Origin of the sequence: Variovorax sp. 679, assembly GCF_003952185.1 — a bacterium.
GTDB lineage: Bacteria > Pseudomonadota > Gammaproteobacteria > Burkholderiales > Burkholderiaceae_C > Variovorax.
On record NZ_RXFS01000021.1, the window covers coordinates 1 to 57,152 of the forward strand.

Annotated in this window: 49 protein-coding genes (1 of these 49 running past the window's edge); 24 read left to right on the forward strand and 25 right to left on the reverse strand. The window is 68.9% G+C overall.

Features of this window, described 5'->3' with window-relative positions:
* The 4 genes from bcsA to EJO71_RS32570 form a co-directional block, all read left to right on the forward strand.
* Positions 1–2,088, forward strand: a 2,088-nt coding sequence (gene bcsA, locus EJO71_RS32555) for a UDP-forming cellulose synthase catalytic subunit (RefSeq protein WP_125952774.1), incomplete at its 5' end; no start/stop codon positions are given.
* The gene (gene bcsB, locus EJO71_RS32560; protein ID WP_125952775.1) at positions 2,088–4,388 is read left to right on the forward strand and encodes a cellulose biosynthesis cyclic di-GMP-binding regulatory protein BcsB; all 2,301 of its coding nucleotides are present in this window, start codon (positions 2,088–2,090) and stop codon (positions 4,386–4,388) included. The genes bcsA and bcsB, both read left to right, overlap by 1 nt.
* 25 nt (positions 4,389–4,413) lie before the next feature.
* The gene (gene bcsZ / locus EJO71_RS32565; RefSeq protein WP_164546963.1) at positions 4,414–5,619 is read left to right on the forward strand and encodes a cellulose synthase complex periplasmic endoglucanase BcsZ; all 1,206 of its coding nucleotides are present in this window, start codon (positions 4,414–4,416) and stop codon (positions 5,617–5,619) included.
* Complete coding sequence (locus tag EJO71_RS32570) at positions 5,595–9,986, forward strand: cellulose biosynthesis protein BcsC (RefSeq protein WP_125952777.1); 4,392 nt, start codon at positions 5,595–5,597, stop codon at positions 9,984–9,986. Before bcsZ ends, EJO71_RS32570 begins: the two co-directional genes overlap by 25 nt.
* A gap of 24 nt (positions 9,987–10,010) precedes the next feature.
* Here EJO71_RS32570 and EJO71_RS32575 read toward each other — a convergent pair whose 3' ends face one another.
* Entirely contained in the window at positions 10,011–11,381 is a 1,371-nt protein-coding gene (locus EJO71_RS32575) for a bifunctional diguanylate cyclase/phosphodiesterase (protein ID WP_125952778.1), read from the reverse strand.
* Positions 11,382–11,508: 127 nt separating this feature from the next.
* Complete coding sequence (locus tag EJO71_RS32580; RefSeq protein WP_240651593.1) at positions 11,509–11,817, reverse strand: hypothetical protein; 309 nt, start codon at positions 11,815–11,817, stop codon at positions 11,509–11,511.
* Positions 11,818–12,048: 231 nt separating this feature from the next.
* Here EJO71_RS32580 and EJO71_RS32585 point away from each other — a divergent pair, with 231 nt between their 5' ends.
* The 3 genes from EJO71_RS32585 to EJO71_RS32595 are packed head-to-tail and all read left to right on the forward strand — an operon-like array spanning position 12,049 to position 14,783.
* Entirely contained in the window at positions 12,049–12,726 is a 678-nt protein-coding gene (locus EJO71_RS32585) for an HAD family hydrolase (RefSeq protein ID WP_125952780.1), read from the forward strand.
* On the forward strand, positions 12,723–14,378 hold the full coding sequence (gene pgm, locus EJO71_RS32590; protein WP_125952781.1) for a phosphoglucomutase (alpha-D-glucose-1,6-bisphosphate-dependent): 1,656 nt from the start codon (positions 12,723–12,725) through the stop codon (positions 14,376–14,378). Before EJO71_RS32585 ends, pgm begins: the two co-directional genes overlap by 4 nt.
* A 6-nt stretch (positions 14,379–14,384) precedes the next feature.
* On the forward strand, positions 14,385–14,783 hold the full coding sequence (locus tag EJO71_RS32595; protein WP_125952782.1) for a PPC domain-containing DNA-binding protein: 399 nt from the start codon (positions 14,385–14,387) through the stop codon (positions 14,781–14,783).
* Positions 14,784–14,786: 3 nt separating this feature from the next.
* On the opposite strand, the gene EJO71_RS32600 is transcribed toward EJO71_RS32595, so the two are convergent.
* From EJO71_RS32600 to EJO71_RS32615, 4 genes are all read right to left on the reverse strand, one after another.
* Positions 14,787–16,148 carry a homoserine dehydrogenase gene (locus EJO71_RS32600; RefSeq protein ID WP_125952783.1) on the reverse strand — a complete coding sequence of 454 codons (1,362 nt, stop codon included), beginning with the start codon at positions 16,146–16,148 and terminating at the stop codon, positions 14,787–14,789.
* Positions 16,149–16,417: 269 nt separating this feature from the next.
* The gene (locus EJO71_RS32605; protein ID WP_125952784.1) at positions 16,418–17,473 is read right to left on the reverse strand and encodes an amino acid ABC transporter permease; all 1,056 of its coding nucleotides are present in this window, start codon (positions 17,471–17,473) and stop codon (positions 16,418–16,420) included.
* Complete coding sequence (locus EJO71_RS32610; RefSeq protein ID WP_125952828.1) at positions 17,470–18,450, reverse strand: ABC transporter permease subunit; 981 nt, start codon at positions 18,448–18,450, stop codon at positions 17,470–17,472. The genes EJO71_RS32605 and EJO71_RS32610 overlap by 4 nt, the downstream gene beginning before the upstream one ends.
* A 148-nt stretch (positions 18,451–18,598) precedes the next feature.
* The gene (locus tag EJO71_RS32615; RefSeq protein WP_125952829.1) at positions 18,599–19,633 is read right to left on the reverse strand and encodes an amino acid ABC transporter substrate-binding protein; all 1,035 of its coding nucleotides are present in this window, start codon (positions 19,631–19,633) and stop codon (positions 18,599–18,601) included.
* A 167-nt stretch (positions 19,634–19,800) separates the two neighbouring features.
* Between EJO71_RS32615 and EJO71_RS32620 the strand changes: the two genes are divergently transcribed.
* Positions 19,801–20,196, forward strand: a complete 396-nt coding sequence (locus tag EJO71_RS32620) for a DoxX family protein (RefSeq protein ID WP_125952785.1) — start codon at positions 19,801–19,803, stop codon at positions 20,194–20,196.
* Positions 20,197–20,202: 6 nt separating this feature from the next.
* On the opposite strand, the gene def is transcribed toward EJO71_RS32620, so the two are convergent.
* From def to smc, 5 genes are all read right to left on the reverse strand, one after another.
* A complete protein-coding gene (gene def, locus EJO71_RS32625) occupies positions 20,203–20,742 on the reverse strand; it encodes a peptide deformylase (protein WP_125952786.1) in 540 nt (179 codons plus the stop codon).
* A 47-nt stretch (positions 20,743–20,789) separates the two neighbouring features.
* Positions 20,790–21,221 carry a hypothetical protein gene (locus EJO71_RS32630; protein ID WP_125952787.1) on the reverse strand — a complete coding sequence of 144 codons (432 nt, stop codon included), beginning with the start codon at positions 21,219–21,221 and terminating at the stop codon, positions 20,790–20,792.
* Positions 21,222–21,339: 118 nt separating this feature from the next.
* Positions 21,340–23,427 carry an NAD-dependent DNA ligase LigA gene (ligA, locus tag EJO71_RS32635; protein WP_125952788.1) on the reverse strand — a complete coding sequence of 696 codons (2,088 nt, stop codon included), beginning with the start codon at positions 23,425–23,427 and terminating at the stop codon, positions 21,340–21,342.
* 22 nt (positions 23,428–23,449) lie between these two features.
* Positions 23,450–24,553: a cell division protein ZipA C-terminal FtsZ-binding domain-containing protein gene (locus EJO71_RS32640; protein ID WP_125952789.1), complete on the reverse strand. Its 1,104-nt coding sequence runs from the start codon at positions 24,551–24,553 to the stop codon at positions 23,450–23,452.
* Positions 24,554–24,568: 15 nt separating this feature from the next.
* Positions 24,569–28,084 carry a chromosome segregation protein SMC gene (smc, locus tag EJO71_RS32645; RefSeq protein WP_125952790.1) on the reverse strand — a complete coding sequence of 1,172 codons (3,516 nt, stop codon included), beginning with the start codon at positions 28,082–28,084 and terminating at the stop codon, positions 24,569–24,571.
* 114 nt (positions 28,085–28,198) lie between these two features.
* Between smc and EJO71_RS32650 the strand changes: the two genes are divergently transcribed.
* The 3 genes from EJO71_RS32650 (at position 28,199) to EJO71_RS32660 (ending at position 30,582) form a co-directional block, all read left to right on the forward strand.
* Positions 28,199–28,969, forward strand: coding sequence for a hypothetical protein (locus tag EJO71_RS32650; RefSeq protein WP_125952791.1), 771 nt, complete (start codon positions 28,199–28,201; stop codon positions 28,967–28,969).
* Between the two features lie 133 nt (positions 28,970–29,102).
* Positions 29,103–29,795 carry a mobilization protein gene (locus EJO71_RS32655; protein WP_125952792.1) on the forward strand — a complete coding sequence of 231 codons (693 nt, stop codon included), beginning with the start codon at positions 29,103–29,105 and terminating at the stop codon, positions 29,793–29,795.
* Positions 29,796–29,874: 79 nt separating this feature from the next.
* Positions 29,875–30,582 carry a DUF4339 domain-containing protein gene (locus tag EJO71_RS32660; RefSeq protein WP_164546964.1) on the forward strand — a complete coding sequence of 236 codons (708 nt, stop codon included), beginning with the start codon at positions 29,875–29,877 and terminating at the stop codon, positions 30,580–30,582.
* A gap of 40 nt (positions 30,583–30,622) precedes the next feature.
* Here the strand turns inward: EJO71_RS32660 and fabG are convergent, their stop codons facing one another.
* Genes fabG through EJO71_RS32710 form a run of 10 tightly spaced genes read right to left on the reverse strand, consistent with a single transcriptional unit; the run spans position 30,623 to position 40,135 of the window.
* A complete protein-coding gene (gene fabG / locus EJO71_RS32665) occupies positions 30,623–31,354 on the reverse strand; it encodes a 3-oxoacyl-ACP reductase FabG (protein ID WP_125952794.1) in 732 nt (243 codons plus the stop codon).
* Positions 31,351–31,833, reverse strand: a complete 483-nt coding sequence (locus tag EJO71_RS32670; RefSeq protein WP_125952795.1) for a hydroxymyristoyl-ACP dehydratase — start codon at positions 31,831–31,833, stop codon at positions 31,351–31,353. Before EJO71_RS32670 ends, fabG begins: the two co-directional genes overlap by 4 nt.
* Positions 31,830–32,591: a class I SAM-dependent methyltransferase gene (locus EJO71_RS32675; protein WP_125952796.1), complete on the reverse strand. Its 762-nt coding sequence runs from the start codon at positions 32,589–32,591 to the stop codon at positions 31,830–31,832. Before EJO71_RS32675 ends, EJO71_RS32670 begins: the two co-directional genes overlap by 4 nt.
* Positions 32,588–33,409 carry a polysaccharide deacetylase family protein gene (locus EJO71_RS32680; protein ID WP_171022478.1) on the reverse strand — a complete coding sequence of 274 codons (822 nt, stop codon included), beginning with the start codon at positions 33,407–33,409 and terminating at the stop codon, positions 32,588–32,590. Before EJO71_RS32680 ends, EJO71_RS32675 begins: the two co-directional genes overlap by 4 nt.
* A gap of 17 nt (positions 33,410–33,426) precedes the next feature.
* Positions 33,427–35,823, reverse strand: coding sequence for a transporter (locus tag EJO71_RS32685; protein WP_125952798.1), 2,397 nt, complete (start codon positions 35,821–35,823; stop codon positions 33,427–33,429).
* Positions 35,820–36,458 carry a LolA-related protein gene (locus EJO71_RS32690; protein WP_125952799.1) on the reverse strand — a complete coding sequence of 213 codons (639 nt, stop codon included), beginning with the start codon at positions 36,456–36,458 and terminating at the stop codon, positions 35,820–35,822. Before EJO71_RS32690 ends, EJO71_RS32685 begins: the two co-directional genes overlap by 4 nt.
* Positions 36,430–37,443: an acyl-CoA synthetase gene (locus EJO71_RS32695; protein ID WP_125952800.1), complete on the reverse strand. Its 1,014-nt coding sequence runs from the start codon at positions 37,441–37,443 to the stop codon at positions 36,430–36,432. Before EJO71_RS32695 ends, EJO71_RS32690 begins: the two co-directional genes overlap by 29 nt.
* Entirely contained in the window at positions 37,443–39,158 is a 1,716-nt protein-coding gene (locus EJO71_RS32700) for an AMP-binding protein (protein ID WP_171022479.1), read from the reverse strand. The genes EJO71_RS32695 and EJO71_RS32700 overlap by 1 nt, the downstream gene beginning before the upstream one ends.
* A 16-nt stretch (positions 39,159–39,174) precedes the next feature.
* Complete coding sequence (locus tag EJO71_RS32705; protein WP_125952801.1) at positions 39,175–39,819, reverse strand: hypothetical protein; 645 nt, start codon at positions 39,817–39,819, stop codon at positions 39,175–39,177.
* Positions 39,820–39,823: 4 nt separating this feature from the next.
* The gene (locus tag EJO71_RS32710; protein ID WP_125952802.1) at positions 39,824–40,135 is read right to left on the reverse strand and encodes a phosphopantetheine-binding protein; all 312 of its coding nucleotides are present in this window, start codon (positions 40,133–40,135) and stop codon (positions 39,824–39,826) included.
* 101 nt (positions 40,136–40,236) lie between these two features.
* Between EJO71_RS32710 and EJO71_RS32715 the strand changes: the two genes are divergently transcribed.
* A complete protein-coding gene (locus EJO71_RS32715; RefSeq protein ID WP_125952803.1) occupies positions 40,237–41,754 on the forward strand; it encodes a helicase HerA-like domain-containing protein in 1,518 nt (505 codons plus the stop codon).
* Positions 41,755–41,783: 29 nt separating this feature from the next.
* Here the strand turns inward: EJO71_RS32715 and EJO71_RS32720 are convergent, their stop codons facing one another.
* The 3 genes from EJO71_RS32720 to EJO71_RS32730 form a co-directional block, all read right to left on the reverse strand.
* On the reverse strand, positions 41,784–42,425 hold the full coding sequence (locus EJO71_RS32720) for a DUF1109 domain-containing protein (protein ID WP_125952804.1): 642 nt from the start codon (positions 42,423–42,425) through the stop codon (positions 41,784–41,786).
* Positions 42,422–43,012 carry a sigma-70 family RNA polymerase sigma factor gene (locus EJO71_RS32725; RefSeq protein ID WP_125952805.1) on the reverse strand — a complete coding sequence of 197 codons (591 nt, stop codon included), beginning with the start codon at positions 43,010–43,012 and terminating at the stop codon, positions 42,422–42,424. The genes EJO71_RS32720 and EJO71_RS32725 overlap by 4 nt, the downstream gene beginning before the upstream one ends.
* Positions 43,013–43,096: 84 nt before the next feature.
* The gene (locus EJO71_RS32730) at positions 43,097–43,441 is read right to left on the reverse strand and encodes a hypothetical protein (protein ID WP_125952806.1); all 345 of its coding nucleotides are present in this window, start codon (positions 43,439–43,441) and stop codon (positions 43,097–43,099) included.
* A 105-nt stretch (positions 43,442–43,546) separates the two neighbouring features.
* Here EJO71_RS32730 and EJO71_RS32735 point away from each other — a divergent pair, with 105 nt between their 5' ends.
* From EJO71_RS32735 to EJO71_RS32785, 11 genes are all read left to right on the forward strand, one after another.
* Positions 43,547–44,857: a GTP cyclohydrolase II gene (locus tag EJO71_RS32735; RefSeq protein ID WP_125952807.1), complete on the forward strand. Its 1,311-nt coding sequence runs from the start codon at positions 43,547–43,549 to the stop codon at positions 44,855–44,857.
* Positions 44,854–46,194: a URC4/urg3 family protein gene (locus EJO71_RS32740; protein ID WP_125952808.1), complete on the forward strand. Its 1,341-nt coding sequence runs from the start codon at positions 44,854–44,856 to the stop codon at positions 46,192–46,194. The genes EJO71_RS32735 and EJO71_RS32740 overlap by 4 nt, the downstream gene beginning before the upstream one ends.
* 36 nt (positions 46,195–46,230) lie before the next feature.
* Complete coding sequence (gene upp, locus EJO71_RS32745) at positions 46,231–46,860, forward strand: uracil phosphoribosyltransferase (RefSeq protein ID WP_007837874.1); 630 nt, start codon at positions 46,231–46,233, stop codon at positions 46,858–46,860.
* 190 nt (positions 46,861–47,050) lie between these two features.
* Complete coding sequence (locus EJO71_RS32750; RefSeq protein WP_125952809.1) at positions 47,051–48,055, forward strand: BMP family protein; 1,005 nt, start codon at positions 47,051–47,053, stop codon at positions 48,053–48,055.
* A gap of 8 nt (positions 48,056–48,063) precedes the next feature.
* Positions 48,064–49,017, forward strand: coding sequence for a 5'-methylthioadenosine/S-adenosylhomocysteine nucleosidase (locus EJO71_RS32755; protein ID WP_125952810.1), 954 nt, complete (start codon positions 48,064–48,066; stop codon positions 49,015–49,017).
* The gene (locus tag EJO71_RS32760; protein WP_240651594.1) at positions 49,014–50,651 is read left to right on the forward strand and encodes an ABC transporter ATP-binding protein; all 1,638 of its coding nucleotides are present in this window, start codon (positions 49,014–49,016) and stop codon (positions 50,649–50,651) included. Before EJO71_RS32755 ends, EJO71_RS32760 begins: the two co-directional genes overlap by 4 nt.
* Positions 50,651–51,715, forward strand: coding sequence for an ABC transporter permease (locus tag EJO71_RS32765; protein WP_171022482.1), 1,065 nt, complete (start codon positions 50,651–50,653; stop codon positions 51,713–51,715). Before EJO71_RS32760 ends, EJO71_RS32765 begins: the two co-directional genes overlap by 1 nt.
* Positions 51,712–52,635, forward strand: coding sequence for an ABC transporter permease (locus EJO71_RS32770; RefSeq protein WP_125952813.1), 924 nt, complete (start codon positions 51,712–51,714; stop codon positions 52,633–52,635). The genes EJO71_RS32765 and EJO71_RS32770 overlap by 4 nt, the downstream gene beginning before the upstream one ends.
* Before the next feature lie 2 nt (positions 52,636–52,637).
* Positions 52,638–53,099 (forward strand): hypothetical protein, encoded by a 462-nt coding sequence (locus EJO71_RS32775; RefSeq protein WP_125952814.1) that lies wholly within the window; start codon positions 52,638–52,640, stop codon positions 53,097–53,099.
* A gap of 70 nt (positions 53,100–53,169) precedes the next feature.
* Positions 53,170–54,456 carry an amidohydrolase family protein gene (locus EJO71_RS32780; protein ID WP_125952815.1) on the forward strand — a complete coding sequence of 429 codons (1,287 nt, stop codon included), beginning with the start codon at positions 53,170–53,172 and terminating at the stop codon, positions 54,454–54,456.
* A 74-nt stretch (positions 54,457–54,530) separates the two neighbouring features.
* On the forward strand, positions 54,531–55,418 hold the full coding sequence (locus tag EJO71_RS32785) for an alpha/beta hydrolase (RefSeq protein WP_125952816.1): 888 nt from the start codon (positions 54,531–54,533) through the stop codon (positions 55,416–55,418).
* Here the strand turns inward: EJO71_RS32785 and EJO71_RS32790 are convergent.
* Positions 55,415–56,272 (reverse strand): NAD-dependent protein deacetylase, encoded by an 858-nt coding sequence (locus EJO71_RS32790; protein WP_125952817.1) that lies wholly within the window; start codon positions 56,270–56,272, stop codon positions 55,415–55,417. The two genes, EJO71_RS32785 and EJO71_RS32790, sit on opposite strands and share 4 nt — an antisense overlap.
* Before the next feature lie 69 nt (positions 56,273–56,341).
* Between EJO71_RS32790 and EJO71_RS32795 the strand changes: the two genes are divergently transcribed.
* A protein-coding gene (locus EJO71_RS32795) for a tripartite tricarboxylate transporter substrate-binding protein (protein ID WP_125952818.1) crosses the window boundary here: on the forward strand, positions 56,342–57,152 show its 5' portion. 167 nt of this gene lie beyond the right edge of the window; 811 of the gene's 978 nt are visible here — the first part of the coding sequence; its start codon is at positions 56,342–56,344; its stop codon lies off the right edge, out of view.

The following is a 57,152-nucleotide window of genomic DNA, read 5'->3' on the forward strand; positions in this document are numbered from 1 at the left end:
ATCCTCGGCTGGATCGCCGTGCTGACGGCGCTGCCCGCGCTGGTCATCGCGCCCATGAGCTTCGAGCAGCAGATCGCGCTGTCGGTCGGCATATTCCTGGCCGCGCTCGTCACCAACCGGTTTCGCGGTCGTTTCGCCAGCCTGGTGCTGATCTTCCTGTCGGTCGTCGTGTCCTCGCGCTACACCTACTGGCGCGTGACCGAGACCATGTTCATGGACAACCCGGTCGACTTCGTGCTGGGCGTGGGCCTGCTGATGGCCGAGCTCTACGCCTTCGTGGTGCTGCTGCTGGGCTACGTGCAGACCGCCTGGCCGCTGGAGCGCAAGCCGGTGCCGTTGCCGGAGGATCCGGCCGAGTGGCCCACGGTCGACCTGTTCATTCCGACCTACAACGAGTCGCTGTCGGTGGTGCGCCAGACCGTGCTGGCCGCGCAGCTGATCGACTGGCCGCGCGAAAAGCTCAAGATCTTCGTGCTCGACGACGGCCGCCGCGACGAGTTCCGCGTGTTCTGCGAGGAGGTCGGCGTGACCCACGTCACGCGCGACAACAACCGGCACGCCAAGGCAGGCAACATCAATGCCGCGCTGAAGCACACCACGGGCGAGTTCGTCGCGATCTTCGATTGCGACCACATCCCCACGCGCTCGTTCATGCAGATCGCCATGGGCTGGTTCGGGCGCGACCCGAAGCTCGGCATGGTCCAGCTGCCCCACTATTTCTTCTCGGCCGACCCCTTCGAGCGCAACCTCGACACCTTCGGCACGGTGCCCAACGAGGGCGAGCTGTTCTACGGCCTGATCCAGGACGGCAACGACCTGTGGAACGCTACCTTCTTCTGCGGCTCCTGCGCGGTGCTGCGCCGGACCATCGTCGAGGAAGTGGGCGGCATCGCGGTGGAGACCGTGACCGAAGACGCCCACACCGCGCTGAAGATGCACCGCCTGGGCTACACCACCGCCTACCTGGCGCTGCCGCAGGCGGCCGGCCTCGCCACCGAAAGCCTCTCGGGCCACGTGGGCCAGCGCATCCGCTGGGCGCGCGGCATGGCGCAGATCTTCCGCATCGACAACCCGCTGTTCGGCCGTGGCCTGCACTGGGCGCAGCGCCTTTGCTACGTGAACGCGATGCTGCACTTCTTGTACGGCCTGCCGCGTCTCATCTACCTGACGGCGCCGCTGGCCTACCTGTACTTCGGCGCGAGCGTGATCCACGCATCCGCCTCAATGATCTTCGCCTTCGCGCTGCCGCACATCCTGCACGCCAACCTGACCAACAGCCGCATCCAGGGGCGCTTCCGCTACCTGCTGTGGAACGAGGTGTACGAGGCGGTGCTAGCCTGGTACATCTTCCGCCCGACGCTGGTGGCGCTCATCAACCCCAAGCTGGGGAGCTTCAACGTGACGGCCAAGGGCGGCCTGATCGAGAAGGAGTACTTCGACAGCAGCATCGCCAAGGCCAGCCTGGTGCTGCTGGCGCTGAACTTCGTCGGCGTGTGCCTGGGGCTGTGGCGCCTGAGCTGGGTCGACCCGCAGAACATCGCCACCGTCTGGCTCAACCTCGCCTGGACGGTCTACAACATGATGATCCTGGGCGCCTGCGTGGCGGCGGCCAACGAGTCGCGCCAACTTCGCAGTTCGCACCGCGTGGAACTCAGCCTGCCGGCCACGCTGTACTTTGCCGACGGCCGCTCGCTCCGCTGCAACACCTTCGACTTTTCCAGCGGCGGACTCGGCGTGGAGCTGCCGCAGGACATGAAGCTCGACCCCGAGACCCCGGTCGACATCGCGCTCTACCGCAACGACCAGGAGTCGCGGTTCGCGGCCACGGTGCGTTTCAGCGGCGGCAAGCGGCTGGGCCTGAGCTTCGTGCCGATGAGCTTCGCGCAGGAGCGCGCGCTGGTGCAGTGCACGACCGCGCGCGCCGACATCTGGGCCGCGCGCTGGGGCAATCACCCGCGCGTGCCTATCCACCGCGTGCTCGGCCACCTGATCCGCATCAGCGGCACGGGCTTCCGCGACATGTTCAGCCACTACTACCGCGCCACCGCCGCGCGGTTGCGCCCCGCCAAAGCAAAGGAATCCACGTGATGTTCACCCCGCGCGCGCGTCGCCCCGACGCGCCCCTCGTCCGAGCATCCTCGCTCCGCGCCAGTACCGTGCTGCTCGCGGTGGCCCTTGCCTGCGCCACGAGCGCAGTGGCGCAGCCGAATCCGGCCGGCACGCCGGCGGCAGGCGGCGCCGTGGCGGGCGCCAGCGTGCGCGAGCTCAACCTCACGCAGCTGGGCATCGACTACGCAGTGCAGCTGCGCGGCATCAGCGGCACGATCGGCATCCCGTTCAACGTGCGCGCCGACGAGCTGGTCACAGCCGCCTCGTTCAGGCTGAACTACGCGTACTCGCCCTCGCTGATCCCGGAGCTGTCACACCTGAAGGTCACGGTCAACGACGTGCTGGTGGCCACGCTGCCGGTGAACCGCGCCGATGCGGGCAAGCCGCAGACGGCCGAGATCCCGATCGACCGGCGCCTGATCACCGAGTTCAACCGCATCAACGTGCAGCTCGTGGGCCACTACACGCGCGAATGCGAAGACCCGGCCCACACCAGCCTGTGGGCGCACATCGACGCGTCCAGCGCACTGAAGCTGACGGTGACGCCGCTGAAGCTCGCGAACGACCTCGCGAAGCTGCCCTTGCCCTTCTTCGATCGCCGCGACGTGCAGCGCGCGCGCATTCCCTTCGTCTTCGGCACCGCCGCGGCGGGCCCGGTGCTCGAGGCGGCCGGCGTCGTGTCGTCATGGTTCGGCGCGCTGGCCGACTACCGCGGCGCGACCTTCCCGGTGTCCGGCGGCGAGCTGCCCACGGGCCACGCGGTGGTGTTCGTCACGCCGGAGTCGAGCGTTCCGGGCCTCGCGCTGCCCGCGATCCAGGGGCCGGGCCTCGCAGTGGTCGACAACCCGCGCGACGCCTCCGGCAAGCTGCTGCTGGTGATGGGCCGCACGCCGGCCGACCTGCGCACCGCCGCCGCCGCGCTGACGCTCAACAGCAAGGCCTTCGCGGGCGCCGCAGCCGCGGTCACCGCCTTCCAGGAGCCGCCGGCGCGCAAACCCTACGATTCGCCGCGCTGGGTTCCGAGCGACCGGGCGCTGCAGCTCGGCGAGCTGGCGACGGCCGCCGACCTCTCGGTGACGGGCTACAACCCCGACGTGGTCCGCGTCAACCTGCAGCTGCCGCCCGATCTCTTCACCTGGCGCAGCCGCGGCATTCCGCTCGACCTGCGCTACCGCTACACGCCGCGCGTGCGGCCCGACCAGTCGACGCTGAACGTCAACGTCAACGACAACTTCGTGGGCGGGCTGCCGCTGCGCTCGGCCAACCCGGCCGGCGACCGCTGGTGGAACCCGCTGGCCGTGAAGCTGATGCCCGACGGCACGCTGGCCGAGCGCAAGGAAGTGATCCTGCCGCCGCTGGCCATGGGCCCGCGCAGCCAGCTGCGCCTGCACTACTACTTCGAGCCCGTGGGCGGACGCTGCGTGCCGCAGCTGGACAACGTGCGCGGCGCGATCGACCCGACCTCCACCATCGACGTGTCGGGCTTCCCGCACTTCATCGCGATGCCCGAGCTCGCGGCCTACGCCAACGGCGGCTTCCCGTTCTCGCGCATGGCCGACCTGTCGGAAACCGCGGTGATCCTGCCCCCGCAGCCCGACAGCGCCGACACCGAGACCTATCTCGGCCTGCTCGGCCAGATCGGCCGCTCCACCGGCTACCCTGCGCTGCGCGTGAAGGTGGGCACGCCTTCCGAGGCCACGCAGCTGGCCGACAAGGACCTGCTGGTGATCGGCAACCTGCAGAGCCAGCCGCTCTTCGCGCAGTGGGCCGACAAGATGCCGCTCAAGCGCAACGGCACCGCGCCCGAGATCAAGCTCGGCAGCTGGATCGACACCACCATCGACTTCGTGATCGGCGCGCGCACGCGCGAAGACCTGCCCGGCTCGATGCAGATCGCCATCAGCGGCGACGGCCGCGACGCCGTGCTCGCGGGCTTCGAGTCGCCGCTGCACGCCGGTCGCAGCGTGGTCGCGGCCATCACCGGCCCCGACTCGAAGGAAGCGCTGCTCAACACGCTGATGACGCCCGAACTGCTCAAGCGCGTGCAGGGCAGCATGACGATCATGCGCGACACGCAGGTCAACAGCGTGCTCGGCGGCGACACCTACTACGTCGGCCGCCTGCCGCCCATCGCCTGGGTGCAATGGAACCTGTCCCGCAGCCCGCTGATGCTGGCCGGGCTGGTGCTCGTGCTGGCGCTGCTGGGCGCGGCCGTGTCGTATGCAGGGCTGCAGCTGCGGGCGCGGCGTCGCCTGTCGGTCGGCAAGAAGAGCAAGTAGCCGATCCATGCGACGACCGACGACCATGTCCGCACACCGGCGCGCCCTGCTGGGCGCAGCCGGGCTCGCGCTGGCGCTGCCGAAGCTCGCGGCGGCAGCGCCGCCTTCGACGCCTGCGCCCTCGCCGGCGCCCCCCGCCACCTGCCACCCGGCCACCGACTGGGTCGCCTTCGCCGCGCGCCACATCCAGGCCGACGGCCGGGTGATCGACTTCAACACGCCGCAGCAGCAGTCGACCTCCGAAGGCCAGTCCTACGGCATGTTCTTCGCGCTGGTGCACAACGACCGCCCCGCGTTCGCCCGCATGCTGGCCTGGACCGAGGCCAATCTTGCCGGCGGCAGCCTCGCGAAGAAGCTGCCCGCCTGGCAATGGGGCCGCAAGCCCGAAGGGGGCTGGGGCGTGCTCGACCCCAATGCCGCATCGGATGCCGACCTCTGGATCGCCTATGCGCTGATGGAAGGCGGCCGGCTGTGGAACGACGCCGGCTACCGCGCGCTCGGCCGCAGCCTGCTGGCGCTGGCCGTGCGCGAGGAAGTGGTGGCGCTGCCCGGCCTCGGCCGCATGCTGCTGCCCTGGCCCAAGTCGGTGGCCAGCGGAACGGCGTGGCGGCTCAACCCCAGCTACATGCCGCTGCAGCTGCTGCGCTACTTCCAGCAGGCCGACCCCACGGGTCCGTGGGGCGAGGTCACCGACAACACGCTGCGCATGTTCGGCGCGATCACGCCCAAGGGCTTCGCGCCCGACTGGTGCGCCTGGTCGGCGGACGAACGCGCCTTCGTGGCCGATCCGCAGAAAGGCGTTACCGGCAGCTACGACGCCATCCGCGCCTACCTCTGGGCGGGCATGCTTTCCGACAAGGATCCGGCCCGCAAGATGCTGCTGCTGAACCTGCGCGGCCCCGGGCAACTGCTGGCCGAGCGCCAACCGCTGCCCGAGTACGTCGACACCGTGACCGGTGCCGCCCGGGGCATGGCGCCGCTCGGCTTCGCGGGCGCGATGCTGCCCTACCTCAAGGCGATCGGCGCCGACGACGCGCTGGCCACGCAGGTCGCGCGCGTGCCGGGCGGCCGCGCCGCGCCGGCCGCCCCCGGCACGGCGCCCTTGCCCTACTACGAACAATGCCTGCTGCTTTTCGGTCAGGCCTGGCTCGACGGCCGATACGAATTCGGCCGCAACGGCCAGCTGCAAACCTCATGGAGAACGCTATGCCGTCCCAATCGACCGGCCTGAAGCCAGGACGTCACCTTTCTCTTGCCCGAGCCTCCGTGGCCGCGCGGCCCTTTGCGCTGTCGCCGCAGTCGCGGCAGTGGATGGCCTGCTTCGGCATGCTCGCGGCGCTGTGCGCGGGCAACCCCGCGCAGGCGCAGGTCGATGCCGGTGCGGCGCTGACCGAACAGGGCAACTACTGGCAGGCCCAGGGCCGCGCCGAGCTCGCCGAGGAAAGCTGGAAGAAGCTGCTGAGCATCCAGCCCCAGTCGACCGACGCGATGTACGGCATGGCGCAGGTCGAACTGTCACGCGGCAACACCGAAGCGGCGCGCGGCTGGATCGCGCGGCTGCGCAGCGCAAGCCCGAACGACGCCCGCCTGGCGCGCCTGCAGCAGCAGGCGCAGCAACCCGGCGGCGGGCAAAGCACGCTGCAGCGCGCCCGCGCCGCCGCGCGTGCCGGCCGCGCCGCCGAGGCGGTGGAGCTGTACCGCAGCCAGTTCGACAACCGTCCGCCGCCGGAAGCGCTGGCGCTGGAGTTCTACCAGGTGCTGGCCAGCACGCCCCAGGGCGCGGACGAGGGCCGCCGCGGCCTCGAGCAACTGGTAAAGGACCATCCGGACAACGCGAACTACAGGCTCGCGCTCGCGCAGCAGAAGACCTACAGCGAGTCCACCCGCCGCGCGGGCATCCGCGAACTGGTCGAGCTGACGAAGCAACCCGCCGTGGCCACGGCCGCGCGCGCCGCCTGGCGCCAGGCGCTGATCTGGCTCGACGCACGGCAGCCCGATGTCGCGCTCTACCAGGAATACCTGGGCAGCAACCAGAACGATGCCGCAGTGGCCGCACGGCTGGACACGCTGACCAAGGCGAAGACGGCTGCGGCGAACACGCCCGGCGTGCCCGTGGGCGAAGGCTTCCAGGCCCTCGACCGGGGCGACCCGGCCACCGCCGAACAGCGCTTCCAGCAGGCCCTGCGGACCAAGCCGGACGACAGCGAAGCCCTGGGCGGCCTCGGCCTCGTGCGGCTGCGCCAGGAACGCTTTGCCGAGGCGCAGGAGTTGCTGGAACGCGCGGCGCGCGGTGGCGGCAGCAAATGGAATTCGGCGCTGCAGAGCGCCACCTACTGGACTCTCGTTGGCCAGGCCCGCGCCGCGCAGTCGAAGAACGATGCGCGCGGCGCGCAGTCGCTCTACGAGCGCGCCGTGCGCATCGACCCGCGCGAGCCCGTGGGCCAGAACGCGCTGGCCGACCTGCGCGCGGCCGCCGGCGACTACGCCCAGGCCGAGCAGGGCTACAAGCGCGTGCTCGAGAGCAAGCCGCAGAACACGCAGGCGCTGAACGGCCTGATCTCGCTGTACGGCGCCACCGGCCGCCCCGACGAGGCGCTGGCGCTGTCGCGCCGCCTCACGCCAGAGCAGGCCACGCAGCTCGGCGGCCTGCGCAACCTGCAGGTCGACCAGGCCCGCAACCGCGCCCGACAGCAGGCCGATGCCGGCGACGCGGCCGGCGCGCAACGCACGCTCGAGGACGCGATGCTTGCGGCACCCGACAGCCCGTGGGTGCGCCTCGACCTGGCCAACATCTACCGCAAGCAGGGCCTGGTGTCCGAGGCGCGCGGCGTGATGGAAGGGCTGCTGATGTCGCAGCCCGACATGCCCGATGCGCTCTACGCCAGCGCCCTGCTCGCCTCCGAGACCGGCGACGCGGCCGCGGGCATCCAGTACCTCGAACGCATTCCCGCTGGCTCGCGCACGCGCGACATGGCGGCGCTTCAACGCCGCCTGTGGGCGCAGTCGCAGGCCGCTCGCGCGCTCGCGCTGGCCCGCCAGGGCCAGGCCGATGCGGCGCGCGGCGTGCTCGCGCAGGCCGAGGCCACGCTGGGCGCCGACATGCCGGCCGAGCTGTGGGGCCAGCTCGCGGGCGCCTATGCCGAGATCGGCGATGCGCCGCGCGCCCTCGCCATGAGCCGCCAGCTGCTGGCGCGCACGCCGGTGCCGAGCACCGGCGACCGGTTGCTCTATGCGTCGGTGCTGCTCAAGACGAAGCAGGACATCGAACTGTCGGCCGTGCTGCGCCAGCTCGCAGGCACCAGCATGACCGCCTCCCAGCGCAACGACTTCGACAGCCTGCGCATAGCTTTCGCGCTTCGCCAGACCGACGCGCTGCGCGAAGCCGGCAACCTCGAGGCCGCCTACAACGCGATGGCGCCGGTGCTCGCCGAGCGCCCGGAAGACCCGCAGGTGCTGGCCGCGCTGGCGCGCCTGTATTCGGCAGCACGCGACGAAGGACAGGCGCTGGGGCTGTACCAGCGCATCCTGCAGCGCAGCCCGACCGACCTCGATACCTTGCTCGCCGCCGCCGCGAGCGCCAGCGCGCAGCGCGAACACAGCCAGGCCGAGAACTACGTGATGGCCGCGCTGAAGCAGGCGCCCGACCAGTCGCGCGTGCTGGCTGCCGCCGGGCGCGTGTATCGCAACGCGGGCGAAAGCCGCAAGGCCGAGCAGTACCTGCGCGCGGCACTGGAGGCCGAACGGCAGGTGGCTTCCGGCGGCTTCGCGCCGGGCGGCGTGCCCATGCAGCAGATGCCTTCGGCCAATCCGTTCGCAGGCATGACGGGCGGCGCCCCGGGTGCGGCCGTGCCCGCCGGAGCCCTGCCCGCCAACGGCAATCCGTTCGCGCAGGTGCGCATGCAGCCGGCGGTCTATCCGGCGGCTGCGGGTGCTGCAACCTATCCAGCGGGCTACCCGGCCGCATCGGCCTACCCGGCGGCGCAGCAGCAGGCCTATCCGGGCTACCCGGTTGCCGCCGCGCCGGCCGCGTATCCGCCCGGTGCGTTGCCCTGGGGTTCCACGGCACCGGCCGCCTCGGGCGCCAAGGGCCGCCAGCCGACCGCGAAGACATCGACGCGTACCGCGCGCAACAACGCGACCGGCAACGTGCCGCAGACCTCGGCCTACATCGCGCCGTCGATGCAACCCGTGCCGCAATACCCGGTGCCGGGGAGCGGCCAGGTCGCGCCGGTCTACATCCCGCAGGCCGCGGCGCCCGCCGGCTATCCGGCCTATCCGCAGGCCAATGCCGCCTACGCGCAGGCCAACACCGCGCGCCCCGAGCCGAGCTGGAATGCGCCGCTGCGCAGCGCGCCCGCCAGCTCGCTGGCCTCGGAGGTGCAGGAACTCGAATCGCAGCGCGCGATAAGCCTCACCGCAGGCACGGTCTACCGCAACCGCGCGGGCGAGGCCGGCCTGAGCAGGCTCTCCGACTTCCAGCTGCCGGTGCAGGCGCGCTTTCCGGTCGGCGAAGGCAAGATCGTCGTGGGCGTGACGCCCACGGTGCTCGATGCCGGCACGCCCGCGAGCGACTACCCCACCGGCAGCCGCTTCGGCGGCGGCCCGGCGGCAGCCCTCAATGCGCTGAGCACCGGCGCCTCGGCCGGCCAGCAGAACGCGTCCGGCGTCGGCCTGAACGTGGGCTACGAGGGCAAGAACTTCGAGGCCGGCATCGGCACCACGCCGCTGGGCTTTCCCACGACCAACGTGGTCGGCAACGTCACCTTCAAGGGCAGCTTCGGCGACTCCTGGAACTACAAGGCCGACGTCTCCCGCCGCGCCGTGACCGACAGCGTGCTGTCGTTCGCCGGCGCGAAGGACGAGCGCACCAACGAGCGCTGGGGCGGCGTGGTCGCCACCGGCGTGCGCGGCGACATCGGCTACGACGACGGCACCTACGGCGTGTACAGCTACCTGGCGGCGCACGGCATCACCGGCAAGAACGTGGCGAGCAACTCGCGCGTGGAGACCGGCGGCGGCGCCTACCTGCACCTGCTGAACAACCCGAACTCCAAGCTGACGCTGGGCATGAACATCGGGCTCATGGGCTACGAGAAGAACCTGAGCTACTACACCTTCGGGCAAGGTGGCTACTTCAGCCCGCAGAGCTTCGTGAGCGTGGCCTTCCCGGTGGACTGGAGCGGGCGCAGCGACCGGCTCTCGTGGCGCCTGAACGCCTCGCTGGGCGTGCAGTCGTTCAACCAGAAGGCGTCGCCCTACTTCCCGACGGATGCGTCGCGCAACAGCGCGGCATCGACCGCCGCCTACCAGGCGCTGGCGTTGGGCCTCAGCAGCTCGGCCTACAACAACATGTACGCAGGCAGCTCCAAGACCGGCCTGGCCTACAACTTGGCCGCGGTGCTGGAGTACCAGCTGGCGCCGAAGATGTTCCTCGGCGGTGCGCTGGGCTTCAACAACGCGCAGAACTACCGGCAATTCACCGGCAGCGTCTACCTGCGCTACGTGTTCGGCGGTTCGAACAGCATCGGCGTGCCCGGATACGACGGCGGTGGCGCCACGCTGAGGCCGATGACTTCGCCCTACACGCCGTTGCTCTGACGGCCCGAAGGCCCGCTGCCGCAGTCAGGCGGCGCCGGGCTTCACCGCAGCGCCGGGGCCTGGCGATCCGTCCTTGCCCCACAGCGGCGCCTGCTCGTATTTGGCGACCCATCCCGCGATGTCCTTTGCCGCCATCGGCATTGCGATGCCGTAGCCCTGGGCCAGCGTGCAGCCGAGGGCGAGCAGTGCCTCGCCCTGCTTTGCTGTTTCGACACCCTCGGCCACGGCCGTGAGCCCGAGCGCGTGAAGCAGCGCGATGATGCCCTGCACGATGGCCCGGTCCTGGCTGTTGTCGAGCATGCCGCGCACGAAGGACTGGTCGATCTTCACGGTCGACACCGGCAGCTGACGCAGGTAGGTGAGCGATGAATATCCGGTGCCGAAGTCGTCGATGGTGACGCCCACGCCCAGCATCTTGCAGGCCTCCACGAACAGCGCGACGTTCGCGAACTGGCTGATCGCCGTGGTCTCGAGGATCTCGAGCTCCAGCATGCCCTCGCCCTGCTTCGGAAACTGCGCCAGGTGCCGCGCGAGCCGCTCGACGAAGTCCCAGCGCATCATGTGGCGCGGGGCCACGTTCACGCTCACCGAAATCTGCAGGCCCGCGAGGCGCCACTGGTGCGCCTGCCACAGGGCCGTGGCGATGGCCCAGTCGCCGACCTGCTCGACCAGCTGGTCGTCCTCGATCAGCGGGACGAACTGCGCGGGCGGCAGCAGGCCGCGTTCAGGGTGCTGCCAGCGGATCAGCGCCTCGACGCCGACCACCACGCCGCGCCGCATGTCGACCTTGGGCTGGTAGACCAGGAAGAACTCGCCCTGCAGCAGTCCTTCCTGGATGCGCTGGCGCTCGCGCACCACCTGCTCGTCGGCGCGGGCGCGCGGAGCGTCGAAGTAGTGCACCTTGCCATCGGCCGCGCGCTTGGCGAAGAAGGCCGCGTGCTGCGCCTGGCGCAGTGCGGTCTCGGGGGGCGGGCCGTTGCTGTCGAGCAGCATGGCACCGATGCTCGCGTCGATGCTGGCTGTCTGGTCGCGCCAGATCCAGGGCTCGGCCAGCGAGGTCTGGATGCGTTCGAGCACCTGCGCGCACTGCGAGGCCCCGAGGCCGGCGAACAGGGCTGCGAACTCGTCGCCGCCCACCCGGGCCATCACGCTCTCGCGCGGCAGCTCGGCCTTGATGCGCTGGGCCACCTCCTCGAGGGCGGCATTGCCCGCGACCATGCCCATGCGCTCGTTCAACTGGGCAAAGCGGTCGACGTCGACGTAGCAGACCGCGGCCAGGCGCTTGCCGGCGCGGGCCCAGTCGGCCATCAGCGGACGCAGCACCTCGTCCGGCGGAAGTCGGGCCGATCCGTCGTAGTACGAAGGCAATGAGACGGGTGGTTGCTGGTTCGACAAAAGACTGGGGCTCCGGAAGTCGCGGACTATTGTTCTCCCAATTCGATCTGATCCGCGCCTGATGACGAAAATTTGTTACAGGCGCTGTGTGAACACCACAACACTTGCGAAAAAAAGCTGTGCCGGCCTAACCGCAATACGCGCCCACCACTCGGCCGGTGGGCTCGACCTGCACATTGAGCCGCATCATGTCCTGCGCCGGGTCCGCGGGCTCGGTGGCCAGCACGGTGCGGGCCATGCGGGCACCGGCGCGCTGGCGCATTTCTTCCAGCAGTTGCTGGCTGATGCGCAACCCCAGGCCGAAGCGCACGGACGCCGCCTGGCAGGTTTCCGGCGGCGTGACGAAGCTCGGCGGCTCGGGGACTTCCGATGTCAGGGGCCGGTCGGCGGGGGGTGCCTGGCAGCCGGCCAGCACAAGGCCCAGAACCAGGGCCACGGCTGGCAGACCAGGCCGGTATCGACCGTTCGTGATGCGCATCTTTCTTGCTCCTTCTTCAAGCTGCTTCAAGCTGGGCGGAAGCTTATTCAACTCCGGGGACGGTCCTGTGGCACAGGTTAAGCCAGCGAGCAGCGAAGCATCAACTAAATCACGCGAGCTCCCATCGGCGTCGCACCCCGCGCGTATGCTGAAGGCGGCTCCCAGTCAAAGCCCGTGGATCTCGAAACCATGACATCACCCTCTTCCACCGTTTTCCTGATCGACGTCGACAACACGCTGCTCGACAACGACCGCGTCATCGCCGATCTTGGCACCCGCCTCGAACAGGCCCTCGGTGCCGACAGCGCCGGCCGCTACTGGACGGCCCTCGAGCAATTGCGCGACGAACTCGGCTACGTCGACTACCTCGGCGCCCTGCAGCGCTACCGCGCCGGGGAAAGCAGCCTCGGCATGAGCGACCCGCGGCTGCTGCAGATGTCGAACTTCCTCATCGACTACCCGTTCGCCGACAGGCTCTACCCCGGCGCGCTGGAAACGCTGGAACACCTGCGCCGGCACGGGCCCACGGTGATCCTGTCGGATGGCGACGTGGTGTTCCAGCCGCGCAAGGTGCAGCGCTCGGGCCTCTGGGAGGCCACCGGGGGCCGCGTGCTGATCTACGTGCACAAGGAAGAGATGCTCGACGCCGTCGAGCAGAGCCACCCCGCCCGGCACTACGTAATGATCGACGACAAGCTGCGCATCCTGTCGGCCATGAAGGCCATCTGGGGACCGCGTCTTACAACGGTCTTCGTGCGGCAAGGGCACTATGCGCTCGACACGCAGGCCATCGCGGCCTACGCTCCCGCCGACATCACCGTCGAGCGCATCTCGGATCTCATCAACTTCGACTTCCCATCGACATGAGCCAGGCAACCAATCCTCTCGCGGGCAAGCCCGCCCCCCTCGAACTGCTGGTCGACGTGCCACGCCTCGTCTCGGCCTACTACACCGGTCGGCCCGATCCGTCGGTGCCCTCGCAGCGCGTGGCCTTCGGTACCTCGGGGCATCGCGGCTCCTCGTTCGACGACGCGTTCAACGAATGGCACGTGCTGGCGATCAGCCAGGCCATCTGCGACTACCGCAGGCAGAAAGGCATCGACGGGCCGCTGTTCCTGGGCATCGACACGCATGCGCTGTCGACGCCGGCCTTCGGCAGCGCGGTCGAGGTGCTCGCGGCCAACGGCGTGGAGCTGATGATCTCGAAAGACGACGAGTACACGCCGACGCCGGCCGTGTCGCACGCCATCCTGGTCTACAACCGCGGCCGCACGAGCGGCCTGGCCGACGGCATCGTCATCACGCCCTCGCACAACCCGCCCGAGAGCGGCGGCTTCAAGTACAACCCGCCCAACGGCGGACCGGCAGGCACCGACATCACCTCGGCCGTCGAGGCGGCGGCCAACAGGATGCTGGCGAACGGGCTCGAAGGCGTGAAGCGCATGCCGCTCGCGCAGGCGCTGCGCGCATCCACCACGCACCGGCACGACTACCTGAACACCTACGTCGAAGACCTGGCCCAGGTGCTCGACATGGACGCGATCCGCGACGTGAACCTCGACCTCGGCGTCGATCCGCTGGGCGGTGCCGGCGTGCGCTACTGGCCCGCGATCGCCGAGCGCTACAAGCTCACTCGGCTGAACGTGCTGAGCCGCGAAGTCGACCCGACCTTCCGCTTCATGTCGCTCGACTGGGATGGCCGCATCCGCATGGACCCGTCGTCGCCCGACGCCATGCACAAGCTGATCGAACTCAAGGACCGCTTCGGCATCGCCTTCGCCTGCGACACCGACCACGACCGCCACGGCATCGTCTCGGGCAGCACCGGGCTGATGCAGCCCAACAGCTACCTCGCGGTGATGATCGACTACCTCTACACGCACCGCCCGCACTGGCCGGCGCAGGCAGCCGTCGGGAAGACGGTGGTCAGCAGCCAGATGATCGACCGGGTCGCGACCCGGCTCGGACGCAGGCTGCACGAGGTGCCGGTGGGCTTCAAGTGGTTCGTCGACGGACTGGTCGATGCCTCGCTGGCCTTCGGCGGCGAGGAAAGCGCGGGCGCGACCTTCCTGCGCAAGGACGGTTCGGTATGGACCACCGACAAGGACGGCCTGGTGCCCGCCCTGCTCTCGGCCGAGATCGCCGCGCGCACCGGGCGCGACCCGGGCGAGCGCTATGTCGAGCTGACGCAGGCGCTGGGCAAGCCGGTGTCCGACCGGGTGGACGCGCCTGCCACTGTCGAGCAGAAGAAGCGCCTGTCGAGCCTGTCGCCGGAGCAGATCCGCTCGACCGAGCTTGCGGGCGACAGGATCGTCGAGGTGCTGAGCCATGCGCCGGGCAACGGCGCGGCCATCGGCGGCGTGAAGGTGGTGACGGCGAACGGCTGGTTCGCTGCGCGGCCCTCGGGCACCGAGAACATCTACAAGATCTACGGCGAGAGCTTCAAGGGCAAGGAACACCTGGCGCGCATCCTCGAAGAAGCGCAGCACGTGGTGGACGGGGCGTTGTCGGGGAGCTGAAGCCGCATGCGGACACTGGTGCTGCGGCTGAACCCGGGCGACGACCTGCGCGCGTCGCTCGACTCGGCGCTGAAGCAAAGTGGCGACGAGGCGGCCTTCGTCGTCTCCGGCATCGGCAGCCTGAGCGGGGCGAGCATCCGGTTCGCGGGCGCCGAGACCCCGGCGCATATCGAAGGCGACCTGGAAATCCTCACGCTGGCGGGCAGCCTGTCGCCGGACGGCTCGCACCTTCACATCAGCGTGTCGGACTCGGCTGGACGGGTCTTCGGCGGTCATGCCGCGCCCGGCTGCACGGTGCGCACCACGGCGGAGATCCTGATCGCCGTGCTGCCCGACTGGCAGTTCGCGCGCGAGCACGATCCGCTCACCGGCCATGCAGAACTGAGCCCGCGCCGGAAGCCCTGAAGCTCAGCCTTCCAGCGCCTCCACTCGCAGCATCGTGATCGTGCCCGCTACTTCGGCACGCGCCTGCAGCGCATGCACGGCGAGATCGAGCGCGCCTTGCTCCACCGGCCCGGTCAGCACCAGCACCTGCGGACCCGCGCCGGACCGCTCGGCCGCCAGCGCGACCTGGCGCACAGGCACCCTCTGATCCGCGAGGCTGGCCGCGACCGCCTGGATCTGGCCGACCGCATGCACCGGCACGCGCAGGTAGTGCGAGGTGTGCACGGCGGCGCGCGGCAGCACGGCGAGCGCGTTGGTCGCGTGGGCGTGAACGCCGAGGTGCGGCACATGCTGCGCGGCGGCCACCCCGTCGAGCCGTGCCACGTCCACGAGGTCGGCAATCACGGCCGATGCCGTCTGCTCCGAACCTGCGCCCGCGCCGTAGTACATCGTGAGGCCCGCTGCGTCGCTCTTGACCATGACGGCGTTCATCGAGCCCTTCACCTGCGCCATCAGGTGGTCCGCGGGCACGAGCGCGGGCTGCACGCGCAGCTCGACGCCGGATGCCTGCCGGCGCGCCACGCCCAGCAGCTTGATGCGGTAGCCGAGCTGCTCGGCGCAGGCCACGTCCACGCCCTGCAGCGCGGTGATGCCCTCGACCTGAGCGTCGGCGAAGCGCAGCGGCATGCCGAAGGCGTTGGCGGCGAGCAGGGTCAGCTTGTGGGCGGCGTCGATGCCTTCGATGTCGAAGGTCGGGTCGGCTTCCGCATAGCCCAGCGCCTGGGCCTGTGCGAGCGCGGCGTCGAAGTCCAGCCCCTCGTCGCGCATCTTGCTCAGGATGAAGTTGGTGGTGCCGTTGATGATGCCGGCCACCCATTCGATGCGGTTGGCCGCCAGGCCCTCGCGCAGCGCCTTGATGATGGGGATGCTCACGGCCACCGCGCCTTCGTAGGCCACGATCACGCCCTTTTCGCGCGCGGCCGCGAAGATCTCGGCGCCGTGCACGGCCAGCAGGGCCTTGTTGGCCGTCACCACGTGCTTGCCGTGCGCGATGGCCGCCAGCACCCAGTCGCGCGCCGGGCCGGTGCCGCCGGCCACTTCCACCACCACGTCGACATCGGGGTGGGTCGCAACCTGCATTGCGTCGGCCGTGAGCACGACGCCCTCTCCCACGATGCCGGCGGCCCGCTGCAGGTTGCGCGCGGCAACCATCACCAGCTCGATCGACCGGCCGGCCCGCGCCGCGATGTCGGCCCGGTTGCGCGCCAGCACGCGGAAGGTGCCCGAGCCCACGGTACCGATGCCGATCATCCCCACGCGCAGGGTACGGATGGCTGCCGGGCGGTGGTGCAGGGGCTCTAAGGATTCAACGGGATCGCGGTACATGGACATCTCCAGACGAAAAACAAAACCCAGCTGCCAGAGCTGGGTTCATTCGTTCGGGGAGAGAGCGATACACCAGGTGGCTGCCGGAACGGCCACCTGCGCGTGTCAGGTGACCGCGGTGGTAATGGTGGTAATCATTCGAGCAACAACCATCGCCTGCGCGGAGGCAGGCGGCATCATGCGAGCCATCAGGGCTGCGTTGGATGCGGGGTGGAGGTTGGGGCGCGACATGAAGGCTTGGAGTGTACAGGAGCCGCGCGGCGACCGGCTCAGGGCGCCGCCGACAGCCGCTTTTCGAGCCACACGCTGTAGCGCGAGAGCCCGAAGCACAGCACCCAGTACACCGCAGCGACGAAGAGATAGCCTTCGAGGTAGAACGGCCGCCACGTAGGGTCGCCGCCCAGCGCCAGACCCAGTGCGCCGGTCAGCTCGAACAGGCCGACCACGGTGACGAGCGAGGTGTCCTTCAGCGTGCCGACCACGTTGTTGGTGAGCGCGGGCACGACGAGGCGCAGCGCCTGCGGCAGCACGATGTCGCGCTGCACCGGCCAGCGGCCGAAGCCCAGCGCCATGGCCACCTCGGTCTGTCCGCGAGGCACGGCTTGCAGGCCGCCGCGGATGATTTCCGCCAGATAAGCCGCCACGAACAGCGCAAGGCCCGCGAGCACCCGCACGAGCACGTCGGGCTGCCATCCGGCCGGCCACAGCAGCGGCAGCAGGAACGAGGCCATGAACAGCACCGAAATCAACGGCACGCCGCGCACGAGTTCGATGTAGCTCGCGCTCAAGGTGCGTACCACGGGCCAGCCCGACCGGCGCCCCAGCGCGAGCAACAAAGCCAGCGGAAAGGCCAGCGCCAGTCCCACCACCGCGAGCCCGATGGTCAGCGGCAGGCCACCCCAGCGGCCGGTCGGCACATGGATCAGGCCCGGCACGCCACCGCGCATCAGCAGCACGAACAGCAGCAGCGCGACGATCCACAGCGGAACCAGCCACCAGCGCCAGCTGCGCGGCCAGGCGCTGAGCATCGTCACGGCGGAAAGCACGACGACGGCGACGGCGGGACGCCATTGCTCTTCATACGGAAAGCGCCCGAACAGCATCGGCCGCCACTTCTCGGCCACCACGCCCCAGCAGGCGCCGTGCTGGACGGCACGGCAGGCTTCCGCATCAGGCCGGAACACCGCGTGCACGATGCCCCACTCGACGACGTGGAACCCGCCCCATGCGAGCAGCGCCAACAGCAGCACCGTCGCAAGCGAGCGCAGCGGCGAACCCCAGAGTTCGCTGCGCCATGCGATCGGCCCTTGCGTGACGCTCCTCATCGCCAGCCCCGCAATGCGACGCGCGCGTTGTAGCGGTTCATGCCGAAGGAGATCAGCAACGACAGCAGCAGGTAGACCGCCATGATGATCGCGATGCACTCGAAGGCGCGCCCGTTCGTTCCGATGGTGGTGTTGGCCACCGACACCAGTTCCGGATAGCCCACGGCCACCGCCAGCGACGAATTCTTGGTAAGGCTCAGCAGCTGGTTGGTAAGCGAAGGCACGATCACGCGAAGCGCCTGCGGCAGCACGACGATGCGCAGTTGCTGCACCGGCGACAGCCCGAGCGCCTGCCCCGCCAGCACCTGCCCCTGCGACACCGAGAGGATGCCCGCGCGAACGATTTCCGCCACGAAGGCGGCCGAATAGAAGCTCAGGCCCGCCACGATCGTCACGTACTCCGGGCTCAGGGCCGCACCGCCGCTCACGCCGAAGTCACCGCGCTCGGGAAGCTCGAAATGCAGGCCGCCCTCGCCCACCATCGGCCAAGGCACGCTGAGACCGCCCTTGCTGAGCCAGACACCCGGCAACAGCCGCACCGGCTCGGTCGGGTCGGGCAGCAGGTTCGCCATCGCGAAGGCCAGCATCAGCAGCTGCACCAGCAACGGCACGTTGCGCAGCAGCTCGACATACGCGGTGCAGATCCCGCGCAACAGCACATGCGGCGCCAGCCGGCCGATGCCGATGAGCGTGCCCAGCACGACCGAGAAGATGGCCGCAGGCACGGCGGCGCGCACCGTATTGATCAGGCCCGCGAGAAAGGCGCGCCAGAACGGCTGGCTGGCGTCGAAGTCGAGCCAGCCTTCGCTGATCGAAAAGCCCGCAGGCTCGGTGAGAAAGTCGAAGCCCGAACGCACGCCGCGTGCGCGAAGCACCTCGAGCGCATGGTGCACCACCCACACCGCGCCGGCCACCACAGCCAGCACCAGCAGCGCCTGGACGGCCCACGCCAGCCAGACCCCGCGCGATGACGACATAACGGCGCCTCTACGGATGGTCATTGCATCGTGGGGAAGCGATCCGATGCCAGGAACACCGCGGAACCGGCTTTGCCGGGCCGCAGGTGTTGCCCCCGGCGAGGGGGTTGGCGAAGCGACACGAAGTGCGCGAAGCCTGGAGAAGGACTCATCTGACCGGGGGTGCGTAGATCAGGCCGCCCTTGCTCCAGAGATTATTCGAGCCGCGCGGCAGCTTGAGCACCGACTTCGGCCCGACGTTGCGCTCGAAGATCTCGCCGTAGTTGCCCACGGCCTTGATCGCGCGGAACGACCAGTCCTTGTCGAGGCCCAGCAGCTTGCCGAGGTCTTCACCGGTGCCGACCAGGCGCTGCTGCGCCGGGTCCTTGCTGTTGGCCTTGAGCTCGTCGGCGTTGGCCTGCGTGACACCGAATTCCTCGGCCTCGATGAGCGCATTGGGCACCCACTTGGCGATGGCGAACCACTCGTCGTCGCCGCGGCGCACCAGGGGCGCCAGGGGCTCCTTGGAAATCAGCTCGGGCAGAATGATGTAGTCGTCGGGGTTCGACGCTTCCTTGTTGCGCAGGCCGGCCAGCGCCGAGGCGTCGGTCGTGAAGGCCTGGCAGCGCCCCGAGAAGAAGGCCTTGAACGAGGCCTCGAAGCTCTCGAAGACGACCGTCTTCACCGGGATGTTCTGGGCGCGGAAGTAGTCGGAAACGTTCTTCTCGTTGGTGGTGCCCGACTGGGTGCAGATGGTGGCGTTCTTGAGCTGCCTGGCGCTCGTCACCTTGAGCTTCTTCGGCACCAGGAAGCCCTGGCCGTCGTAGTAGGTGATGGTGGTGAAGTTGAAGCCCAGCGAGGCGTCGCGCGTGAGCGTCCAGGTGGTGTTGCGCGCGAGGATGTCGATTTCGCCGGCCTGCAGGGCCGAGAAGCGCTGCTGCGAATTGAGCGGCACGAAGTCGACCTTCTTGCCGTCGCCGAGCACGGCCGCCGCGATGGCGCGGCAGGTGTCGACGTCGAGGCCCGACCAGTTGCCTTGCGTGTCCGGTGCGGAAAAGCCCGCCACGCCGTTGGTCACGCCGCACTTGACGGTGCCGCGCTGCTTGACCGCGTCGAGCGTCTTGCCGGCGAAAGCCGGTGCGGCGCAGGCCAGTGCAATGGCGCCTGCGGCCGCGAGCAGAACCGGGCGGAATCGTTCGTTCATCATTGGTGTTCTCCTCAACAGTAAGCAAAAGGCAGTGTACGGGCCGACACCGGACTCTGCCAAAGAACTCCGGGTTGGATGCATATGCGTCGCCCAGGGCTGGCTCGATGTGCCGCAGGTTCACTACCATACGGCCCTTCAACCACCACTCCAATGGAATAAACACAATGGTCAAATCCGACGACACCGGCAAGTTCATCCTGCGCGTTTCGCTTGGCGTGCTGATCCTGCTGCATGGCATCGCCAAGCTGCAAGGCGGCGTCGGCTTCATCTCGGGCATGCTGGCCCAGCACGGGCTGCCGGGCGCATTGGCCTACCTGGTCTACATCGGCGAGGTGGTGGCACCCGTGCTGCTGATCATCGGCCTGTACACGCGCCCTGCTGCGTGGATCGTGGCCATCAACATGCTGGTGGCGTTCGCGCTGGTTCACATGAAGGACCTGACCTCGCTCGGCAAGCAAGGCGGCTGGGCTCTGGAACTGCAGGGCATGTTCCTGTTCGCGGCGCTTGCCCTCGCCTTCATGGGTGGCGGCCGCTTCGCGCTCAGCACGAAATACAACTGATCTGGCTCAATCGTCGTCGGCTGCGTCGAGGCCCGGAAACAGGACCTCGGTGTAGCCGAAGCGCGAGAAGTCGCGCACCCTCATCGGATACAGCTTGCCCAGCAGGTGATCGACTTCGTGCTGCACCACGCGCGCATGGAAGCCGGTGGCGACCCGGTCGATCGGGTCGCCGTACGGATCGAAGCCGGCATAGCGGATGTTGGCGAAGCGCGGCACCACGCCGCGCAGGCCTGGCACCGACAGGCACCCTTCCCAGCCCTCTTCCTCCTCGTCGTTCAGCGGCGTGATGACGGGGTTCAGCAGCACGGTGCGCGGCACCGGCGGTGCGTCGGGATAGCGGGGGTTAACGACGTCGGTGCCGAAGATCACGATCTGCTGATCGACGCCGATCTGCGGTGCGGCAAGGCCGGCGCCGTTGACCGCATGCATGGTCTCGAACATGTCGCGCACCAGCAGGTGCAGTTCGTCGGTATCGAAGGCGGCGACCGGCTGCGCGATGCGCAGCAGCCGAGGGTCGCCCATTTTCAGGATTTCGCGGATGGCCATGGCGGGATTATCGCGACAGCCTCACGCTCCTGCCCCAAGACGATCGATCAGGGAGGGCTCTGGGTCTTCGAGTCGGGCGAAGTCCACAGGCGCGCGTTGCCGCGCGGCATCTGCTGCGGCTGCGACGGTGTGATGCCCGGGACACCACCGGGCCGCGCCGGGACCACGACGGGGGGGCGGCCTCCGCCACCCCAGACCGGCGGAGCCGGTGGGCGCACGGCCGGATAAACGGGCCGCGCCGGATAGCCGGGGCGGTCGTAATAAGGCCTGTCGTAATAGCGCGGGCGCCGTTCGTAGTAGCCGCCACCGTTGATGTAGACCGGCGCAGGCGAGACGACCACCGGAGCGGGCTCGCTGTAATACGGCCCCGAGGAATAGCCCCCGCCATAGTAGGGATCGGCGGGCACGCCCACGCAACCGGTCAGCAGCGCAACGCCACCGACTGCAAAGCAGGCACCGAGAACGCGAATTTTTTTCATGAGGACTCTCCTTGTGGCCTTCAATCAGCTTTCAACGCCAGGTTGTAGACCCTGTTGACTGCGCTCCGATGAAGTCGCGTAACGGCCGGTAAAGAGGCCCGGCCACGGCCCCTGCCGCTCACGCCGCGGGAACGCCGTTGGCGAGGATCTCCAGCATACGCGCCTCGTCGATGATCTCGACGCCGTTCTCGCGCGCCTTGTCGAGCTTGCTCCCGGCCTCTTCGCCGGCCACGAGGTAATGGGTCTTCTTGCTGACGGAGCCGGACACCTTCGCGCCGGCCGCCTCCAATTTATCCTTCGCTTCGTCGCGGCTCAGCGTAGGAAGGGTGCCGGTAATGACGAAGGTCAGGCCCGCCAACGGCTTCGGGGCTCTGGCGGCGGGCTCGCCCTCTTCCCACGTCAGGCCGCAGGCGCGCAACTGCTCGACCACCTCTCGGTTGTGTGGCTGGTCGAAGAAGGTGCGCAGGCTCTGCGCCACCACAGGGCCGACGTCGTTCACCTCGAGCAGCTGCTCCTCTGTCGCATCCATGATCGAGTCCAGCTTGCCGAAGTGCTTGGCCAGGTCCTTCGCGGTGGTCTCGCCCACATGGCGGATGCCCAGTCCGAACAGGAAACGCGGCAGCGTGGTCTTCTTCGAGGCTTCCAGCGCGTCGACGAGATTCTTCGCCGACTTCTCCGCCATGCGATCCAGCCCCGCCAGCGTGGTGAAGCCCAGCTTGTACAGGTCGGGCAAGGTGCGGATCAGGTTGGAGTCGACGAGCTGCTCGACCAGCTTGTCGCCCAGGCCGTCCACGTCCACCGCGCGCCGGGCAGCGAAATGCAGGATGGCCTCCTTGCGCTGCGCCCCGCAGAACAGGCCGCCGGTGCAGCGGTAGTCGACCTCGCCCTCCTCGCGCACGGCCTCCGAGCCGCACACGGGGCACTTGTGCGGCATGGTGAAGATCTCGCCGCGCTGTTCCTCGGGCTTGGCCAGGCTGTCAGGCGCCACGCCGACCACCTCGGGAATCACGTCGCCCGCGCGGCGCACGATCACCGTGTCGCCCACGCGCACGTCCTTGCGGCGCGCCTCGTCTTCGTTGTGCAGCGTGGCGTTGGTCACGGTCACGCCGCCGACGAACACCGGCGCGAGCTTGGCTACCGGCGTGAGCTTGCCGGTGCGCCCGACCTGGATCTCGATGCCTACCACCTCGGTCAGCTGTTCTTGCGCCGGGTACTTGTGGGCCACGGCCCAGCGCGGTTCGCGCGAGACGAAGCCCAGTTGCCGCTGCAACTCGATGCTGTCGACCTTGTAGACCACGCCGTCGATGTCATAGGGCAAGGCATCGCGCTGGCGGCCGATGTTCTCGTGGAACGCTATGAGTTCGATAGCACCCGTTGCCCTTGCAGTTTGTGTGGCCACAGGGAAACCCCATTCATGAAACTGCTGCAGCCAGTCGAACTGCGTCGGCCAGTCGGGCCCGCCTTCGGCCACCGGCGTGACCTCGCCCAGCCCGTAGGCAAAGAAGCTCAGCGGCCGCGCCGCGGCAATTGCCGGATCGAGCTGGCGCACCGCGCCGGCCGCCGCGTTGCGCGGATTGACGAACACCTTCTCGTTCTTCTGCCCGTCAGCGATCTTCTGCCGCTGGCGCTCGTTGAGCCCGTCGAAGTCGGCGCGCTTCATGTAGACCTCGCCGCGCACCTCGACCACGGGTGGCGCGTTGCCATTGAGCCGCAGCGGAATCTCGCGCACCGTGCGGATGTTCTGCGTGACGTCCTCGCCCACCTCGCCGTCGCCGCGCGTGGCGGCCTGCACCAGCACGCCGTTCTCGTAGCGCAGGTTCATGGCAAGGCCGTCGAACTTCAGCTCGCAGACGTAGCTGACCTGCGGCCCGTCTTCGGCCAGACCCAGTTCCTTGCGCACGCGCGCATCGAAGGCGCTGGCGCCGCCGGGCGTGATGTCGGTCTCGGTGCGGATCGACAGCATCGGCACCTTGTGGCGCACCTTGACGAAGCCGTCCAGCACCTTGCCGCCCACGCGTTGCGTCGGCGAATCGGCGGTGCGCAGTTCGGGAAACTCGGTCTCGATGGCCTGCAGGCGCTGGAAGAGCTTGTCGTACTCCGCGTCCGGCAGTTCGGGCGCGTCGAGCACGTAGTAGAGATGGGCGTGCCTGTGGAGCTGTTCGCTCAGTGCGGCGGCTTCGCGTGCGGCTTCGTCGCGCGTCGTCATGGGTGTCTCCCGGAGATCGGAGTTAGCTGAAGAGCCGCCGTGCCAGCGGAGAGCCCGCGGCAAGATCGCGCCCGTCGAGCGTGTCGTAGAGCTGTTCGAGGTCGGCGCCGATCACGTCCATCGTCTCGTCGCGCAGCAGCTGGCCGTCGCTGTCGGTGACCACGCCATCCATTTCGCGCGCCAGCGTGGCGGCGGCTTCGCGCATGCGGCGGAACGGTTCCTCGGCGCGATCGACCTGCGGCACGTCGAGGCTCAGGCTGAGCTCGCGGATGGCCGACTGGGCCGGGTCGTCGGCCAGCGCGGCCTGCGTATCGAAAGCCAGGCCGAGAACCGGCGGCAGGCCGGCCTCGCTGGTCGGAAGCACCATGCGCCCCGGGATGATGCCGGCCACGAAGCCGAGCCGCGCGGCATTCTGCTGCACATAGCCCGGGCTCCAGGCCGCATGCAGCGCGCGCAGCACGAAACCCAGCTGCGCGTCGTGCGCGCTGGCGAACTGGTCGAGCTCCCGGGCGCGGGCCACTTCGTCGAGCATTTCGGGAAACTCCGGCGCGCCATTGACGGCATCGGCGAAAGCCTGCGCCTTGACCACGAACTCGGAGTATTCGATCTCGTTGAGCGCGCCCGTGCGGTTGGCCAGCTGCACGCCGACCTGGAAGGCGCTGTAGCGCTGCCCGGGCGCGGGCGGCTCCCACTGGCCGGTGTGCTCGTTCAGGCCTTCGATGGCCACCGGCTTGCTGCCCGCGCGGCGCGTGGGCGGCATGGCCGCGATGGCGGCATCGCCCGAAGCCAGCCCGTCGAGCGAGATCGGCGCGATCACGTCGATCAGCGGATCGAGCCCGCCGCGGCGCTCGGCCGTGGGCACCGGCACGCCGCTGGGTGCCGGCAGATCGGGGTCGAACAAGGGTTCGTGGCGGTCGGCGCCCTGCACCTGGTGCGGATCGACATGCAGCATCGGCTCCACGCCGTCGCCGCCCGCCGCCAATGCGCGCTCGGCCTCGTCCAATGCGACATCGACCGCATCGGGCTGCCGGGGCGCGTTACGGCGCGACATCATGGCCTCGTAGCCGACGACGGCCGCGAGAACGAGGCCACCGAAGATGGCCAGGGCGAGTGTGAGATTGCTCATGGATGGTCGCCCGGCTTATGCGGCTTCGACCATCGAGACAGCCGACTCCATGTCGACCGCGACGATCCGCGACACGCCCTGCTCCTGCATCGTCACGCCGATCAGCTGCTCGGCCATTTCCATGGCGATCTTGTTGTGGCTGATGAAGAGGAACTGGGTTTCGCGGCTCATGGCGGAGACGAGTTTGGCATAGCGCTCGGTGTTCGCGTCGTCCAGCGGCGCGTCCACTTCGTCGAGCAGACAGAAAGGCGCCGGGTTCAGCTGGAAGATGGCGAACACGAGCGCGATGGCCGTGAGCGCCTTCTCGCCACCCGACAGCAGGTGGATGGTCTGGTTCTTCTTGCCCGGGGGCTGCGCCATCACCTGCACGCCGGAATCGAGGATCTCGTCGCCGGTCATCATGAGCTTGGCGTTGCCGCCGCCGAACAGCTCCGGGAACATCCGGCTGAAGTGCTCGTTGACGATCTTGAAGGTGCCGCCGAGCAGGTCGCGCGTCTCGGCGTCGATCTTGCGGATGGCGTCTTCCAGCGTGCCGATGGCCTCGTTCAGGTCGGCCGACTGGGCATCGAGGAAGGTCTTGCGCTCGCTCGCGATGGCGAGTTCGTCGAGCGCGGCCAGGTTCACCGCACCGAGCGCGACCACTTCGCGATTGAGCCGGTCGATTTCGCTCTGCAGCCCGGTGAGCTTCACCTTGTCGTTCTCGATCGACTGCTCGATGGCTTCGAGGTCTGCGCCGGCATCGTCCAGCAGCTGCTGGTATTGCTCGACGCCCAGGCGTGCGGCCTGCTCCTTCAGCTGGAACTCGGTGATGCGCTGGCGCAGAGGATCGAGCTCGCGCTCGAGCTGCAGGCGGCGCTCGTCGCTGGCGCGCAGCTTGAGCGTGAGATCGTCGTACTGGCTGCGTGCCGAGCCCAGCGCGGCTTCGCGTTCGAGCTTGAGGGCCAGCGCGTCCTGCAGGCCGGCCTGCGCGGCGGCGTCGGAGAGGCGGCTCAGCTCGGCACGTGCGCGCTCGTCTTCGTCGGTGAGTGCCACGGTCTGCTGCGCGGCGGTTTCGATGGATCGGTTGAGCTCCCCACGGCGGGCTTCGAGCGTACGCTGCGAGAAGGTCGCTTCCTGCGCCTGGCGCTCCAGGCTGCGGTGCTGCTCGCGGCTCGCGGTCAGCGCACGGCCGGCCTCGATCACGCGCTCGTCGAGTTCGGCATGGCGCTCCTGGCTGTCGGCCAGCTGCATGTCGAGTTCCTCAAAGCGGCCTTCGGCGGCGATGCGCCGCTCCTGCAGCTCTTCGAGCTGCGCGTCGACTTCACCGAGGTCGGCGGCCAGCTGCTGACTGCGGGCGCGGGTCTGCTCGGCGAGCTGCGTCATGCGCAGGGTCTCGACCTGCAGTTCGTGCGCGCGCGACTGGGTTTCCGCGGCTTCGCGCCGCGCGGTGACGAGGCGCGAAGCGGCGTCGGCATAGGCGGCCTCGGCGCGGACCAGCGCGGTGCGGGCCTCTTCGTTGATGAGCGTCTGGGCGCGCAGCTGGCGCTCCAGGTTTTCCATTTCCTGCTGGCGGGCCAGCAGGCCGGCCTGCTCGGAATCGGGCGCATAGAAATTGACGCTGTGCGAGGACACGGCATGGCCGCTCTGCACGTAGATGACTTCGCCAGCTTGCAGCGTGGCGCGCTGGGCCAGCGCTTCCTCGAAGCTCGCGGCGGTGTAGCAGCCGTGCAGCCAGTCGTTCAGCAGGGCCTGCTGCCCCGCGTCGTTCAGCCGCAGCAGGCTCGACAGGCGCGGCAGCGCGGCCGAGCCCTCCGGCGTTCCGGCAGCCGGCGGGCTGTAGAAGGCGAGCTTGGCGGGCGGCGCGTCATTGCCGAAGGCGCGCACCATCTCCAGGCGGCTGACTTCGAGTGCGCCCAACCGCTCGCGCAGTGCGGCTTCGAGCGCGTTTTCCCAGCCCTGCTCGATGTGGATGCGGCTCCACAGTCCCTGCAGGCCGTCGAGGCCATGCTTGGCGAGCCATGGGGCCAGCTTGCCGTCGGTCTTGACCTTCTCCTGCAGTGCGCGCAGCGCCTCAAGGCGGGCCGAGTACTCGGCATGGCGGGCGCCCTCGGTGTTGACGGCCTGCTGCTTTTCGCGGCGGTCGTCGTCGAGCTGCGGCACGGCTTCCTGCAGTTCCTGCAGGCGCGCGTCGGCTTCGCTTGCCGCTTCCTGCGCCATGGCGTGCTGCTCCTGCATGTCGAGCAGGCGGGCCTCGTCGGGCGCAGCCAGGGCGTTCTGGTCGGCGCGCAGGCGTTCGCTGCGCATGGTGAGTTGCCGGCTCTGCTCCTCGATGTTGCGCTGGTCGGCGGCCAGCACCTGGATCTGCTGCTGCACCTGCGACACGGTCGTGCGCTGCGTGTTGGCTTCGTCCTGGGCGCGCTGCACGGCTTCTTCGAGATCGGGCATGCGCGCGTCATGCTCCTCGAGCTGGGCCGCCAGCATGATGGCCTGTTCCTCGGCATCGACGCCCGCGCCGGCCAGGGTCTCGATCTCGGCTTCGGCTTCTTCGCGGCGGCGGCCCCACTGGCCCATCTGTTCGCGCAGCTGCACGAGACGCTGCTCGACACGCTGGCGGCCTTCGACCACGAAGCGGATCTCGCCCTCGAGGCGGCCGACTTCGGCGCTGGCCTCGTAGAGCTTGCCCTGCGCCTGGTTGACCTGGTCGCCGGCGCCGTAGTGGGCCTGGCGCACGGTTTCGAGTTCTGCCTCGATGTGGCGCAGGTCGGCCGTGCGCGATTCGAGGTCGTTGATGGCACGCTCGGAATCGGCCTTGATCTTGGCCTGGTCGGCATTGCTCTCGCTGCGCTTCAAGAACCACAGCTGGTGCTGCTTCTTCGTGGCGTCGCCCTGCAGCGCGTTGTAGCGCGCGGCCACCTCGGCCTGCTTCTCGAGCTTCTCGAGGTTGGCGTTGAGTTCGCGGAGGATGTCCTCGACCCGCGTGAGGTTCTCGCGCGTGTCGCCCAGGCGGTTCTCGGTTTCGCGGCGGCGCTCCTTGTACTTGGAGACGCCAGCGGCTTCCTCGAGGAACAGGCGCAGTTCCTCGGGCTTGGATTCGATGATCCGGCTGATCGTGCCCTGGCCGATGATGGCGTAGGCGCGAGGGCCGAGGCCGGTGCCGAGAAACACGTCCTGCACGTCGCGGCGGCGCACCGGCTGGTTGTTGATGTAGTAGCTGCTGGTGCCGTCGCGGGTGAGCACGCGGCGCACGGCGATTTCGCCGAACTGGTTCCATTGGCCGCCGGCGCGGTGGTCGGCGTTGTCGAACACCAGCTCCACGCTGGAGCGGCTGGCCTGCTTGCGGGTGGTCGTGCCGTTGAAGATCACGTCCTGCATCGACTCGCCGCGCAACTCCGACGCACGCGACTCGCCGAGCACCCAGCGCACCGCGTCCATGATGTTCGACTTGCCGCAGCCGTTCGGCCCGACAACGCCGACCAGTTGGCCCGGCAGCAGGAAGTTGGTGGGTTCGGCGAACGACTTGAAGCCCGAAAGCTTGATGGAATTAAGACGCACGACTTGTCGGCCTGCCTTGGCTGTAGCTCCAAGGTATTGATTTGTAAGGAAAATTGCACGGGCCCGCAGCTTGAAGCAGGCCGCCGCCCCAGCCGTGGATGATAACGTCAGGGCATGAGCGATTCCCTGGTTTCACCCCTCGTCGCACGATGGGCCTGCCTGCTGGCAGGCGCGGCAGTCCTGGCCGCTGTCCTGTCCGGTATCGCAGGCTGCTCGGCGACGCACGACACGCAGCGCGCCGAGCCCTACAGCAACCAGGAATGGCTGCAGTCCGGCGCCAACCGCATCGCCAACCTTTCGCTGCGCGACAACCTGCAGTCGGTGCGCCGGGTGCAGAGCACGCTCTACAAGCGCAACCCGCGCGAGTGGCGCAAATCGGCCGCCAGCATGGACGAAGCCAGCCAGCGCGCCTGGGACGCCGTGCTCAAGGGCCCGTCCCTGCCCGAGCTCAAGGGCGCGAGCGGTATCGACGCCATCCGCATGGCCTTCGACACCACCCCGCAGGGCTACCAGGGCGACCGCGTGGCGGCGCTGGTATACGGCTGGGCCACCATGCTCAAGCAGGCCAACGGCGACACCTGGGACCAGACCATGCTCGACGGCGTCAACGCCGAGAACAGCTTCCGGGCCGCGCGCAATTTCGAGATCTCGCTGTGGCTCATCTCCTCCAAGACCGGCCCCGACGGCCAGCCGCTGCTGCTGGCCACCGAGATCAGCGACCGCGGCCGCAACCTCGTGGCCGACCGCGAGCTGTCGAAGGTGGTGGCGCGGCTCGACCTGCTGGCAGCCCAGGCCGACGAGAAGTACCGCCGGGCGGCGCTCGACTTCGGCCAGAACTGGGTGATGGGCGTGGTCATGCCTCTTTTCACGCTGGTTCCCAAGTGAGGCGACCGGCCGGCCGCAAGCACACCCCTTGCTGCAGGCCATTGCAAGAGATCGCAACCGGAAGGAAAAAGCAGCCCCCTAGAATGATTCGGCCCTTCACCTCTCCTCAATCCATTCGAGGCAGCATCAACTCATGAGCTCCATCAACTTCATCGGCGGCGAAAAAGGCGGTGTCGGCAAGTCGGTCACCGCGCGCGTGCTGGCCCAGTACTTCATCGACCACAGCCGCCCCTTCACCGGCTTCGACACAGACCGCTCGCACAGCTCGTTCACGCGCTTCTACGAAGGCTTTGCCTCGCCGGTGGTGGTCGACAGCTTCGAAGGGCTCGACACGGTGGTCAACGGCTTCGAGACCAATCCGCAGCAGAGCGTGATCGTCGACCTTGCCGCCCAGACGCTGGCGCCGCTGGCGCGCTGGATCAAGGAATCGGACCTGTTCGACGTGTTCGCCGAGATCGGCGTCACCGTCAACTTCTGGCACGTGCTGGACGACGGCAAGGACTCGACCGACCTGCTCGGCACGCTGATCGACACCTTCGGCAACCGGCCCAACTACATCGTGGTGCAGAACTACGGCCGTGGCAGCGATTTCGGGATGCTGCTGGGTTCGCAGTCGCTCTCCAAGGCCACGGCCAACGGTGCCCGCGTGATCGCCCTGCCCCGGCTGCACGATGCGAGCATGCGCAAGATCGACGCGCAGAACACCAGCTTCTGGAAGGCCGTGCATGACCGCGACGGGCCGCATGCGCTGGGGCTGCTGGAGCGCCAGCGGGTGAAGTCGTGGCTGGCTACGGCCTACGCCGCGTTCGATACGCTGCCCCTTTGAGCCTTCATCCGGTCGGTCGAGGCTGTGCGCACTCGGCCTGACCGGGCATCCCAGAAAAACAGAAAGAGGGAGATTCGCCTTGGACATCCACGTCAACCGAAACGGCCAGGCCTTCGGCCCCTACGAAGAGAGCGAGGCCAGGGCGCTGTACGCCCGGGGAAACATCGCCCCGTCAGACCTGGTCTGGCGCAGTGGAATGGCCGAATGGCAGACGGCCTTGCAGATGTTCGGCGAGCGGGCGACGCAGCCCGGTGCGCCTCCGGTCGTCTCGCCACCTCCCCTGCCTCCGCAACAGGTGCCCCCGGTGCCGGGCTACGCCGCGCCGCCGTCCTCCTACGGGCAGCAGACCGTGGTGCCGCAACAGGATCTGCCACCCAAACTGCATTGGGCGCTGGTCCTGTTGTTCACGGTACTGACCTTCGGCATTTTTGCCCTCGTCTGGCCGTTCATCCAGTCGACCTGGGTGCGCAAGATCGATCCTCGATCCAATGCGACCCTGTACCTGGCCGGCAACGTGGCCCTGGCAATCGTCGGGAATCTGATGGATGCCTCGAGCTCCCCGAGCACCCAGGGCGCTGGCGTGCTGCTTCAGATCGTGTCCTATGTGCTCTTCTTTTGCGGGTACTACTCGATGAGACGTTCGATGCTCGACCACTACAACGGTGTGGAGCCGATCGGACTGAGGCTTTCCGGAGCCATGACCTTCTTCTTCAGCATCCTCTACCTGCAGTACCACATGACGCGGATCGCCAAGTGGAAGCAGACTGGAGAAATCGAGCCGCAATAAACAGCTTCGGGAGCCGTCCAGCACCGCGCCCAAAAACCGCTCAGATCATCCCGCCGTTGATCGAGATCACCTGCCCAGTGATGTAGCCGGCTTCCTCGCTCGCGAGGAACGAAGCCAGCGCCGCCACTTCCTGCGGCGTTCCGGCCCGCTTCACCGGCACCATCTGGTTGATGACGGCCGGGTCGAACACCGCGTCCGCCATCGGTGACGCGATGATCCCCGGCGCAATGGCATTCACCGTCACGCCGCGCGAGGCCACCTCGAGCGACAGCGCCTTGGTCGCGCTGTTCAGCGCGCCCTTGGCCGCTGCGTAGTTGACCTGCCCCCGGTTACCAGCAATCGCGGCCACCGACGAAATGTTCAGGACGCGGCCCCACCGCGTGCGCATCATCGGCAGCAGCAGAGGCTGCGTGACGCGGAAGAAGCCGTTGAGCGACACGTCGATCACCTTGTGCCATTGCTCGGCCCGCATGCCCGGCAGCACGGCGTCGTCGTGGACGCCCGCGTTGTTGACGAGGATCTGCACCGGCCCGCCTTCGAGGATGCGCGCGCACGCCGCCGCTGTGGCCTCGTCGCTGCTCAGGTCGAACACATGGCACTCGGCCTTGCCGCCGGCTGCGGTGATGGATGCCGCCAGTTGCTCGACCGCCTCGGGACGCGAATTGGCGTGCAGCAGCACCGTGGCGCCGTCGCGCGCCAGGCGCTCGGCCATCGCGGCACCAAGCGCGCCGCTGGCACCGGTGATCAGTGCGCGTTTTCCTTCGAGACTCATGGCGTCGCCGTGCTTTCTGCTGCTGTTGCTGCGAGCGGGGTGTTCAGGACCACCACGGCACGGCCCTCGGCCAGCATGCGGCCGTCGTCGGCCTTCACCGTGAATTCATAGAGGATCTGGCGGTCGTCCCCCGACAGGCGCCGGGCACCGACCTGCAAGGCGCCGGCCACGTCGTCCAGGCGCGCCACCGCCAGCTTCACGTTGCGCGCGCTCGCGAGAAAACCGGCCGACGGCGTGCTGCCCTCTTCCGCCAGCAGACCGCCATGCAGCGCCATCGCCTGCGCGGCGTATTCGATCGCGTTCGACGCGAGCAGCCCGCTTTCCGTGCGCAGCGGGTTGTCCGACTGTGCGTGCGTCGTGGTGCTGCATCGGATCGTGTCGGCATCCCAGCCTTCGAGGCGCTCCAGCAGGCACATGCTGCCGCTGTGCGGAATGCGCCGGGCGATGCCCGCGCGGTCGAGCGTCTGCGGCGCGGTCAAGCCGAGGGCTCCAGGTCGGCCACCAGCAGCACGTTGGCGAACGGCGTGCCTTCGCTCATCGGAATGCTCTGCACGCGGAAACCCAGCCGATCCAGCAGCGCCGTCCACTCGGCCAGCGTCCGGCCCCAGGTCGGCGAGACCTTGTGGCCGCGGATGCGCGTGACGGTGCGGTCCACCCACTGGCTGATGGCGAAGCCACGGCGGCTCGACGCGTCGCCCACGCGCAGCAGCAGTCGCGCATGCGGATTGCCGCCACGGCGCAGCGCGTCGCGCACGCGCAGCAGCACGCCTTCCTGGGCTTCGAGGTTCACGTAATGCAGCACGTCGAGGATCACGACGAGGTCGCAATCCGGCAAGTCGGCCTTGCACATGTCGGCGCAGACCAGTCGGGGCGCGGGCTGCAGATGGCCGATGGAGGCTTCCGCACGCGCCACGTCCTTGGGCATGAGCTCGATGCCGGTGTAGTCGGCGCCCTCCGGCGTGGCGAGCCACGACGACGGCCAGCGGCCCTGCCTCTGCATCGCGCTCATCGAGGCCAGCAGGCTCGCGAACAGGCCCTGGCCGCAGCCGATGTCGACCACGCGGTGATGCTGCGCACCGAAGAGCCCGCGTTCGAGCAGCCCGCGGAACACCGGATCGCGCCCCAGCTTGCCGCGCGCGAAGTGCCAGGCGAAGCTGCCGCCCTTCTTGTAGGGAATGGTGGCGGCCTCGTGCAGCTCGCGCCAGGCGTTGTCGGTCGACGGCAATACGGCGCTCATGCTTGCAGTCCTTCGGGCAGGGTCACGGAGCGCAATCCATCGGCGCGCAGGCGTTCGAGCAACAAGGGCAATACCTCCAGCAAAACAGGTTGTCCCGCAGCGGTGCGCGCGGCGTTGCCGTCGTGCAGCAACAGGATGTCGCGCGCCTGCAGGTTGCGGCTCAGGCGCGCCATCACCTTGGCGGCGTCGCCTTCGCGCGTGTCGAAGCCGCGTCGCGTCCAGCTCACGAGCGAGAGGCCGAGGCGATGCAGCACGGGTTCGAGGAAAGGGTTGCGCAGGCCGGCCGGCGCGCGGAAACAGGTCGGGCGCTGGCCGGTGACGTCGCTCAGGATGTCCTGCGCCCGCGCGATCTCGGCGGCGAAGCCGCGCGGCCCCAGAAAGGAAAAGTTGTGCCGGTGCCGCGCCGTGTGGTTCTGGATGCTGTGGCCACGCGCGACGATCTCGCGCGCCAGCGCGGGCTGCGCCAGGACGCGCTCGGCGATGCAGAAGAAGGTGGCGCGCTGGCCATGCGCGTCGAGCAGGTCGAGCACGCGCGGCGTGACTTCCGGCTCCGGGCCGTCGTCGATGGTGATGGCCACCTCGCGGCGTGCGGCGGCCGCTTCGGGCAGCCGGGTGACGTTGGGCCCCAGCAGGCTGCTGCGCGGCGTAAGCCCGGCGCCGGTGATCAGCGCATGGTTCAGCACGATCGCGCCGATGGCCCACGGCAACGCTCCCGGCACCAGCACGCCGGCGCCGATGGCCGCGACATGCCACGCCGCGCTGGCGCGGATGGCCGGCGGCCAGGGCCAGGATTCGGTGGGTGCGGGAACGGAGGACATGGGACCGGATTTTCCCCTCATGAGCCGCGGGAGGCCTTCGAAGGCCCCACGCTGCGTGCGAATGCCGCCGACAGCAACAGCGCCAGCAGCGCCCCCGGAGCGACCACGCGGCCGATGGACGACAGCGCCGGAATATCCGAGATAGCGATCAGCCCGAAGGACACCACGGTCGTCAGGTTGGCCAGCATCAGCGACGCCAGGGTGTCCTCATCGGCCCGCCCTGTCGTGCGCAGCTGGTCGAAGAACAGCGCGTAGTTCGACCCCACCGCCACGATCAGCAGCAGCCCCACCAGGTGCAGGATGCCCAGCGCAGCCTGCAGCACGGCCATGCCGCCGAGCGTGAGCACCACCGCGAACAGCAGCGGCTGGCACACGGCCAGCAGCCGGCGCCAGGAGCGCAGATAGATGCCGAGCAGCACCACCACCGCCAGCGCGCCGAGCAGCACCTGCACGAAGGCTTCGTGCAGGTAGCGCTGGTAGAGGCTCGCGAGTTCGCGCCCGACGTCGACCACCTGCACCTCGGGAAGACCGGCCAGCGCCGCTTCGAGACGGCCTTGGTCGAACTTCGCACCGGGGTGCAGCACGACCAGCGTGCCCCAGCCGCCGCCGGGGCGCTGGTACATCAGCGTGTTCAGGACCGGACCGAGCGGCCCCTCGGCCAGTTCGGCGCGCTGCACCGGCGGCAGCTCGCGCGCGGCCTCGACGTCGGCCAGGAACGGCCCGAGCCGCGAGGCCGGCAGCGGCATGCCCTTCGTCGCTTCCTCCAGGCTGGCGCGCAGGGTTTCGGCATCGGGCAGGCTCGCGATGCGGGCCTTCTGCATTGCCAGGCTCGGCAGCACGCGCGTGACGGTCTCGTAGCCGACCAGCTCGCCGCTGTCGACCAGCGCGTCGAGCCGGGCCGCCGCGGCCTCGGTGTGGCGCAGCGCGGCCTGTTCGTCGTCGCCATAGGCGACCACCAGCACGCCGCCGTCGCTCGCGCCGATGTCGTTGCGCAGCATTTCGTCGAGCTGCTGGGCGGCCTTGGGCACGGGGCTCATCGCGCCGAGATCGGCGCGCCACAGGTGGCCGCCCTGCCACAGCACCAGCGCCAGCGCAGCCACGCCCAGCGCCGCCAGCGGCCAGCGCAGGCGCGGCAGGCCGCGCACCAGCGCGCCGGCCACCTGCGCCATGTACCTGCGCATGCCCATGCCGGTGGCGCCGTCCGGTGCCAGCATCGGCAGCACGTAGCGCGTGGCCAGCGCGGCGGCGACGAGGCCCGCGATGGAGAACACGCCCAGCTGCGCCAGCCCCGGGAAGCCCGAGAACACCAGTGCCGCGAAGCCGCACACGGATGTCAGCAGACCGAGCCGCACCGTGGGCCAGTTCTGGTCGCGCCAGCGCTGCCAGCCGGTGCCGGCCACCGCCGCGCCGCGAGCCTGTATGAGGTAGTAGATGGCATAGTCGACCGTTTCCCCAATCAGCGTGCTGCCGAAGCCCAGCGTGAGGCCGTGCACCGAGCCGAACACGAGGCTCACGCTCGCGGTGCCGATCACCACGCCCGTGGCCACCGGCAGGAAGGCGATGACCAGCGCGCGCGGCGAGGCGAATGCCAGGAGCAGCAGCCCGCCCATGACGATGCCGCCCACCACCGCGAGGTGGATCGCCTCGGTCTTGATCTTGTCGCGGCTCATCACCGAGAACACCGGCGGGCCGCTCAGCAACAACTTGGGCGCGTCCGCGCCCATGTCGCGCGTCGCCGCCGCGTAGGCGGATTGCACGCGCGCGATGGCCACGGCCTGCGCATCGAGGTCGCTGCCGGCGGCGCGCGTGGTCGAGATCATCAGCGCGCGCGGCGCGGTGCGCGACATCCACACGCCGTCCTCGCTGCGCGGGGCGCTGGCGGGCACCAGCTCCATGGCGATGCGCTGCGTCTCCCCGGTCGGGTCGCGGTCGAGAAAAGGCTTGATCACGTTGCCGGCCGGCGTGCCCAGCATCGACAGCGTCTCGTTGATGGCGTCGCGCAGCCCTTCGGCGGTGAAATGCCCCGGATTGACGCCGGGCGACAGCTGGTAGCGGTGCTGGAACACCCAGGTTCCGCTGTCGCTCCAGTCGCTGACGTCGCCGTTCTGGACCAGCTCGAAGAGCTTGCTCTCGCGCATGTCCTTCGCCACCGCGCGCGACACCGCCGCACGCTGCTCCGCGCTGCCGCCCTCGATGCCCAGCATCAGCGTGCGCGAGGCGACGCCGCTCTGCAGCTGCTCGATCAGCACGCGCTGGCGCACGTCGGGGCTCTTGGGCAGGAAGGCCGAGAGGTCGGCGCCGATCTGCGTGCGCGCGATGACCACGGCGCCGCACAGCAGCACCAGCAGCCATGCCAGCAGCACGACCGCCCTGCGCCGCCAGCCTGGCGGGCCACCCGCCTGCTGCTGCGTCACGGCGTGGTGCGTCCGGGGGCGCCGGCGGGTACGGCCACGGCCCCGCCCGGCGTGATGTTCATGACCGAGCGGTCACCGCCGACGAACTCCATCTCGAGCCCCAGCACGTCGCTCGCGCGGCCGCTGATGCGCATGCTGCGCACCTGCGCGGCGAGCCGGCTGTCCAGCGGCGTCAGGTCGAGCGTCCACTTGGCCGAAGAGCCCGACACGGTGCTGCGGAAGTAGCGCTGCAGCGTGGCGCCGTCGCCCGTCAGCGTGCCGCGCATGGCTTCGACCAGTCCGAGCAGCTCGGGCATGCTGTCGAGCGCCAGCGTGCGGTTGCGGCCGCCGCGCGACAGCGTCAGCGTGTTGCCCTCGACCGCCATGGTCTCGACGCGCGGCGACAGCGTGCGGCGCACCAGCTTGTCGGGCGCGTCGAAGCTCAGCGTGCCGCTGGCGTCGAGCGGGCCTTCGAGGCCGTGCACGAAGCGCTGCTCGGTGAAGCGGGCCTCGCCGCTCTTCTGCTTGGCCAGCAGCGCCATCAGCTCGGGCAGTTCGAACCCGGCTGCCGCGAAGGCCGGCACGGCGCAAAAGGCCAGTGCGAGCACGAATGCCCTGCAAAGCCGGTCAAGCCGCATCTTCGAGCCAGAAATCATGGAAATTGAACCAGTTGTAGGGGTAGGCACGGCACAAGGCTTCCAGGCGCGCCACGTAGGCTTCGACAGCCGCGCGGATGCGCTGCTCGCGCTCCTCGGGGCTGGCAGCCCGCTCGCCGAAGTCGGCCAGCGGATCGAACCGGACATCGTAGCGCGCGCCTCCGCCGTAGAGACCCGCCATGAAGAACACCTTGCGGCGCAGCAGCGCGGCCAGGCGGAAGGGGCCGTCGTTGAAGACGGCGGGCTGCCCGAGGAACGGCAGCACGATGTTGTTGCCGCGCTGGTGTGCGGGCTGTTCCTCGCTGCCCGGCAGCGTGCGGTCGGCCAGCATGCCGCCGAGGCCGCCGCCGTCGAGCCAGTCGCGCAGCTCGAGCATCGAGTGCGGCCGGCCCAGCGCGATGACGTGAGGACGCGACTCGGGCACCGCGATGGCGTTGAGGATGCCCGTGATGCGCTGCGCGTTGTCCGGGTACATCAGCATCGCGAGACGCATGTGGCGCTGGACCGTCTGCTGCTTGCAGGCGCCCAGCGCCTCGAAGCTGCCGACGTGGGCGCCGAGCAGGAAAGCGCCCCGCCCGTTCGCCAGTTCCACATCGAGCGGCTCGTTGCCCTCGATCTTCACCTTGAAGAGATCCAGGCGCCCGCGCAGGAAGTACACCCGGTCGAGCACCGTCGAGGCGAAGGCGTGCAGAAGGCGGAAGCCGTCGACCCAGCCCGCCTGCGGGCCGATGGCGCGGAACAGGTAGCGCTTGATGTGCCGGCGCTGGGCCGGTGCGAACAGCAGGAAATACAGGGCGATCGGCGGCAGCAGCAGGCGCGTGACGTGCCGCCCGCACACCAGAGCCATCAGCACGATGAAGCGCAGCGCGAGCATGTTGCTGCGCTCGGGCGCGTGCGCCCAGGCGCCGCTCTCGCCTTTGGGCGTTTCCTGTGCGGTACGGTCCGCCTCGTTCACGGCGCGCGTCTCCACTTCGGTGTGTTTCATCACGCCGACTCTTGCACGCCCGTCCAGCGGCCCGTGACAGCCACCACGCCGTCGCAGCGAACGTCGAATCGCACGCCGCGGGCGGCTCCGGCTTCGGGTTGCAGCTCGATGGAAAGCACGGCGCCAGGCCGCACGGGCGCCAGGAACTTGGCGGCGGCGAGCGTGGGATGGTTGCCCAGCCGCGCAGCCAGGGCCGGAACGCGGCGCACGGCTTCCATCACCTCGGCCAGCACCAGCGCCCCCGGCAGCAGCGGCTGGCCAGGGAAATGGCCGGCGAACACGGGGTGATCGGCCGGCACCTCGTGGGCCATCTGCACCGGCGTGTCGTCTTCCGCCAGTTGCGCGAGCGCAAATTCGCGCAGTGCCCGTACGGTGAGTTTGCCCGTGCCTTCGCGCGGAAAAGCCTTCACCTGCACCACGCGGCGCGGCACGAACACGGCCTCGAGCCGCTGCCGCAGGGCCGCGATGATCTCGCCGGCCGACAACGTCGGCGCAACCACGAAGGCCACCGGCCGGACGACGCCATCGGCCACCTCGTCGGGCAGCCAGAAGGCGCCGTCGTCCACGCCGGGAATGCTGTTCAGGTGGAAGTTCAGGTGCGCCAGCGAACTGCGCCGGCCCGCCACGTGGATCAGGTCGTTGGCGCGGCCGAAGAGGCGGAAGCGGCGTTCGTCCAGCAATTCGAGCACGTCGGCCATCGGCGTCGGCTCGGGCATGAAGTCGCCGCTGAAGATGAAGCGCTCGGGGCCGCCGTCGGCCGAGGGCTCGGCGTGCACGCAAATCTCGCCGAAGGTTTCCCAGATCTCGCTGTCGGTGGTGCGGCGCGTGGCGACCTGACCCGACTCGGTGCTGCCGTAGATCTCGAGCAGCACGCCGCCCATCGCCTGCTCGGCCTGCAGCGCGAGCTGAGGCGACAGCGGCGCCGTGGCCGACAGGATCAGGTCGACCGGCGGCAATTCGATGCCCGAGAGCAGCAGCGTCTTGAGATGGAACGGCGTGGTCACCAGCGCGCGCGGGCGCGGCACCGAGGCGAGCGTTTTCGCGACATCCGCCGGGAAGAACGGCCGGCCGCTGTCGAAGGCCGCCCCGCCCAGCATCGCGAGCAACGCCGACGACTCCAGCCCGTAGCTGTGCTGCACCGGCACGGTGGCAACCAGCGTCAGGCCTTCGAGCGTGGGACGCTCAAGCACCCTGCACAGCCGCTTGACGGCCACTGCCACGTCGCCCACCAGCGTGCGCCAAGTCTTGGCGTGCGGCTGCGGCACACCGGTCGAACCGGAGGTCAGCAGGCTGGCCGCGTGCATGGCGGCGTCGATGGTGGGCACGGCCGCATCCGGCTCACCTGCGGGGCCGGCAAGGCCCTCGACCGCGATGCGTTGCATCCCGGGAGTCTGCAACTTCGGATCGTCGGTGAGCGCGAAGAGACGCGAGCCGCTGGATTCGAGCAGGCGGGCGAGCGTGTCGGGCCGCGCGTCGGGCGGCAGCATGCTGGCATGGCCACGCACCAGCGCCGCGCCGAGGCTCACGGCAAAGGCATAGCGGTCGACGCAGAGATTGACGGCAGCGCCATCATCCGGGAGCAGGGGCGCGAAGCGGGCCACGTCGGCCAGGAACTGGCGCGTGCTCACGGGCACGCCGTCGCGCCATGCAAGAGGAGCGTCGGGGTTTCGGTCCGCGAGCAGCGGCAGGAAGCGGAGGTCGTCTGTCGTCGTCACGCGGGCGGCGCCTGTGTCATTGGCCGCCGGGGCTGGTGTCCACCGACGAAGTGCCATAGAACGCGCGCACCGCGTCCACGAGGCGCGTGCGTTCGAATTCGGGATGCAGCCGGTAGCGCACAAGGTGCTCGCCGACGAACAGCAGCGTCACCATCACGGGCGACAGCACATTGGCGAACAGCGACCAGTCGGAGAACGGCCGCGTCAGGTAGATGGCGATCGACGCCAGCACCGTCAATGCGAAGAAGCCCGTCCAGATGCGCGTGAGCTGCGTGGTGTAGGACAGCATGTGCCCCCGCAGCGGATGCACGCGCTGCGCGAACTGCGTGATCAGCGGCAGTCCCTTGCCGCGCAGCGTGGAGCCGAACCAGCCGCACAGCGCGGCGTTGATGGCCACGTGCTGCAGCACGTACAACCGGTTGGGATCGCCCGCCTCACCCAGGAAGACGAGCGAAAAGCCCCCGATGCCCAGCACGGCCACGGCGGCAAGGCCCCAGCGCCCGAACCAGCTGCCGGCCAGGCCCATGGCAGCGAGCCAGAGCGGACCGAGCAGCACCACCACCGCCCACGGCTGGGTCGCGTGGAACAGCGTCATCCAGTGGGAGAGGCCGGCATATGCGACCCCCACCACCAGCAGGAGCGCTATTCGCCATCGGGACATGGGATCAGGAAGCGACGCGATGCTGCGCGACGTGAGCCGCGAGCGTACGCAGCGACTGGAAGATCTGCTGGTTGCGTTCGTCGTCCGAACGCAGCTGGAAGCCATAGCGGCGCGAGACTTCGAGTGCGACTTCGAGGATGTCGATCGAGTCGAGGCCGAGGCCTTCGCCGTAGAGCGGTTCGGTCGGCACGATGTCCTCGGGAGCCACTTCAAGATTGAGCGCGTTCACGAGCAGCACGGCCAGCTCTTTTTCGATCGGCGACTGTTCGGAGGCATCGCCGTTGGCGGGAATGGGGGGCTGGGCAGTCGATGACAAAAAAACCTCCTAAAACTTTTTCCTGAACCACCGTGCGGGCCGTGGATTATAGGAGTGCCGCTTGATTAGACTGACTGCTTCCATACGACCCGGAGCGCCCCATGGCCGACCCCCTTCTGATCGCACGGCACGACACCATCGAGTGCAACCTCCTTCCAGCTCTGGCCAACCGCCACGGCCTCATCACCGGCGCCACCGGCACCGGCAAGACCGTCACCCTGCAGACCATCGCCGAAAAGCTCTCCGCCATCGGCGTTCCGGTGTTCATGGCCGACGTCAAGGGCGACCTGACCGGTATCAGTCAAAAGGGTGCCATCGGCGGCAAGCTGGCCGCCACCCTCAAGGAACGCGGCATCGACGTGCCCGAACCCGCCGCCTGCCCCGTCACGCTGTGGGACGTGTTCGGCGAACAGGGCCACCCGGTGCGCGCCACCATCTCCGACATGGGCCCCCTGCTGCTGGGCCGCATGCTCGACGTGAACGAAACCCAGGCCGGCGTGCTGAACCTGGTGTTCAAGATCGCCGACGACAACGGCCTACTGCTGCTCGACCTGAAGGACCTGCGCGCCATGCTGCAGTACGTGGGCGACAACTCGAGCCAGTTCACCACGCAGTACGGCAACATCAGCGCCGCCAGCGTGGGCGCCATCCAGCGCGGGCTGCTGCAGATCGAAACCCAGGGCGGCGAGAAGTTCTTCGGCGAGCCGATGCTCAACATCGCCGACTTCATGCAGACCGTGGGCGGCAAGGGGGTCGTCAACATCCTCGCCGCCGACAAGCTGATGAATTCGCCGCGCCTGTACGCCACCTTCCTGCTGTGGATGCTGTCGGAGCTGTTCGAGCAGCTGCCCGAAGTCGGCGACCCCGAGCAGCCCAAGCTCGCTTTCTTCTTCGACGAGGCCCACCTGCTGTTCAACGAGGCGCCCAAGGCGCTGGTCGAGCGCATCGAGCTGGTCGTGCGGCTGGTGCGCTCCAAGGGCGTGGGCGTGTATTTCGTCACCCAGAACCCGCTGGACATTCCCGACACCGTGCTGGCCCAGCTGGGCAACCGCGTCCAGCACGCGCTGCGCGCCTTCACTCCGCGCGACCAGAAGGCCGTGAAGGCGGCAGCCAGCACCATGCGGCAGAAGCCCGGCCTCGACATCGAGACGGCCATCACCGAACTCGCGGTCGGCGAGGCGCTGGTGAGCCTGCTCGACGAAAAGGGCCGCCCCAGCGTGACCGAGCGCGTGTTCGTGCTGCCGCCGGCCAGCCAGCTCGGCCCGATCACGCCCGACCAGCGCAAGGTGCTCGTTTCCGGCTCGCTCGTCGCGGGCGTCTACGAGAAATCGGTGGACCGCGAATCGGCTTACGAAAAACTGAAGGGTCGCGCCGAGAGCGCGCCCGACGCCCCCGCCACAGCGGTGCCTGGCGGCAAGGGCACGACGGAATCGTCGGGCTCCGGCATGGGCGGCATGCTCAACGACATGCTCTTCGGCACCACCGGCCCGCGCGGCGCGAAGCACGACGGGCTGGTGCAGACCATGGCCAAGTCGGCGGTGCGCACCATGGGCACATCGGTGGGCAAGGAGATCCTGCGCGGGGTGCTGGGCGGGATCTTCGGCAGCAAGAAGCGCTGAAGAAGAGAGAGAGTAAAGGGGCCGGCCGCCTACCAGCGCAGCAGGCGCGGCCCCAGCAAGGCTCCCACCAGCACGGGCACCGCGATCCCGCTCACGTACCAGACGGCGAGGAAGGGGGCGGTCAGTTCCATGCAGTGCAGCGCATAGACCGAGGCTCCGACACCTCCCGCCAGCGCCCCGGACGCCGCACCCGCCAGCGCGGGCCGCGTGGGCGCCAGCCCCTTGAGCGCCACCAGCGCGGCGGCGAACACAGGCAGCGCCATCAGCCCGATGCTCGCCGCGCAGATGCGCCACGACTGCCCCATCAGCGACGGCATGCGCTCGTCGGCCGGCACGGTGAACCAGGCGATCGCGGCCAGCGCCCACACCCCGAGCACCGGCAACACCGCGCCGGCCCAGGCATGCCGGGGAGACACGCCCGGGCGCCCCAGCCGTTCCGCAGCCACGAAGCCGGCGGCCGCGATGCACAGCGGAAACAGCACCTTGACCCAGAACATCGGCCAGAACATGGCCTGCACGATGTCGTGCCGCACGCCGTATCCGATGAACAGGATCGCAAACGAGAGCGGCAGGCCCGCCAGCACCGCCAGCCAGACGCGCCGGCTGGCGCGATGGCGCGGCACGGCCACCTCGCCGTTCGCCAGCATCGCGACCAAATCGTCGGTCTTCATGCCGCGGCCCCCCAGCTGTTGCCGAAACGGGCAGCCAGCGCCTTGAGCCCCCGGTGGATGCCAACCTTCACGGCCGACTCCGACATGCCCGTGAGGCTCGCCGTCTCGGCTACCGACCGGCCCTCGATCTTGACGTGCACGATCGGCAGGCGCTGGCGCTCGGGCAGGGTTTCGAGCAGGCCGCCGAGGTCGCGCTTCGCATCGCTGGCCTCTTCCGCGGATTCGGCGAACACCGCCAGCTCGTCGTCCAGCGGGTCATGCAGGTCTTCGCGGGCCGACTTGGCGCGCAGCAGGTCGATCATCTTGTAGCGGGCGATGGCGTGCACCCAGGCCGTCAGCGGCTGGTCGCTCTGGTAGGTGTGGCGCTGGTTGTGCATGGCGAGCAGGCATTCCTGGACGAGGTCTTCCACTTCATCGGGCCAGCCAAAGAGGCGCTTGCCCAGAAAGGCGCGCAGGTGCGCGCTGAGCTGCTGCAGGAAGTCGCGGTAGGCCTTCGCGTCGCCGTCGAGGCCGCGAAGGAACAGGCCGCGCAGCGCCGCTTCCACGTCGCCCGGGTTCGTCCTGCTGCCTACGGTGTTTCGTTCCATCGGGCGGGCCGGTTACAGCCTTGTCGAAAAAAGATTGCGCGGATTGTGCCGCGCACGGCGGTCCGCCCCTCGAAAGCGGCAAGCTCAGGATGCCTGCGCCGGAGCGTCCGCCGCCAGGCCGACAGCCTCCTTCACGCAACGCTCGATGATCGGGCCGCTCTTGCTCCTGATCTTGTCCATGTCCTGCAGTTCCGAAACGGTGGCGCCCTTCATGACGCCGTCGGCGGCGCAGGCGCACAGCTTCGTGAGTTCCTCCGGCGATTTCTTCCCGCCCGATCCGGCGCTCTTGACGCAGCTTTCGACGAAGCTCCGCCGGAAGCTGGCCTTGAAGGCCGAGTCGTAGCCCTGGGAGATGCCCTCCGTGGCCTTGTCGCAGGCGGAAAGACCCAGGGCCGCGAACACATTGAGCGAGAAGAGAAGCGCGCGCATTGTTGTCCTCCTGGAATGACGTCGTGGGCCTGGTTCACCCATGCGGATTGTTCATCTTGCCAGCCGCACGGGTGATCGGTACATTGCATTTTTTGAGGGCCCCCAATGTCTGCAGACAGCACAACGATCCCTTCAGTCCCCGGCGGCGCCGCGCCCCTCTCCCCTACCCATCCCTCGACGTCGACCGGCCACATCCGGCTGACCTCGCACGCCGGCGGCTTCGGCGCGCTGCCCATCCATTGGGGCGCCGCCACGGCGGCCGAGCGCGGACCGGTGGTCGGCACCACCACCAAGCGGGCGCACCGCAACGTGATCGGCACGCACAGCGGCTCGTACAGCGTCTACCGCGCGCTCGCGGTGGCGGCCGGGGCGCTCAAGCGCGAGCACAAGGCCGACCTCACCAACACCGCGCCCACCGACGTGATCGGGCCCTATCCGCAGTGGGGCGAGCCGGGGCGCATCGTGTCGCTGGACCCGTGGGGCGCGCTGGTGGCGGACGCGTTCTCCACCGAGCTGGCGGCGGGCTACGACATCCGCCCGACCATCGCGATCACCAAGGCGCACGTGATCCTGCCCGAGGTGATCGAGGCGCTGCAGAAAGGCCGGCTCAAGGCCGACGGCAAGTTCCTCACCGCCGGCGGCGCCGCGATGGTGACCAAGGCCGCCATCGAGCCCGTGTGGTACCTGCCCGAGGTGGCACGCCGCTTCGGCTGTTCCGAGACCGACCTGCGCCGCACGCTCTTCGAGGAAACCGGCGGCATGTACCCCGAGCTGGTGACGCGCTCCGACCTCGAAGTGTTCCTGCCGCCCATCGGCGGGCAGACGCTCTACATCTTCGGCAACCCGCGCGACCTTGCCAACCCGGAAGTCGAGCTCACCGCGCGCATCCACGACGAGTGCAACGGCTCCGACGTGTTCGGCTCCGACATCTGCACCTGCCGGCCCTACCTGACGCACGCCATCGAGGAGTGCATCCAGGGCGCGCAGCGCGGCGGCGTCGGGCTCATCGCCTATTCGCGCAAGGAAGGCCGGGCGCTCGGCGAAGTCACCAAGTTCCTGGTCTACAACGCGCGCAAGCGCCAGGTGGGCGGCGACACGGCCGACCAGTATTTCGCGCGCACCGAATGCGTGGCCGGCGTGCAGGACATGCGCTTCCAGGAACTGATGCCCGACGTCTTCCACTGGCTGGGCATCAGGAAGATCCACCGGCTCGTGTCGATGAGCAACATGAAGTTCGACGCGATCACCGGCTCGGGCATCGAGATCGGCGAGCGCGTGAACATTCCCGACGAGCTGATCCCGGCGGATGCCCGCGTCGAGATGGACGCCAAGATGGCGGCAGGCTATTTCACGCCCGGCCCGGTGCCGGACGCCGAGGAACTGAAGAAGGCCAAGGGCCGGGGACTGAGCGAATGAACATCAGCATCGACCCCGCCACCGAATTCGCCGCCGACACCGCGCACCCGGCCGGCGCGGCCACGCTGCTGCGCACCACCGCCGCCATCCGCCAGCGCGCGGGTGCCCTGCTGGCTCGCGCGCGGCGCGGCGAATCGCAGTGGTTCCGCATCGGCAGCGACGACGCGCTCGAAGACGCCGCGCGCACCGTCGCCGAGGTCACGCGCGAGCGCTATCCGTGGGACACCATCCCGTATCACAGCCGCTGGCGCCATTTCGAGGCTGGCGGGGTCGACCGGCTCGAGCAGCTCGACGCCCTGCTCGGCCAAGCCGACGCACGCCAGCGCGCCCGCGCCCACATCGACCTGGTGCTGGTGAGCGTGCTGCTCGACGCCGGCGCCGGCCCGGGCTGGCACTACACCGAACCGGCCACCGGCGAGCGCTTCACGCGCTCCGAGGGGCTGGGCGTGGCGAGCTTCCACGCATTCACGAGCGGGCTGTTCTCGTCCGATCCCGACCATCCGTACCAGGCCGATGCAGCCGGCCTGCGCGGACTCGTCACCGACCGGCTTGGCGACGCCTTCCAGGTCAGCGAGGTCAATCCGCTGGTCGGCCTCGCGGGCCGTGCCACCTTGCTGCGCCGATTGGGCGAAGCCATGAGCGAACAGCCCGAGACCTTCGGCGACGACGGCCGGCCCGGCCGGCTGTTCGACGCGCTGGTCGGCCCCTACGGCCCGGCCGCGCCGCCCACCGCTGAAATCACGGCGCACCAGATCCTCTCGCTGCTGCTCGAAACACTGTCGCGCATCTGGCCGGCGGCCAACGCGGTCGACAGCATCGCGGCCGATGGCAGCGACAGCGCGGGCGGCATCGGCTCGGGCGATCCGGCGCTGGCGCTGGGCGACTGCTGGCGCCACAGCGCGGTGCGGGGCCCCGGCCTCACGAACGGCTGGATGCCGTTCCACAAGCTCTCGCAGTGGCTCACGTATTCGCTGCTCGAACCCTTCGAGTGGGCCGGCGTGAAGGTGCTGCACCTCGACGCGCTCACCGCCCTGCCCGAGTACCGCAATGGCGGCCTGCTGATCGACAGCGGTGTGATCGTGCCGAAGGACCCGGCTTTTCTCGCCCGCCGCTGGAAGGTGGGCGACGAATTCATCGTCGAGTGGCGCGCGCTCACCGTGGCTCTGCTCGACGAACTGGCGCCACGCGTGCGCAAGGTGCTCGACCGCACCGAGGAAGAGCTTCCGCTGGCCTGCGTGCTCGAAGGAGGCACCTGGGCCGCGGGCCGCGCTCTGGCACAACGCTTGCGTGACGGTGCCCCGCCTCTGCTGATCGAGAGCGACGGCACCGTCTTTTAGACTCCCGGGTTCAGCAGCAACGGTAGAAAAAATCCAATGAGCAACGTCCACCTCGTCAACCACCCCCTCGTCCAGCACAAGCTCACGCTGATGCGCCGCAAGGATGCGTCCACCAACAGCTTCCGCCGGCTCCTCAACGAAATCAGCATGCTGATGGCCTATGAGGTCACGCGCGACATGCCGATGCAGGACATCGAGGTCGAAACGCCGCTCGAGACCATGCAGGCCAAGGTCATCGACGGCAAGAAGCTGGTGCTGGTGTCCATCCTGCGCGCCGGCACCGGCATCCTGGACGGCATGCTGACCGTGGTGCCCGGCGCGCGCGTCGGCCACATCGGCCTGTACCGCGACCCCAAGACGCTGACAGCCGTCGAGTACTACTTCAAGATGCCCGGCGAGATGGAGAACCGCGACGTGATCGTGGTCGACCCGATGCTGGCCACCGGCAACTCGGCCGTGGCCGCGGTCGAACGGCTGAAGGAACTCAACCCCAAGTCGATCAAGTTCGTCTGCCTGCTGACCTGCCCCGAAGGCGTCGCGACGATGCAGAAGGCGCACCCGGACGTGCCGATCTACACCGCGGCGATCGACCGCGAGCTGAACAGCCACGGCTACATCCTTCCGGGCCTGGGCGACGCGGGCGACCGCATCTTCGGGACGAAGTAGGGCTCGCCCCCAGGCTGCGCGCACTTCGTGTCGCTTCGCATTCCCCCTACCGGGGGCAACACCTGAGGCCCGGCGAAGCCGGTTCCTCGATGTTCTGGAATGGGCTTTGGTGATGTCGGGGTTGTGCCCGGAACGGGCACAGGGATTGCAGCGCAAGTTCTTTTTATCAATCGAATCGAGGAGAAGCACCGTGACAGCACGTCGTCAATTGATCATCCGTTCCGTCGCCGTTGCCGCAGCGCTTGCTGCTGTGGGCGCTCCGGGTCTTGCGCTTGCACAGGCCAAGCTGAAGGTGGCGGCGGTGTACACCGTGCCGTTCGAGCAGCAATGGGTGGGCCGCATCCACAAGGCGCTGAAGGCTGCCGAGGCCCGTGGGGAGATCGAGTACAAGGCCACGGAGAACGTGAGCAATGCCGACTACGAGCGCGTGATGCGCGAGTACGCCACGGCCGGCAACCAGCTGATCCTGGGCGAGGTGTTCGGCGTGGAGGCCGCGGCGCGCAAGGTGGCGAAGGACTTTCCGAAGGTGGCCTTCCTGATGGGTTCGTCGCTCAAGCCCCAGGCGCCCAACTTCAGCGTGTTCGACAACTACATCCAGGAGCCGGCATACCTGAGCGGCATGGTGGCCGGGGGCATGACGAAGAGCAACCGCATCGGCATGGTCGGCGGCTTCCCGATTCCCGAGGTCAACCGGCTGATGAACGCGTTCATGGCGGGCGCGAAGGAAACGAACCCGAAGGTGGAGTTCAGCGTGAGCTTCATCAACAGCTGGTTCGATCCGCCGAAGGCCAAGGAAGCGGCCTTCGCGATGATCGACAAGGGCGCGGACGTGATGTACGCGGAGCGCTTCGGTGTCTCCGACGCGGCCAAGGAAAAGGGCAAGCTCGCCATCGGCAACGTGATCGACACGCAGAGCCAGTACCCCGACACGGTGGTGGCCTCGGCCCTGTGGAACTTCGAACCGGCGGCCGACCGCGCGATCAAGCTCGTGAAGGAAGGCAAGTTCGCCGCCGAGGACTACGGCCAGTACGCGCAGATGAAGCACAAGGGCTCCGAGCTCGCGCCGCTGGGCACCTTCGAGAAGAAGGTGCCGGCGGACATCGTCGCGAAGGTGAAGGCCAGGCAGGCCGACATCCTGTCGGGCAAGTTCACGGTGAAGGTGGACGACGGCCAACCCAAGTCCACCGCAAAGTGAGGAAGCCGATGACGACGACGATCCGCTGGCGTTCCCTTCTCGCAGCCGGTGCGCTGGCCGTCGGCCTGAGCGGCTGCGTGGGTGTCTACAAGGGCGGCGCCGTCGCCATCAACAGCAGCACCCGCCTCGACGACACGCCCCGCATCGCGGTGCTCTCGGCCTTCGAGCCGGAGCTGAAGCTGCTGCTGACGCGCCTGCAGGGTCCGGTGAAGCACAGCGTGAACGGCGTGGAGTTCACCACCGGCACGCTCGAAGGCAAGCCGGTGGTGCTGTTCCTGTCGGGCATCAGCATGACGAACGCGACGATGAACACGCAGCTGGTGCTCAACCGCTTCCGCGTGACGAACATCGTGTTCAGCGGCATCGCAGGCGGCGTGAACCCGTCGCTGCACGTGGGCGACGTCACCGTGCCGGCGCAGTGGGGCCAGTACCTCGAAGTGCTGATGGCGCGCGAAACCGCGCCCGGCAAGTACACGGCGCCGCCCTTCATCACCGACGCCACGCTGCCCAACTTCGGCATGATGTTCCCGCGCCCGGTCGAGGTCCGCTCGGCGGCTCGCCCGGAAATCCAGCGCAAGTTCTGGTTCGAGGCCGATCCGAAGATGCTCGAGGTGGCGCGCAGCATCCGCAATGTCGACCTCGCCAACTGCAGCGCCGGCAAGTGCCTGCCGCGCAAGCCCCAGCTGGTGGTCGGCGGCAACGGCGTCTCGGGCCAGGCCTTCATGGACAACAAGGCCTACCGCGAATACACCTACAAGACCTTCCAGGCCAACGTGCTCGACATGGAGACCGCCGCCGTGGGCATGGTCGCCTACAGCAACGGCGTGCCCTACATCGCCTTCCGTTCGCTCAGCGACCTCGCGGGCGGCGGCGACGGCGAGAACGAGATGGGCACCTTCATGGGCATCGCGGCGGACAACTCCGCCAAGGTCATGCTGGCGTTCCTGGCTGCATGGAAGTGACCGAGCCTTCCCTCCCTCCCACGGAAGGAGGAAACGCCGCCACCGTTCTCCGCCTCCAGGGCATCACCAAGCGCTTCGGCAGCCTCGTCGCCAACGACGACATCTCTCTCGACCTGCGGGCCGGCGAGGTGCTCGCGCTGCTGGGCGAGAACGGCGCGGGCAAGTCGACGCTGATGTCGATCCTGTTCGGCCACTACGTTGCCGACGAGGGCGGCATCGAAGCCTTCGGCGCGCCGCTGCCGCCGGGCAACCCCAAGGCCGCGCTGGCCGCAGGCGTGGGCATGGTGCACCAGCACTTCACGCTGGCGGACAACCTCAGCGTGCTCGACAACGTGCTGATGGGCACCGAGCCGCTGTGGCGTCCGGTGTCGCGCCGCTCGGCCGCGCGCGAGCGGCTGCTCGACGTGGCCAGGCGCTTCGGGCTGCCGGTGCAGCCTGACGCGCTCGTGGGAAGCCTCTCGGTCGGCGAGCGCCAGCGCGTGGAGATTCTCAAGGCGCTGTATCGCGGCGCGCGCATCCTGATCCTCGACGAGCCAACCGCCGTACTGACGCCGCAGGAAAGCGAGGCACTGTTCGCCACGCTCGCGCAGATGGTGGCGCAGGGCCTGTCGGTGATCTTCATCAGCCACAAGCTCGACGAAGTGCTGCGCGTGTCGCACCGCATCGCCGTGCTGCGCGGCGGCAAGCTGGTGGCCGAAGCGCGCACTGCGGACACCACGCAGGCGCAGCTCGCGCTGTGGATGGTGGGGCATGCGGTCGAAGCGCCGCAGCGGCGGCCCGCCAGGTCGGTGGGCGATGCGATCTGCGTGCTAGACCATGTGAGCACCGCCGCATCGAAGGGCGGTGGACAGGACCGGCTTCGCGAAGTGTCGCTGACGCTGCGTGCCGGAGAAATCACCGCCATCGCGGGCGTCTCCGGCAACGGGCAGGTCGCGCTGGCCGAGCTGCTGTGCGGCACGCGCCGGGCCACATCGGGCACGGCGCAGCTCATGGGTCGCCCGCTACCGCCCTCGCCTGCCCGGCTGGTGCAGCGCGGCGTCGCGCGCATTCCGGAAGACCGGCATGCTGTCGGCGTGGTCGGAGACCTGCCCGTGTGGGAGAACGCGGTGTCGGAACGGCTGCGCAGCCCGGTGTTCTCGCGCTGGTCGTGGATCGTGAAGCGCGCGGCCGCCCGGCTGCATGCGCGGCGCATCGAGAAGGCATTCGACGTGCGCGGCGCTGGCCTGATGGCGCCGGCACGCTCGCTCTCCGGCGGGAACATGCAGAAGCTGATCCTCGGCCGTGCACTGCTGGCACCCGAGCAGCCCGAGCCGGCAAAAGGCAACGACCATGACAAGAAATATCCGAACCGTGCACCGCGCCTCATCGTCGCGCACCAGCCGACCTGGGGCCTGGACATCGGCGCCGTCGCCTATGTGCAGCAACAGTTGATCGCCGCGCGCGACGCCGGTGCAGCCGTGCTGGTGATTTCCGACGATCTCGACGAGGTGCTCGCGCTCGGCGACCGCGTGGCCGTGATGCACGGCGGCCACCTGGGCGAAGCCCGCCCGGCGACGGCATGGACGCGCGAAGCCATCGGGCTGGCCATGGCCGGCGCCACGACGGCACCACGCGCCAAGGGAGCCTCGTCATGATGCGGCTCGAACGACGCCACGAGACCTCGCGCACGGCGCTGGTGCTCGCCCCCATCGGTGCGATCGTCTTCACGATGGCGATCAGCGCGCTGCTGGTGCTGTGGGCCGGCGCGCCGGTCGGCCGCACCTATGCACTGCTGCTGCAGGGCGGCTTCGGCTCGGTGTTCGCGTGGAGCGAAACGCTGACGCGCGCGATCCCGCTGATCCTCACCGGGCTTGCGGCCACGGTCGCGTTCAAGGCGCGGCTCTTCAACATCGGTGCCGAGGGGCAGCTCTACGCAGGGGCGCTGGCTGCCGTCGCCGTGGGTGGCATGCATGGCGGCACGGGCTTCGAGCTTTCGCCGTGGCTCCTCTTCCCGCTGATGATGCTCGCCGCCGCGATCGCGGGCGCGCTGATGCTGCTGGGTCCGGCGCTGATGAAGAACCGGCTCGGCGTGGACGAAGTGGTCACCACGCTGCTGATCAACTTCATCGTTCTGCTGGGCGTGTCGGCGCTGCTCGACGGGCCGATGAAGGACCCGACCGCGATGGGCTGGCCGCAGAGCGTGTCGCTGCAGTCCGATCTCGAGCTCGGCAAGCTCATTGCGCAGACGCGCGTGCACACCGGGCTGCTGTGGGCGGTGTCGCTGGCGGTGATGGTCTGGGCGATCTTCAAGTACACGGTGCTGGGCTTCGACATCCGGGCCGTGGGCGCGAACGCGCGCGCCGCTGCCTTCGCCGGCGTGCCGGTGACGCGCACCGTGGTGATGGTGGCCCTGCTCTCGGGCGCGCTGGCGGGCCTTGCCGGCGCCATCGAGGTGGCGGGCCGCACCAGCTACGTCACCCTCGACATGTCGCCGGGCTACGGCTACACCGGCATCGTGATCGCGATGCTGGCGGGGCTGCACCCGCTGGGCGTGATCGCGGCGGCGGTGTTCGTGGCGGGCGTGCTGGTCGGCGCCGACACCATGAGCCGCGCGGTCGGCGTGCCGACATACATCGCCGACGTGATCGTCGCGGCCTCGCTGATCGCGGTGCAGGTGGCGACGCTTCTCACGCAGTACCGGGTGAAGCTGAAGAAATGAGCGACCTCCTCGACATACTTTCCAACGCCGCCTTCTGGGTCGCGGTGCTGCGCATCGCCACGCCGCTGATCCTCGGCACGCTCGGCGTGCTGCTGTGCGAGCGTGCGGGCGTGCTCAACCTCGGCATCGAAGGGATCATGGTCGCTGGCGCCTTCACCGGCTGGCTCGCGGTCTATGCCGGCGCGCCGCTGTGGGTGGGCGTGGGCGTGGCCGCGCTCGCGGGCATGGTGTTCGGGCTGCTGCACGCCTTTCTCACGGTGGGGCTCGCGCTCTCGCAACACGTTTCGGGGCTCGGCATCACGCTGCTGGCGACCGCGCTGAGCTACTTCGGCTACCGCGTGAGCTTTCCGAAGGTGAACACGCCGCCGACCATCACGCCCTTCGCGCCGATGGACTGGCTGCCCATCCCGGTCCTCAATGCGCAGACTTCGCTCACGCTGTTCGCGCTGCTGCTGGTGCCGGTGGTCGGCTGGGTGCTGTACCGCACGCCGCTCGGCCTGGCGCTGCGCATGGTTGGTGAGAACCCGCAGGCGGCCGAAAGCCAGGGCGTGTCGGTCGCGGCCACGCGCACCGGGGCCATCGTCGCGGGCTCGGCGCTGATGGGCATGGCGGGCTCCTTCCTCACGCTGTCGGCCTTCAACGCCTTCTTCTTCAACATGGTGAACGGCCGCGGCTGGATCTGCGTGGCGCTGGTGGTCTTCGCCTCGTGGCGGCCGGGCAAGGCCCTGCTGGGCGCACTGCTGTTCGCCTTCTTCGATGCGCTGCAGCTGCGGCTGCAACAATCGGGCGACGCCGTGCTGCCCTACCAGCTCTACCTGATGCTGCCCTACCTGCTGTCGATCCTGGCGCTGGTGCTGGTCGCGCGCAAGGCGAGCTATCCGCAGGCGCTGATGAAACCGTACCGCAAGGGGGAACGTTGACGATGACGACCAAGACCACCTCGGCGCGCGGCGCCCTGCTCGCGGCATTGCTTGCCCTGGGCGGCACGGGTGCGAACGCTCTCGGCATGGACGTCGGCTACGAGGCTTTCAAAACGCCCGACGCGATCAGCTGGGTGCAGATGTGCGGCACCTGGGGCAAGGACCACCAGGGCACTTATCGCGTGCTGCATGCAGACCAGTACGCGCAGTCGTTCCTGTACGTGCAGTGGATGACGCGCGACGCCAACGGCAGCCTGCGCGCCGAGCACACGGTGGCCATCGCCGAACTCGACAACGACCACGCGGAAATCGCGCTTTCGGACCTCACCTGCCGCGCCACGCCGCGTGGCATCGTGGTGACGGCGCGTGCGTCGTCCGGACACGACGAGAAGCTGCGCCGCGTGACCATCGAGGTCGGGCCAGCGCCGGGGCAGTACAGGTTCCGGGCGCAGAACACGCGCTGAGGCGCCGGCGTCCGGGCCCATGCCGGCGTCAAGAACAATTCCTCCCGACCGAACAAGGAAGACCCCCACGATGCTCGACCTCCTCATCACCAACGCCACCCTCCCCGACGGCCGTACCGGCATGTCGATCGCCGTGCAGGATGGCTGCATCGCCGAAGTCACGGAAGGCCTCGATGCCCCGGCGCACGAGAAGCTCGACGCGCAGGGTTTGCTGCTCTCTCCTCACTTCGTCGATCCGCATTTCCACATGGACGCCACGCTGAGCTACGGCCTGCCGCGTATCAACGAGAGCGGCACGCTGCTCGAAGGCATCGCGCTGTGGGGTGAGCTGAAGCCGCTGCTGACGGCCGATGCGCTCATCGAGCGCGCGCTGGCTTATTGCGACTGGGCCGTGGCCAAGGGGTTGCTGGCCGTGCGCTCCCACGTCGACACCAGCGACCCGAGCCTGCTCGCGGTCGACGCGCTGCTGGAGGTCAAGCGCAAGGTGGCGCCCTACCTCGATCTGCAGCTGGTCGCCTTCCCGCAGGACGGCGTGCTGCGCTCCCCCGGCGGCGTCGACAACCTGGAACGCGCCCTCGACAAGGGCGTGGACGTGGTCGGCGGCATCCCGCATTTCGAACGCACCATGGCCGACGGCGCGGCGAGCGTGAAGCTGCTGTGCGAGATCGCGGCCCAGCGGGGCAAGCTGGTCGACATGCACTGCGACGAGTCGGACGACCCGCTCTCGCGCCACATCGAGACACTGGCCTTCGAGGCCCATCGCCTCGGGCTGCAGGGCCGCGTGACGGGCTCGCACTGCACCTCGATGCACTCGATGGACAACTACTACGTGAGCAAGCTGCTGCCGCTGATCGCGCAGAGCGGCGTGTCGGTGGTGTCCAACCCGCTCATCAACATCACGCTGCAGGGCCGTCACGACACCTACCCCAAGCGCCGCGGCATGACACGCGTGCCCGAGCTGATGGCCGCCGGCGTGAACGTGGCCTTCGGGCACGACTGCGTGATGGACCCCTGGTACGGCATGGGCTCGGGCGACATGCTCGAGGTGGCGCACATGGGCCTGCACGTGGCGCAGATGACCAGCCAGGCCGGCATCCGCCAGTGCTTCGAGGCAGTGACGACGAACGCCGCGCGCGTGATGCACCTGGAGAACTACGGCCTGGAAGCCGGCTGCGACGCGAGCTTCGTGCTGCTGCAGGCGCGCGATCCGGTCGAGGCGATCAGGCTGCGTGCCGCGCGGCTCAAGGTGTTCCGCAAAGGGCAGTTGCTGGCCGAGACACCCGCTGCCACGGCGAGCCTGCGCCTCGCGGGCAGGGGTGCATCGACGAGCTGGATGGCGCCGAAACACGCAGGCTGAGCGAAGCGGTCAGCCTGCTGAAAGGGCTGCCGCGCGAGAATCCCGGATCTCATCGGTTCATCGGGAGCCCTCTCATGAAACGTCTTGCACGAATCTGCGCGGTATCGCTGCTCATGCTGGCCTTCTCGCCGGCCATCATGGCCCAGCAGCCCGCCGAGGCGACCACGGCACCCGCTGGCGTGCAATTGCTGGCCAACCAGCCCTACGGCCCCGACGCGCGGCAGCGCATGGACGTCTACCTGCCGCCGAACGCAAAGGATGCCCCGGTGCTCGTGCTGGTCCACGGCGGGGCCTGGATGTTCGGCAACAAGGAAGCCGCCTCGGTGGTGAACCAGAAAGTCGCGCACTGGGTGCGCGACCAGGGCTTCATCCTCGTTTCGGTGGGCTACCGCTTCGTGCCGCAGGTCGACGTGATGCAGCAGGCGCAGGACGTGGCGCGCGCCGTAGCCACCGCACAGGCCAGCGCGCCATCGTGGGGCGGCGATGCGGGCCGCTTCGTGCTCATGGGCCATTCGGCTGGCGCGCACCTCGTCGCGCTGCTCAGCGCCTCGCCCGATATCGCGCGGCAGCAAGGCGCTCGCCCATGGCTGGGCGCAGTGGCGCTCGACAGCGCCGCGCTGGACACGGCGGCGCTGATGCAACGTCGCCACATGCCCTTCTACGACCGCGTCTTCGGCAGCGATCCTGCCTACTGGCGCACCGTGTCTCCCACCGGCACGCTCGCGCGCGGCGCGCCGCCGATGCTGCTGGTGTGCTCCACCCAGCGCCGCGACGGCTCTTGCACTCAGGCCCGGGAGTTCGCTGCGCGGATCGCCGCCGCCGGTGGCCGTGCGGAAGTGGCACCGGAAGACCTGTCGCATGCGCAGATCAACGCCGAGCTGGGGCTTCCCGGCGCCTACACGGCGACGGTGGATGCGTTCATCCGCTCCCTGCCCTTGCGCGGCGCACCGGGCCGGGGCTAGGCGGCGTCGGGCTGCGGCTGCGGCGCCAGCTGGCGCACGAGTTCGGACAACGCCTCGCCCACCGGGCGTTCGACCTTCAGCGAAAGCAGCGCATCGGCCCGGGTGCGGCCCAGGTTCACCGCTGCCACCGGCTTGCCGGCCGCGGCAGCCGCCTGGACGAAGCGAAAGCCCGAATACACCATCAGCGACGAACCGGCCACGAGCACCGCATCGGCCTCTTCCAGCGCAGCGAAAGCGGCGGTCACGCGCTCCTTCGGCACGCTTTCGCCGAAGAACACCACGTCGGGCTTGAGCAGGCCGCCGCAGTGCGGGCAGGCGGGCACGTCGAAGGTGGAGAAATCGCGGCCCTCGAGGTCGGCATCGCCGTCGGGCGCGGCGCGGGCTTCCAACTCGGCCCAGCGCGGGTTTCGCCGCCGAAGTTCGACCTGCAGTTCGGCACGCGGCGTGCGCCGCTCGCAGCCCATGCAGCGCACGGTGTCGATGCGCCCGTGCAGATCGATGGCGCCCCGGCTGCCGGCCGCATCATGCAAGCCGTCGACGTTCTGCGTCAGCAGCATGCCCACGCGGCCTGCTTCTCCGAGCCGCGCCAGAGCGCTGTGCGCCGCGCCCGGACGGGCACCGGCCATGGTCGGCCAGCCGATCAGGCTGCGTGCCCAGTAGCGACGGCGCGTAGATTCCTCGCCCATGAAGGCCTGGTAGGTGACTGGCGACGGGCGCTTCCATTCGCCGTCGACATCGCGGTAATCGGGGATGCCCGAATCGGTGCTGCACCCAGCGCCCGTGAGCACGAAGAGCTTGCGGTGGCGTGTAGCGAAGTCGGCGAGCTCGGCGTATGCAGCGGGGTTGACGGACATGCGGCGAGCATAAGTCGACGGCCCGATTCCTGCTAAAGACCTGGCTCTTGTCCGTCAGCGGAGAACGCGATGATCAACTTTCGCCACACGCGGCGCGATGCGCTGCAGATTCTTGCCGCGGGCATCGCCTCGGCCGCCCTGCCCGCCTTCGCCCAGTGGCCCGACCGGGCCATCAAGATCATCGTGACCTTCCCGCCCGGCGGTTCCAGCGACGTGCTGGCGCGCGTGATGGCGGAGCAGCTCGCGAAAAAGCTGGGGCAGCCCGTGGTGGTCGACAACAAGCCCGGCGCGGGCGGCACCATCGGCGGAGCGCTGGTGAGCTCGTCGCCGGCCGATGGCTACACGCTGATGCTGTCGAACACCACGCCGATCGCGCTCGGGCCGTTCACGCTCGACAAGCTGCCCTACGACCCGGTAGCGGGCTTCACGCACGTCGCCTGCCTCGGCGCGGCGCCGCTGGTGGTCATGGCGAGCAAGCCCTCCGGCCTCAAGACATTCGCCGACTTCGAAGCAATGGCGCGCAAGGAAGGCCACGTGGATTTCGGCTCGGGCGGACCGGGGTCCATCGGCCACATCCACGGCGAACTGCTGAAGAAGATCACCGGGATCAACATGGTGCATGTGCCCTACCGAGGCGGCGCGCCGATGGCCACCGACCTGATCGCCAACACGATTCCGGTGGGCATCGACGTCATCACCTCGTACGTGCCCTTCTTCAAGAGCGGCCAACTGGTGCCGCTGGCGGTGACGGGCACGCAACGCTCGCCACTGATGCCCGAGGTGCCCACGATGGTCGAACTGCGTCAGCCGAAGCTGGTGCTCGAGAACTTCTTCGGCCTCTCGGGCCCTGCCAGGCTGCCGCCGGACGTGGTGGCGCGGC

What these genes read in the sequence shown, in the direction of transcription:
- EJO71_RS32620 (WP_125952785.1), top strand. Translation starts at nt 19,801, where the DNA reads ATGGTCAAATCCGACGACACCGGCAAGTTCATCCTGCGCGTTTCGCTT.
- EJO71_RS32610 (WP_125952828.1), bottom strand. Translation starts at nt 18,450, where the DNA reads ATGTCGTCATCGCGCGGGGTCTGGCTGGCGTGGGCCGTCCAGGCGCTG.
- EJO71_RS32790 (WP_125952817.1), bottom strand. Translation starts at nt 56,272, where the DNA reads ATGTCCGTCAACCCCGCTGCATACGCCGAGCTCGCCGACTTCGCTACA.
- pgm (WP_125952781.1), top strand. Translation starts at nt 12,723, where the DNA reads ATGAGCCAGGCAACCAATCCTCTCGCGGGCAAGCCCGCCCCCCTCGAA.
- EJO71_RS32595 (WP_125952782.1), top strand. Translation starts at nt 14,385, where the DNA reads ATGCGGACACTGGTGCTGCGGCTGAACCCGGGCGACGACCTGCGCGCG.
- EJO71_RS32755 (WP_125952810.1), top strand. Translation starts at nt 48,064, where the DNA reads ATGACGACGACGATCCGCTGGCGTTCCCTTCTCGCAGCCGGTGCGCTG.
- EJO71_RS32605 (WP_125952784.1), bottom strand. Translation starts at nt 17,473, where the DNA reads ATGAGGAGCGTCACGCAAGGGCCGATCGCATGGCGCAGCGAACTCTGG.
- EJO71_RS32730 (WP_125952806.1), bottom strand. Translation starts at nt 43,441, where the DNA reads ATGCGCGCGCTTCTCTTCTCGCTCAATGTGTTCGCGGCCCTGGGTCTT.
- EJO71_RS32770 (WP_125952813.1), top strand. Translation starts at nt 51,712, where the DNA reads ATGAGCGACCTCCTCGACATACTTTCCAACGCCGCCTTCTGGGTCGCG.
- ligA (WP_125952788.1), bottom strand. Translation starts at nt 23,427, where the DNA reads ATGACGACGCGCGACGAAGCCGCACGCGAAGCCGCCGCACTGAGCGAA.
- EJO71_RS32785 (WP_125952816.1), top strand. Translation starts at nt 54,531, where the DNA reads ATGAAACGTCTTGCACGAATCTGCGCGGTATCGCTGCTCATGCTGGCC.
- def (WP_125952786.1), bottom strand. Translation starts at nt 20,742, where the DNA reads ATGGCCATCCGCGAAATCCTGAAAATGGGCGACCCTCGGCTGCTGCGC.
- EJO71_RS32775 (WP_125952814.1), top strand. Translation starts at nt 52,638, where the DNA reads ATGACGACCAAGACCACCTCGGCGCGCGGCGCCCTGCTCGCGGCATTG.
- EJO71_RS32725 (WP_125952805.1), bottom strand. Translation starts at nt 43,012, where the DNA reads ATGGAACGAAACACCGTAGGCAGCAGGACGAACCCGGGCGACGTGGAA.
- EJO71_RS32735 (WP_125952807.1), top strand. Translation starts at nt 43,547, where the DNA reads ATGTCTGCAGACAGCACAACGATCCCTTCAGTCCCCGGCGGCGCCGCG.
- upp (WP_007837874.1), top strand. Translation starts at nt 46,231, where the DNA reads ATGAGCAACGTCCACCTCGTCAACCACCCCCTCGTCCAGCACAAGCTC.
- EJO71_RS32720 (WP_125952804.1), bottom strand. Translation starts at nt 42,425, where the DNA reads ATGAAGACCGACGATTTGGTCGCGATGCTGGCGAACGGCGAGGTGGCC.
- EJO71_RS32585 (WP_125952780.1), top strand. Translation starts at nt 12,049, where the DNA reads ATGACATCACCCTCTTCCACCGTTTTCCTGATCGACGTCGACAACACG.
- EJO71_RS32615 (WP_125952829.1), bottom strand. Translation starts at nt 19,633, where the DNA reads ATGAACGAACGATTCCGCCCGGTTCTGCTCGCGGCCGCAGGCGCCATT.
- fabG (WP_125952794.1), bottom strand. Translation starts at nt 31,354, where the DNA reads ATGAGTCTCGAAGGAAAACGCGCACTGATCACCGGTGCCAGCGGCGCG.
- bcsB (WP_125952775.1), top strand. Translation starts at nt 2,088, where the DNA reads ATGTTCACCCCGCGCGCGCGTCGCCCCGACGCGCCCCTCGTCCGAGCA.
- EJO71_RS32600 (WP_125952783.1), bottom strand. Translation starts at nt 16,148, where the DNA reads ATGTACCGCGATCCCGTTGAATCCTTAGAGCCCCTGCACCACCGCCCG.
- EJO71_RS32675 (WP_125952796.1), bottom strand. Translation starts at nt 32,591, where the DNA reads ATGAGCGCCGTATTGCCGTCGACCGACAACGCCTGGCGCGAGCTGCAC.
- EJO71_RS32680 (WP_171022478.1), bottom strand. Translation starts at nt 33,409, where the DNA reads ATGTCCTCCGTTCCCGCACCCACCGAATCCTGGCCCTGGCCGCCGGCC.
- EJO71_RS32690 (WP_125952799.1), bottom strand. Translation starts at nt 36,458, where the DNA reads ATGATTTCTGGCTCGAAGATGCGGCTTGACCGGCTTTGCAGGGCATTC.
- EJO71_RS32705 (WP_125952801.1), bottom strand. Translation starts at nt 39,819, where the DNA reads ATGTCCCGATGGCGAATAGCGCTCCTGCTGGTGGTGGGGGTCGCATAT.
- EJO71_RS32695 (WP_125952800.1), bottom strand. Translation starts at nt 37,443, where the DNA reads ATGAAACACACCGAAGTGGAGACGCGCGCCGTGAACGAGGCGGACCGT.
- EJO71_RS32715 (WP_125952803.1), top strand. Translation starts at nt 40,237, where the DNA reads ATGGCCGACCCCCTTCTGATCGCACGGCACGACACCATCGAGTGCAAC.
- EJO71_RS32740 (WP_125952808.1), top strand. Translation starts at nt 44,854, where the DNA reads ATGAACATCAGCATCGACCCCGCCACCGAATTCGCCGCCGACACCGCG.
- EJO71_RS32780 (WP_125952815.1), top strand. Translation starts at nt 53,170, where the DNA reads ATGCTCGACCTCCTCATCACCAACGCCACCCTCCCCGACGGCCGTACC.
- EJO71_RS32650 (WP_125952791.1), top strand. Translation starts at nt 28,199, where the DNA reads ATGAGCGATTCCCTGGTTTCACCCCTCGTCGCACGATGGGCCTGCCTG.
- EJO71_RS32570 (WP_125952777.1), top strand. Translation starts at nt 5,595, where the DNA reads ATGCCGTCCCAATCGACCGGCCTGAAGCCAGGACGTCACCTTTCTCTT.
- EJO71_RS32630 (WP_125952787.1), bottom strand. Translation starts at nt 21,221, where the DNA reads ATGAAAAAAATTCGCGTTCTCGGTGCCTGCTTTGCAGTCGGTGGCGTT.
- EJO71_RS32655 (WP_125952792.1), top strand. Translation starts at nt 29,103, where the DNA reads ATGAGCTCCATCAACTTCATCGGCGGCGAAAAAGGCGGTGTCGGCAAG.
- EJO71_RS32640 (WP_125952789.1), bottom strand. Translation starts at nt 24,553, where the DNA reads ATGAGCAATCTCACACTCGCCCTGGCCATCTTCGGTGGCCTCGTTCTC.
- EJO71_RS32765 (WP_171022482.1), top strand. Translation starts at nt 50,651, where the DNA reads ATGCGGCTCGAACGACGCCACGAGACCTCGCGCACGGCGCTGGTGCTC.
- bcsZ (WP_164546963.1), top strand. Translation starts at nt 4,414, where the DNA reads ATGTCCGCACACCGGCGCGCCCTGCTGGGCGCAGCCGGGCTCGCGCTG.